The sequence below is a fragment of the Pseudomonas sp. ANT_J12 genome (genome assembly GCF_008370045.1).
Taxonomy (GTDB): domain Bacteria; phylum Pseudomonadota; class Gammaproteobacteria; order Pseudomonadales; family Pseudomonadaceae; genus Aquipseudomonas.
The window spans coordinates 1-56,722 of sequence record NZ_VOBN01000030.1; the positions used below are offsets into that span (position 1 = coordinate 1).

Below are 56,722 nucleotides of genomic sequence, written 5' to 3' on the forward strand. Positions count from 1 at the left end.
TCAGCCCCGCACTATGTCCTGCCGCATCGGCGAGAGGAGCGTATTTATCCTCGGGCCATCCGGCTTAAATCACCGAAGTATCCGATCAGAAAGAAAAATGCCAGTCAGCTTAACTGACTGGCATTAGGAGCTTCGGCTCCCCTTTGTGCTTTCTGGCGCTTACCCCCCGCCTACATTCCTGCTGCCCCCGGTTTGCCGTTATTCTCTGGTCTTTTTCCGGGAAGACCGACGCTTATGGACATGTTCCAGGCCATGCAGATCTACACCCAGGTAGTCGACACCGGCAGTTTCAAGAATGCCGCCGACGCCTTGCAACTGCATCGCCCAGCCATTACCAAAGCCATCCAGCATCTGGAAAAGACCCTCGAAGTGCGCCTGCTTAACCGCACCACGCGCAAAATCAGCATGACCGCCGAAGGCGAGCGCTTCTATGAACAGTGTTCGAAAATCCTCGGCGACGTCGCCTCGACCCTGGCCACGTTTTCCCACGACGCCGAGAGCCCGAAAGGCAAACTGCGCCTGGACCTGCCGGTAACACTGGCCAAGGAAGTGATCATCCCCGCCCTGCCGGCCTTTCGCGCGCGTTACCCGGATATAGAGCTGGTGGTGGGCTGCGGGGATCAGGCGGTGGACATGATCAATGAAGGCATCGATTGCGTGGTGCGCCTGGGCGAGCTGTCGGATTCGAGCAGCATTGCCCGGCGTATCGGTGCCGTGCCGATGTTGACCTGCGCATCCCCGGCCTACCTGGCCCGGGAAGGCATGCCCACCCAGCTGTCGGACCTGAACCGGCATCTAGCGGTGAATTACTTTTCCGGGCCCACGCGAAAGATCATGGACTGGCAATTTTGCATCGATGGCGAAACGGTGCTTATCCGTTTGAAAAGCGGGATTCAGGTCAATGATTCCGAGGCTTTTCTCGCCTGCGGCCTGGCGGGATTGGGCTTGGTGCACGGCTCTGATATTCCTTGTAGGAGCGAGGCTTGCCCGCGAAGGCGTCATGTCAGTCAACATCAATGTTGAATGGTACGACGCCTTCGCGGGCAAGCCTTGCTCCTACAGGGTTGGTGTTTAGCCGTTGGTTTCGCGTAGCTCTTCGATACTGATCTCGCGCATCCGAAACTTCTGGATCTTGCCCGTCACCGTCATCGGAAACTCTTCCACAAACTTGAAATACCGCGGCGTCTTGAAGTGCGCAATGCGCGACTTGCACCAGGTTTTCAGCTCGTCTTCGGTGGCGCTGTGGCCCGGATGAAACTTGATCCAGGCGACGATCTCTTCGCCGTAACGCGAGCAGGGAATGCCGATCACTTGCACATCCGCCACCGCCGGGTGGGTAAAGAAGAACTCCTCCAGCTCTCGCGGGTAAACGTTTTCGCCGCCACGGATGATCATGTCCTTGTTGCGCCCGGCGATGCACACGTAGCCTTCGTCATTCATGCTCGCCAGGTCGCCGGTGTGCATCCAGCCGGCCTGATCGATGGCTTCTGCTGTGCCCTGCGGGTTGTTCCAGTAACCGAGCATCACGCTGTAGCCCCGGATGCACAGCTCGCCAATCGTGCCGCGCGGCACCAGGTTGCCGGCCTCGTCGATGATTTTGCTTTCCAGTTGCGGCTGGGTGCGGCCGACGGTGGTGACGCGCAGTTCCAGTTCGTCTGACGGACCGGTCTGCAAAGACACGGGGCTGGTTTCCGTCATGCCGTAGGCGATTTGCACTTCGCTCATGTGCATTTCATTGATGACCCGGCGCATCACTTCGATCGGGCACGTCGCCCCGGCCATGATCCCGGTGCGCAAGGTCGACAGATCGAATTGCGCGCGTTGCGGATGATCGAGCATGGCGATGAACATGGTCGGCACACCGTAAAGCGCGGTGGCCTTCTCTTCGGCGACGGTGGTCAGGGTCAGCAATGGATCGAAGGCGTCGTTGGGGTAAATCATCGTGCTGCCGTGGGTGATGCAGCCGAGGTTGCCCATGACCATGCCGAAGCAGTGATACAGCGGCACCGGGATCACCAGCCGATCATCGGCGCTCAGACCCAGGCTTTCGCCGACCATGTAACCGTTGTTGAGGATGTTGTAGTGGCTGAGGGTCGCGCCTTTGGGGAAACCGGTGGTGCCGGAGGTGTACTGGATATTCACCGGTTGGTCGAAATGCAGGCTGCGTTGGCGTTCGTGCAGCTGCTCGGCCGAGACGCTGGCCGCCAGATCGGCGAGTTGCGACCACGGCAGGAAACCCGAAGGTGGCTGGGCGTCCAGGCTGATGACGCCGCGCAGGTCCGGCAATCGTTCACTGTGAAGTTGACCGATGGATTGCTCTGCCAGCTCTGGCGCAAGGCCTTGCAGCATCCCGTGATAGTCGGAGGTCTTGAAGGCCCCGGCGCAGACCAGCCATTGGCAACCGGACTGCTTCAGTACGTATTCAAGTTCGGAACTGCGATAGGCCGGGTTGATGTTGACCAGGATCACGCCGATCTTCGCGCTGGCGAACTGGCTGATGCACCACTGCGCGCAATTCGGCGCCCAAATGCCGAGGCGGTCGCCGGTCTGCAAACCCAGCGCCAGCAGTGCCCGGGCGTGCAGGTCCACGGTTTCGGCCAGTTGCTGCCAGGTGTAGCGCAGCTGTTGATGACGCACGACCAGCGCCTCCCCGTCCGGGTATTGCGCGACCGTGTGATCGAACTTTTCACCGATGGTCATCGCCAGCAAGGCTTTGTCCTGGGAACCACGGGTGTAGCTGCGCTGCGGGTTTGCACTGGGTTGATCCATGACGACCCCTATTGTCTTTATTGTAGGAGCATGGCTTGCCTGCGATAGGAGCACTGCGGAGTCACTGTAGGACCGCGTTATCGTTCTTCGCGAGCAAGCTTTGCGCCTACAGAGTCGCTCAAGTTGACGTTAACGTAAAGGGTGATTGACAGCCATTCGTCACAGGCTTACGTTAACGTAAAGGTGAGAGCTGAATCACTGCCCTCCCCACCCTACAAAAAAGCCAAAAGGTGACCCATGAGCTACCCATCCCTGAACTTTGCCCTCGGTGAAACCATCGACATGCTGCGCGATCAGGTTCAGTCCTTCGTCGCCAAGGAGATCGCCCCGCGCGCGGCCCAGATCGACATCGACAACCTGTTCCCTGCGGACCTGTGGCGCAAATTCGGTGACATGGGCCTGCTCGGCGTCACCGTGCCGGAAGAGTACGGCGGCGCTGGCCTGGGTTACCTGGCCCACGTAGTGATCATGGAAGAAATCAGCCGTGGCTCGGCGTCGGTGGCGTTGTCCTACGGCGCCCATTCCAACCTCTGTGTGAACCAGATCAACCGCAACGGCAACCACGAACAGAAAACCAAATACCTGCCCAAACTGATCAGCGGCGAGCACATCGGCGCCCTGGCCATGAGCGAACCGAATGCCGGTTCCGACGTGGTTTCGATGAAACTGCGCGCCGACAAACGCGGCGACAAGTACGTGCTCAACGGCAGCAAAACCTGGATCACCAACGGCCCCGACGCCAACACCTACGTGATCTACGCCAAGACCGACCTGGAAAAAGGCCCCCACGGCATCACCGCTTTCATCGTTGAACGTGATTCAAAAGGCTTCAGCCGCAGCAACAAGTTCGACAAGCTCGGCATGCGCGGCTCCAACACTTGCGAGCTGTTCTTCGACGACGTCGAAGTGCCGGAAGAAAACATCCTCGGCGTGCTCAACGGCGGCGTGAAAGTGTTGATGAGCGGCCTCGACTACGAGCGCGTCGTGCTCTCCGGCGGCCCGACCGGGATCATGCAGTCGTGCATGGACCTGATCGTGCCGTACATCCACGACCGCAAGCAGTTTGGCCAAAGCATCGGCGAGTTCCAGCTGATCCAGGGCAAAGTCGCCGACATGTACACCCAACTCAACGCCAGCCGCGCTTACCTCTACGCGGTGGCCCAGGCCTGCGAGCGCGGCGAAACCACGCGCAAGGACGCCGCGGGCGTGATCCTCTACAGCGCCGAACGCGCCACGCAAATGGCCCTCGACGCGATCCAGATTCTCGGCGGCAACGGCTACATCAATGAATTCCCGGCGGGTCGTCTGCTGCGTGACGCCAAGCTGTACGAAATCGGCGCCGGCACCAGTGAGATCCGTCGCATGCTGATCGGTCGCGAACTGTTCAACGAAACGAAATAAATTTCGTTAGCGGCAAGCGGCAAGTTTCAAGCTGCAAGAGAACCGCACTCTTGCTTCAACTTGTAGCTTGTAGCTTGCAACTCGAAGCTGCTACGGAGTAGCCCCATGATCCTGCATACCCAGCTCAACCCCCGTTCGGCGGAGTTCGCCGCCAACAGCGCGGCGATGCTCACTCAAGTCGACGCCCTGCACACCCTGCTCGCCCAAGTGCAGCAAGGTGGCGGCCCGAAGGCGCAAGAACGCCACACCTCGCGAGGCAAATTGCTGCCCCGTGAGCGGATCAACCGCCTGCTCGATCCGGGCTCGCCGTTCCTGGAAATCAGCCAACTCGCGGCCTACGGCGTGTACGGCGAAGACGTGCCGGCGGCGGGCGTGATTGCCGGGATCGGCCGGGTCGAAGGCGTCGAATGCATGATCGTTGCCAACGACGCCACGGTGAAAGGCGGCTCGTATTACCCGCTGACCGTGAAAAAACACCTGCGCGCCCAGACCATCGCCCAGCAAAACCGCTTGCCGTGCATCTATCTGGTGGACTCCGGTGGCGCCAACCTGCCGCGTCAGGATGAAGTGTTCCCGGACCGCGAGCACTTCGGGCGGATCTTCTTCAACCAGGCGAACATGAGCGCCATGGGCATTCCGCAGATTGCCGTGGTCATGGGGTCATGCACCGCTGGCGGCGCGTATGTGCCGGCGATGGCTGACGAAGCGATCATGGTGCGCAACCAGGCGACGATTTTCCTCGCCGGCCCGCCGCTGGTGAAAGCCGCGACCGGCGAAGTGGTCAGCGCCGAAGACCTGGGGGGGGCCGATGTGCACTGCAAGGTGTCCGGGGTGGCCGACCATTACGCCGAGAGCGATGAACACGCCTTGGCCATTGCCCGACGCAGCATCGCCAACCTCAACTGGCGCAAGCTCGGCGAGTTGCAACAACGTGCGCCGATCGCGCCGCTGTACGGCAGCGATGAGTTGTATGGCGTGGTTTCGGCGGACGCCAAGCAGCCGTTCGACGTGCGCGAAGTGATTGCGCGTCTGGTCGACGGTTCGGTGTTCGATGAATTCAAAGCGTTGTTCGGGACCACATTGGTCTGCGGCTTTGCTCACCTGCACGGCTACCCGATCGCGATCCTCGCCAACAACGGCATCCTGTTCGCCGAAGCCGCGCAGAAAGGCGCGCACTTTATCGAACTGGCCTGCCAGCGCGGCATTCCGTTGCTGTTCCTGCAGAACATCACAGGGTTCATGGTCGGCCAGAAATACGAGGCCGGCGGCATCGCCAAGCACGGCGCGAAACTGGTGACCGCCGTGGCGTGCGCCAAGGTGCCGAAATTCACCGTGATCATCGGCGGCAGCTTCGGCGCCGGTAACTACGGCATGTGCGGGCGGGCCTACGATCCGCGCTTCCTGTGGATGTGGCCGAATGCGCGGATCGGCGTGATGGGCGCCGAACAGGCGGCTGGCGTGCTGGTGCAGGTCAAGCGCGAGCAGGCCGAACGCAGCGGCCAGGCTTTCAGCGCCGAGCAGGAAGCCGAGATCAAGCAACCGATCCTCGACCAATACGAAGAGCAGGGTCACCCCTACTACTCCAGCGCACGGCTGTGGGACGACGGCGTCATCGACCCGGCACAGACCCGAGATGTACTGGCGCTGGCCTTGTCCGCGTCGCTGAACGCGCCAATCGAACCGAGCCGCTTCGGCGTGTTCCGGATGTGATCGGGAGAACATCATGACCGACTTCAACACCCTCGAACTGCTGACCGACCCACGGGGTTTCGCGACCCTGTGGCTCAGCCGCGAAGCCAAGAACAACGCGTTCAACGCCCAAATGATCCGCGAATTGATCCTCGCCCTGGACAAAGTCGCGGGCGATGCCAGCCTGCGATTCCTGCTGGTGCGTGGCCGCGGCAAGCATTTCAGCGCTGGCGCCGACCTGGCCTGGATGCAGCAATCGGCCGAACTCGATTACCACACCAACCTCGACGACGCCCGGGAACTGGCGGAGTTGATGTACAACCTGGCCAAGCTGAAAATCCCGACCCTGGCCGTGGTGCAAGGCGCGGCCTATGGCGGCGCACTGGGCCTGATCAGTTGCTGCGACATGGCCATCGGTGCCGATGACGCGCAATTCTGCCTGTCGGAAGTGCGCATCGGCCTGGCGCCCGCGGTGATCAGTCCGTTCGTGGTGCAAGCCATCGGCGAACGCGCGGCGCGGCGTTATGCCCTGACCGCTGAGCGATTCGGCGGGCAACGGGCGCGGGAAATCGGCTTGTTGTCGGAGAGTTATCCGGTGGCCGAGCTGGAGCAGAAGGTCGAACAGTGGATCGACAACCTGCTGCTCAACAGCCCGGCGGCGATGCGCGTCAGCAAGGACTTGCTGCGCGAAGTCGGCCACGGCGCGCTGACCCCGGCGCTGCGGCGCTACACCGAAAACGCCATCGCGCGGATTCGGGTCAGCCCTGAAGGCCAGGAAGGCCTGCGCGCCTTTCTGCAAAAACGTCCGCCGAACTGGCAAGCCGAAACCACCAAGGAGCCCCGTTGATGAGCGCACCTGTCCTCACCACCCTGCTGGTGGCCAACCGCGGCGAGATTGCCTGCCGCGTGATGCGCACCGCCAAGGCCCTGGGCCTGACCACCGTCGCCGTGCACAGCGCCACCGACCGTGACGCCCGCCACAGCCGCGAAGCGGATATACGCGTGGATTTGGGCGGCAGCAAAGCCGCCGACAGCTACCTGAAAATCGACAAAATCATCGCCGCCGCCCAGGCCAGTGGTGCCCAGGCGATCCATCCGGGCTACGGTTTCCTCTCGGAAAACGCCGGGTTCGCCCGCGCCATCGAAGCCGCCGGCCTGATCTTTCTTGGCCCGCCCGCCTCGGCCATCGACGCCATGGGCAGCAAATCCGCAGCCAAAGCCTTGATGGAAACCGCCGGCGTGCCGCTGGTGCCGGGTTATCACGGCGAAGCCCAGGACCTCGACACTTTCCGCGACGCCTGCGAACGCATCGGTTATCCGGTGTTGCTCAAAGCCACGGCCGGTGGCGGCGGTAAAGGCATGAAAGTGGTCGAGGACGTCAGCCAACTGGCCGAAGCCCTGGCCTCGGCCCAGCGTGAAGCGCAGTCGTCGTTCGGCGATTCGCGGATGCTGGTGGAAAAGTACCTGCTCAAGCCGCGCCACGTGGAAATCCAGGTGTTTGCCGATCAGCACGGCAACTGCCTGTATTTGAATGAACGGGATTGCTCAATCCAGCGCCGGCACCAGAAAGTCGTCGAAGAAGCGCCGGCCCCAGGCCTGAGCGCGGAACTGCGGCGCGCCATGGGCGAAGCGGCGGTGCGTTCGGCCCAGGCGATTGGCTATGTCGGTGCCGGTACCGTGGAGTTTCTGCTGGATTCGCGCGGCGAGTTCTTCTTTATGGAGATGAACACGCGCCTGCAAGTTGAACACCCGGTCACCGAAGCCATAACCGGCCTGGACCTGGTGGCCTGGCAGATTCGTGTGGCGCGCGGTGAGGCGTTGCCGATGACCCAGGATCAGGTGCCGCTGATTGGCCATGCGATTGAAGTGCGGCTGTATGCCGAAGACCCCGGCAATGATTTTCTGCCGGCGACCGGGCGGCTGGATTTGTACCGCGAATCGGTCGAAGGGCCGGGGCGCCGGGTGGACAGCGGTGTCGAGGAAGGTGATGAGATCTCGCCGTTCTATGACCCGATGCTCGGCAAGCTGATTGCCTGGGGCGAGGACCGTGAACAGGCACGTTTGCGGTTGTTGAGCATGCTCGATGAGTTCGCCATCGGCGGGCTCAAGACCAACATCAACTTTCTGCGGCGTATCGTCGGCCATCCGGCGTTTGCGGCGGCGGAGCTGGATACCGGGTTCATTCCCCGTTATCAGGAGCAACTGCTGCCAGCGCCTGCCGACCTCAGTGATGAGTTCTGGCAAGCGGCGGCCCAAGCGTTTGCGCAGGGCCAACCGTCGGTGTTGCGGGCCGATGACCCGAGTTCGCCGTGGGCGATCAACAGTGGCTTGCGTGCCGGGCTGCCGAAAGAAATCACCCTGCATTTGAGTTGCGAAAGCCAGGATCGCGCCTTGACCCTGGGCGATGTGAGCACTGCGCAACTCAAAGGTGAACACCTGCTGACCGAGCACAACGGCGTGCGCCGCCAGCATCGGGCGATCCGCCGTGGCGACGTTTTGTATCTGCAGTGGGAAGGAGAATTGCGTCGGGTCGAGACTTACGACCCGATTGCCGCCGTCGAATCCAGTCACAGCCACCAGGGCGGCCTGACTGCGCCCATGAATGGCAGCATCGTGCGCGTATTGGTGGAGGCCGGGCAGACGGTCGAAGCCGGGGCGCAACTGGTGGTGCTGGAAGCGATGAAGATGGAACACAGCATTCGTGCGCCCCATGCCGGGGTGATCAAGGCGCTGTATTGCCAGGAAGGCGAGATGGTCAGCGAAGGCAGTGCGTTGGTGGAGTTAGAAGAAGCGTGAAATGACGATCGGTCCTACGCGTTGCGAGGACCGATCTGATTAGAATTTGGCGGATGCCTGAACCACTACGCCGATAATTCGGCACTCGTCGGTGAACAGGGCCTTCGGATAGGTCGGATTGAGCGGGACCAGGTAACGCTGCCCGCCCTCTTCGATCAGCTTGCGAAAGGTCGCCTCGGCGCTGTCCGGCCACTGGGCGATCACCAGTTTTCCGGGTTCCGGCACGATGGCCGGGTCCACCAGGATCATCATGCCCTCGGCAATGCTGATGCCGGAGGGGGCGGTCATCGCGTCGCCCACCACGCTCAGCCAGAAGGCCGGGCCTTGGGCGTGATAGTCGGTCAGCTCGTAGCGTTCGTCCTTGCGATACACCGTCAGCTCACCGTCGCGCAGCTGCGCCGGTTCCTTCCAGTCACTGACCGGGTAGCGGAAGTAGGGGTTGTACTTGAGCGCAAGCGGCATGTCCTCCTCTTCCAGAATGAGCCGTTCGCGGATCACCAGCGCCAAGTCCATGCCCAGCGCCTTCAACACGCGGTTCATGTTGACGATGCCAGGATCGCGGCGTTTGTTCAGCCAGTGGCCGACGCCGCCCTGGGACATCCCGAGGCGATCTGCGAGTTCGTCTTGAGTGACGCTGAGCTCACTCATTTTGGCCTTGACCAATTCAATCCATTTATCCATGTGCGGCACGATACGTGGACGCCTCCGGCCATCAAAACACAAATTGTAGTATTTAAATTCTGGTCACAAATACAGTTAGTACTAGGATGTGTTCACGGATCTGAATCACTCACACGGAGTTCACCCAGTACCATGACCAACCCCAGCCACGACGTGCCAGACATGCAGTTCGACACCACCTTCACCTCGCCAAAAGGCTGTGCCGCCGCGCAGCGGGCGCTGGACTATTACTTGAAACCAACTGTTTCAGAAGTGGAAATCCCGGCGCGCTTTTTCGACGTCAACCGCAACATCAGCAGTGAAGAAGCGTTGGTTCATGCCTCCGACCTGCTGCGCTGTGCCGCCGCTACCGCCCAGGAAGCCGCCGACAACCAGCAAGGCGCAAAACGGGCGCTGGCGTTTTCGGTGGTGCACATGATTGATATGGCGCAGGCGATGGTCGATCGATCCCTGGATGGCGATCAGAACGAATGAAACGAACGTGTTTTCGAGGAGGACAGGAAAGAATTTTCCTATCGTGCAAATAAAATCATTTGACTTGCAAACGAGAATGATTATTATTGCACGCAGCTGGTCGCGAGATCAGTCGATGGACCAGAGGACCTTAGGTCGGTCTCCTGGACTATCTCCTCATCAGGCTAATCACGGTTTTTGACCCGGCTTTTTGCCGGGTCTTTTTTTTTGCCAGTTATTCTGGCTTTGGCTTCAGGCTAATGAAGACTGTAGGTGCTGCTAATTCGATGGGCGGCATGATATCAAAAGAATATCTGCTGGCAAGAGAAGCCCGGCTACATTGGGCCAAACTAATCCAAATTAGCACTTGAGAATCAATCACACAGTCTCTAAGCTGCTTCCGCGTCAAGGAGGACGCCCCCCGCTTCACCCCGTAATTTCCCCCGATTCATCCCCGCCTTGCGTGTAAAGTAGCAGCCATAAAATCATAATCAGGAACCGACTATGACCGTGGCTAAATCCTCTTTCGACATCAGTGCCAATTTCGACAGCGGCAACATTGAAGTGCTGGACATCAGCAATCCGTTGCAAGCCTTGCTGGCGATCAAACCAGACACCCGCAGCCAGCATTTCCAGTGGTTCCACTTCAAGGCCAGCGGTCTGCATGTCGGTCAAGAGCATTGGTTTCGCCTGAACAACGCCAGCAAATCCTCGTACCACAAAGCCTGGGACGGTTATCAAGCCGTGGCGTCCTACGACCACGTCAACTGGTTCCGGGTGCCGACCATTTTCGAAGGCGACTGCCTGCGCTTCAGCCTCGAAGCCACCGCCACCCACGCCTGGTTTGCCTACTTCGAACCTTATAGCCGCGGTCGCCATGACTGGCTGATCGAGCAGGCGCTGACCAAGGCCGGCACCGAGTTGCTGTCCACCGGTAAAAGCGCCGAGGGTCGCGACATTCAACTGCTGCGCAAAGGCACCGGGGCCGAAGGTCAGCGCAAAGTCTGGATCATCGCGCAACAGCATCCGGGCGAGCACATGGCCGAGTGGTTCATGGAAGGCGTGATCGAGCGCCTGGAAAAACACGACGACCCTGTACTGAATAAACTCCTGGCCAGCGCCGACCTGTACCTGGTGCCGAACATGAATCCGGACGGCGCCTTCCACGGTCACTTGCGCACCAACGCCATGGGCCAAGACCTCAATCGTGCCTGGCAGAGCGCCAGCCCGGAAATCAGCCCGGAAGTCTTTTTCGTACAGCAGCAGATGGAAAAGTACGGCGTCGATTTGTTCCTCGACATTCACGGCGACGAAGAAATCCCCTACGTGTTCACCGCCGGTTGCGAAGGCAACCCAGGCTATACGCCGCGACTCGAGAAGCTCGAAACCGACTTCCGCGATCACTTGAAACACCTGACCAAAGACTTCCAGACCAAGCATGGCTACACCCGCGACTTGCCGGGCAAAGCCAACATGACGTTGGCCTGCAACAGCGTTGGCCAGAAGTTTGACTGCCTGGCGCTGACCCTGGAAATGCCGTTCAAGGACAACAACGATGCGCCGAATGCGCTGACGGGTTGGTCAGGCAAGCGCTCCAAGCAGTTGGGTAAAGACGTTTTGACGACCATTGCGGAGATGGTTGATACCCTGCGCTAAGACCAAAAGATCGCAGCCTTCGGCAGCTCATGCGAAGGCGCGATCTTTATTCGGCCGCCACCCGCACACAATCCTCCGGCCCGAGCAATCGCCCGTCCTCGGCGCGCAATTCCAATGGCCGCACCGGCCGCCCCTGTTCACGATCCACCACCCGTGAATGCGCCTCCCCCGCCTCAAAGAAAAACGCCTCGCCCCATTGCCGCAAACCGATGATCAACGGAAACAGGCCTTTGCCCTTCTGCGTCAGCACGTATTCCTGATACGCGCTGCCATCCGACGCCGGCACCAAATCAAAAATCCCGTGGGCCACCAACGTGCGCAGGCGCGCCGAGAGGATGTTCTTGGCCATGCCCAGATTGCGCTGGAACTCGCCAAACCGGCGAATGCCGTCAAACGCATCGCGCACGATCAGCAACGACCACCAATCGCCGATGGCATCCAGTGAGCGGGCGACCGGACATTCGGCGCCTTCCATGCTTGTACGTTTGACCATGATTGCGCTCGCTGCCAACAAATGTGGTTGCAATATAAAACCAGCCTCTCTACCGTACAAGTGGTTTCATTTTGAAACCATATCAGGAGTCTGGCATGAAGCCTAACCAACCCTTGAACAGCGGCGTGGTGCTGCTGTTCGCTGTCGCTTGCGGCCTGGCCGTCGGCAACGTGTATTACGCCCAACCGCTGCTCGATGCCATGGCCGAGGCTTTCTCCATGAACCCGGCAACCGTCGGCATCGTCGTCACCCTGACTCAAGTCGGTTACGGCGTGGGCCTGTTGCTGCTGGTACCGCTGGGGGATCTGCTCAATCGGCGGCGTCTGATCGTCACGCAAACACTGTTGTCGGCGCTGGCGTTGCTGATGATCGTGCTGGCGCAGAACAGCACCTGGTTGCTGATCGGCATGGCGTTGACCGGTTTGCTCGCGGTAGTGACGCAGGTGTTGGTGGCGTACGCAGCAACCCTGGCGATTCCCGCCCAGCGCGGTCGCGTGGTGGGCGTGGTCACTAGCGGCATCGTTGTCGGCATTTTGCTCGCGCGCACCGTGGCGGGCGGCATGGCCGATCTGGCCGGCTGGCGCTCGATTTATCTGCTGTCGGCGGGGTTAACCTTGTTGATGGCGCTGCTGTTGTTTCGCGTCCTGCCCAAACAGGAAAACGCACAAACCAGCCAGTCTTACAGCGCGCTGATCGGCTCGGTCTTCACTTTGTTCAAGGAAGAACCGGTGCTGCGTCAACGGGCGATCCTCGCCCTGCTGACCTTCGCCAGCGCCATGGTGTTGTGGACGCCGATGGTGTTGCCGCTCAGCGCCCCGCCGTTGTCGTTGTCCCACACACAAATCGGATTATTCGGACTGGCCGGCGCGGCGGGTGCACTCGCGGCGGCTCGCGCGGGTCATCTGGCTGATCGTGGCTTGGGGCAATGGACCAGCGGCCTTTCGCTGTTGCTGATGCTCGCGTCGTGGCTGCCGATCGCCTTCACCCAATCCTCATTGTGGGCGCTCCTACTTGGGGTGATTACTCTGGATCTGGGCTTGCAAGCGGTGCACGTCACCAGCCAGAGCATGATCTACAGCGTGCGCCCCGAAGCGCAAAGTCGACTGACGGCCGGGTACATGCTGTTTTATTCGATCGGCAGCGCGTTGGGCTCGATTGGCTCGACGGCGATGTATGCGTGGTGCGGATGGATGGGTGTGTGCTGTTTGGGTGCCGGAATCAATGCCGTGGCGCTGGGTTATTGGTGGCTGACACTGGCCCCGAAAGCACCCGTCTCCTGTGGCGAGGGGGCTTGCCCCCGTTCGGCTGCGCAGCAGTCGTAAACCTGGTCAACGCGGTGCCTCTGTGACACCGCGTTGAATGGTTTTGGGGCTGCTGCGCAGCCCAACGGGGGCAAGCCCCCTCGCCACGGGCAAGCCCCCTCGCCACAGGCAAGCCCCCTCGCCACAGGCAAGCTCCCTAGCCACAGGCAAGCCCCTAGCCACAGCAAGCTCCTTCGCCACATGAGTTCAGTGGTGTTCAGATCAACCGCGATCCTTACCCCGCAACATGCTGTCCAACACATCATCGCGGCGCACCCAGCCATGAAACAACGCCGCCGCCAGATGCAGCAGTACCGTCAAAAACAGCAGATATGCCAGATACCCATGGGCCTTGCGCAGCACCGCAAACACCTGAGCATTCGCCGGCACAATCGACGGCAATTGCAGTGAAGTGCCGAGCATCACCGGGTCCCCCGCCGCCGAAATCATCGCCCAGCCCAGCAGCGGCAAAATCAGCATCAAGGCGTACAGCAAGACATGGGACGCCTTGGCCGCCAGCACCTGCCAACCCGGCAGGTCCGCCGGCAGCGGTGGCTGTTGGGTGGAAAAGCGCACGGCCAGGCGCACGATCACCAGCAGCAGAATCGCAATGCCCAAGGGTTTGTGCAGGTGGATCAGCCATTCATGACGCTCGGACACCGAGGCCACCATGCCCGCGCCGATAAACAGCATCGCGATGACCATCAATGCCATCAGCCAGTGCAGCAGGCGCGCCAGCGGGACGAAATGCTTGGGTTGGGCGCTCATTGTTGAGCCTCCTGTTTGGCGGCGGGCAACTGATTCACTTCGCTGGTGCGACGCAGGTAGGAACTGGCGTATCCGGCGGAGCGCGCGGCGAGCAACGGGTCGTCGGAACCTTCGATCCCGGCCGGCAACACCAGCGGGTCGTAGTTGATGTCGCGGCACTCGTCGTTGAGTTGCGGCTGGGTCGCGTCGAGCACCAGGGTCCCGGCGTTGATCACTTTGCGGCCCTCGGGCCAGGTCTTGCTGGCGTCATTCACCGGATCACCGGGGTTGGCCAGGGTGATGTTCAACTTGAAGCGCAGTGGTCCTGCGGCAATTTTCTGCACCAGGTCTTTCTCCAGGAAATCGGCACCTTCAGGCGCCGTGGCACCCGCCGCGTCCTGGGCCACCGGGACCATGCTCCAGCGCACTGCCTGCTTCTGCCCGGACGCATTCACCAGGTAAAACGCGTTGATGCTGTTGTAGGTTTCCGTCACGTAACTGGCCGAAGGCTTGGCGGTCTTGATCCAGGCCAGGAACGGCCCGGCTTCCGGGTGCGCGCCGAAGAATGCCGGCACCGCCGCAGGATTGGGCTTGCCCGTGGCCGGATCCGGCGATTGCGCCTGCTGCAACTGATAGAACGCCTCGGGCGTGCCCACCGGGAACACCGGCATGCTGTTCATCCCGGTGCGCCACTGTTGGCCGTTGGCCTGGGTGAAACGTAGCGCCAGGCTGCGGATCGGAACGGCGGAGTCCGGCGCATAAGGATTACCGGCCGGCAGGGCGAAACGTCCGACCACCGGGGTCCGCGCGTCATTGAACACCTGGGCAGTGGAATAGCTGCGGGCCTCGCCGCTGCTCTCGAAGTGGCCGATCACGCACACGCCTTTGGAGTGATTACGCCGGAACCCCGGGTGCACGCCGTTGTTGGTTTCCAGCACGTTGATCAGTTTTTTCGGCGTCAGGCGTTGTGGGTCGAAGGTGCCGTTGACGTAGGCAAAAGCCCCGGCCACGGCCGCAACGATGACGGCGATACCGGCCAGGCGCGCGGTCAGGCTGGCGGTACTCAGCGGCGGCCGGTTGGGCGGTGTTGAGCGATCTACCATGAAAGACTCCAGGGCCATCGGCCACAAGTGAGAAGAACCAAGCAGACGCACCCCGCGCAGGTTTATTCCATCGGCCGGTATTTATTTTTTCGGGCGTGGAATAACCTTCAGTGTCGGGCGTCTTCCTAGTCCAAAGCGTAGTGACTAGTCGGAACTTCATGAACGATATCGACGAACAACTGAGAGAAATCATTCCCAGATTGCGCAGGTTCGCGGTGTCACTCACGCGCAACCCCAGCAGCGCCGACGATCTGGTCCAGGCCAGCCTCGAGCGGGCGCTGTCGAGTTGGAGCGACAAACGCCCCGACGGCGATCTGCGGGCCTGGCTGTTTTCGATCCTCTATCGGCAGTTTCTCGACGCGCACCGGCGCTCCCGGCGTTATGCGCGGATGCTCGAATTCTTTACCGGACGTGACGATGCCCAGCCCTCGGCCGAGCGCACCGTGATCGCCCAAACCACCCTGCAAGCCTTCGACCAGCTCAACACCGAACAGCGCGCCCTGCTGCTGTGGGTGTCGGTGGAAGGCCTGACGTATAAAGAGGTCGCCGAGATTCTCGGCGTCCCGACTGGCACCGTGATGTCCCGCCTGTCCCGCGCCCGCCAGGCCTTGCGCGAACTCAGCGATGGCGAAATCAGCCGCCCTTCCCTGCGGAGACTCAAATGATCAGCATGCCCCCAAGCGAGCGTGACCTGCACGCCTACGTCGATCACCAACTCAACGAGGCCGACCGACGTCTGGTGGAGACTTTTCTGGCCAGCAATGCAGAAGTTTCCGAACAAGTGCGGGCCTGGCAGCAAGACGCTCAACAACTGCGCGCGGCGTTAAGCGGCGCGTTGCAGCAACCGGCCAATCCGGACCTCGATCCCGTGGTGATTCGCCAGGGCCTCAAACGCCAATCCCGGCGCCATCTGGCCAGCGCTGCCGTATTGTTGATCGCGGTCAGCGTCGGCGGCATCAGTGGCTGGCAGGCGCGGGAAATGACCCTGCTCAGCACCCAGGCGCCGATGGCCGATGCGATGCAGGCCTACCGCTTGTTTGCCCAGCAAGGCATGTTGCCGGCGGACTACAAGGTCAGTGATGACGGCGACATGCAGCGCTGGCTCGACCGTTACTTCACCCAGGCTAACCGCTTGCCGGACCTGGCGGGGGCTGGTTTCAAACCGGTCAGCGGACGCTTGCTCAGCACCGAGCAAGGGCCGGCGGCGATGGTGGTTTATGAGGATGCGGTCGGGCACAAGATCAGCTTCTACGTCCGTCCGCCAGGCCCGAAAAACTACCTGCTGCCGCGAGGCAGTCGCAGCGATGGCGAGTTGCAGGCCGAGTACTGGTCAGGCGCCGGGTACAACTACGCAATGGTCAGCCCGAGCGACACAGCGGCGGCGCGGATGCTCAAGCAAACCGTGAACTTCTGACCCCGATCGTTCCCACGCTCCGCGTGGGAATGCAGCCCGGGACGCTCCGCGTCCCTTCCCGGCGCTGGAACGCGGAGCGTCCCTTGAGGCATTCCCACGCGGAGCGTGGGAACGATCATCAGGCCTGCCCAAACACTTGCGAGGGCCTGCGCAACAACGGATCAAACGGATTAATCCTTGGCCCGATCAGCGCCGCCTCACGCTTCAACATCTCCACCACCGTCGGCAACCGATCCGGCCCCAGTCGATCACTAACCGTCGCCACACTCAACGCCGCCACCGCCCGCCCGTCACGATCCAGAATCGGCACCGCCACCCCGGCCATGCCCTGCAACACCCCCGTGTTACGCCCGGCATACCCCAGCGCCCGCACGTTCTCGACCTCCGAGCGCAGGAACACTTCGTCATACAAATGGAAGTCCTTGAGCCGTGGCAGGTTGTAGTGAATCACCGTATCCCGCTCTTCTTCCGGCAGAAACGCCAGGATCGCCAGACTCCCCTGCCCCACACCCAACGCCACACGCCCGCCGATGTCGCCGGTAAAGGTGCGAATCGGAAACGGCCCCTCACTGCGGTCCAGGCAGATTGCGTCAAAACCACTGCGCGCCAGCAGAAACAACGAATCCCCCAACGACGCCGACAGCCGCAGCAACGCCGGGCGCGCCAGTTCCCGCAGGTTGCCGGTGTTGCCGGCACGGGCCGCCAGGGCGAAGAAATCCAGGCTCAGGCGATAGCGTTTAGTGCGCGCATCCTGCTCGACCATGCCCTCGTCCATCAGGCTGCGCAGCAAACGATGCGTCGTCGGTTGCGACAAACCGATGCGCTGGGCCAGTTGCGTCACGCGCTCACCGCCCTCCACCGTATCGCCGAGGCTACGCAGCACCGCAAACAGGCGTGAGACGGCGCCGACACCGACTTCATTTTTTGTTTCGTTCCGCTCAGTGGAATCAGGCATGGATTTTCTCTTCAATAAATTTACTCACCGAATGAAACTGAAAATAGTCATCGCTTCAGTGAAATAGGCCATTGAGCGCATCCTATTCTTCGTCCTACTCTGCGTCCATACAGGGGCGATTCGAACAACAGCGGCAGCCGACCCAAGTCGAGCGCCAACGCACCCCGCATCATCCTTTCGTATCTGCCCATACAAAAAAGCGCGACCTCAAGGCCGCGCATAACAATCTCAGGTGGAGCGCAGCTATGGCCTTCGTGCAACTTGAAAACCTCGGTAAACGCTACGGCGAAATCGATGCCGTCGTCGCTACCAACCTCTCGGTGGAAAAAGGCGAGTTCGTGTCCCTGCTCGGCCCTTCCGGCTGCGGCAAAACCACCACCCTGCAAATGATCGCCGGCTTCGTCGACGTCAGCAGCGGACGCATCGTGCTCGACGGTCGCGACATCACCCACGCCAAACCCGCCAGCCGTGGTCTGGGCGTGGTGTTCCAGAGTTACGCTTTGTTTCCGCACATGAGCGTGCAGGACAACGTCGCCTTTGGCCTGCGGATGCGCAAAGTGCCGAACGCCGAGTTGCAGCAACGGGTGGCTCGGGTGTTGAAACTGGTGCGCCTCGACCAACACGCCGAACGTTATCCACGGGAACTGTCCGGCGGTCAGCGTCAGCGTGTCGCGTTGGCCCGGGCGTTGGTGATTGAACCGCCGGTTTTGCTGCTCGACGAACCACTGTCCAACCTCGACGCCAACCTGCGCGAAGAGATGCAATTCGAGATCCGCCGCATCCAGCGCGAAGTCGGCATTACCACGCTGATGGTCACCCACGACCAGTCCGAAGCGCTGTCCATCAGCGACCGCGTGGTGGTGATGCAGGCCGGGCGAATCACCCAGATCGACGCGCCGTACACCCTTTATGAACATCCGCGCACCGAGTTCATTTCCGGGTTTGTCGGCAAGGCCAATCTACTGCCCGGCGAGCGTGATGGCGCCGGCATTGTTCAAGTGCGCAGCGGCGGTGATCTGACCCTGAGCCTGCGCCCGGAAAAAATCGATCTGCGGGATAAAGATCACGGCCGTTTGCAAGGTCAGATCGTCAGCCGCTTCTTCCTCGGCAGCCAATGGCTGTACGGCGTGTCCACGCCCCTGGGCGAACTCAGCGTAGTGCGTCGCAACGACGGCTCGGCACCGTTGGCCGAAGGCACGGCGGTGGGCCTGGACTGGGACGCGGCGCTGTTGCGGGTGTTGAGTGTCGACGAGGTGCCGGCATGAGTCTGCTCGCCGCCGCCCGCCAGGGACGCCAAGGCTATCTATTGTCGGCACCGGCCCTGGCCTTGTACGTGTGCCTGCTGGTCATCCCGTTGCTGCTGACATTGGTGTTGTCGTTCAACGTCTTCGACTACAACTCCGGCATCAACGGCAACGCCTACACCCTCGACCACTACAGCAGCCTGCTGGGGGATCCGTACTTCTACGAGATCTTCCTGCGCACCTTCTGGATCAGCGGCCTGACCACGCTGCTCTGTGTGCTAATCGGCGTGCCCGAGGCGTACATCCTCAGCCGCATGGGCGCGCCGTGGCGTTCGATTTTCCTGATTCTGATCCTCACCCCGCTGCTGATTTCGGTGGTGGTGCGCGCCTTTGGCTGGAGCCTGTTGCTCGGTGCCGACGGCCTGGTCAATCAGACCTTGCAAGCCTTCGGCGGCTCGCCGATGAAGCTGCTGTACACGCCGTTTGCGGTGGTGATTGCGCTGGTCCATGTGATGCTGCCGTTCATGATCATTCCGGTCTGGACCTCGCTGCAGAAACTCGACCCGGCCGCCGAGCAAGCCGCGCTGTCCCTCGGTGCCAGCCACCTCACCGTCATGCGCAAAGTGGTGCTGCCGCAAATCATGCCCGGCGTATTGTCCGGCACCTTGATTGTGTTCGGCCTCGCCGCCAGCTCCTTCGCCATTCCCGGTTTGCTCGGCGGCCGACGCCTGAAGATGGTCGCGACGCTGATCTACGACCAGTACCTGTCGGAACTGAACTGGCCGATGGGCGCGGCGATTGCTGTGGCCCTGTTGCTGCTCAACCTGCTGATCATGCTGTCGTGGAACCGGATGATCGAAGGCCGCTACAAGAAGTCATTGGGATAACTCGACATGTCCAAAAACGGTCCTTTCGCCCTGCTGTTTCATGCCCTGGTGGTGCTGTTCATGCTCGCGCCGCTGGTGGTGGTGTGCCTGGTGGCGTTCACCCCGGAAAACACCCTGAGCCTGCCCACTACGAACTTCTCGTTGCGCTGGTTTCGCGCCGTATTCGAGCGCGCCGATTTCGTCGATGCGTTCTACAACAGCCTGATCCTGGCGTTCTGCGCCGCGACGCTGGCGACGTTGATTGCGGTGCCGGCGGCGTTGGCCATCACTCGCTATGAGTTTCCTGGGCGGGGCTTTTTCAACGGTTTGTTCCTGTCGCCGATCATCATTCCGCACTTGGTTCTGGGCGTCGCACTGCTGCGCCTGTTTGCGCTGATGGGCGTGAATGGAAGCTTCGGCTGGCTGATCTTTGCCCATGTGCTGGTGATCACGCCGTATGTGCTGCGGCTGGTGCTGGCGTCGGCGATTGGCCTGGACCGCAGCGCCGAACACGCCGCGCAATCCTTGGGCGCCGGGCGGTTCACGCTGTTCAGGCAAATCACGTTGCCAATGATTCTGCCCGGTGTGGCCGGGGGTTGGTTGCTGGCGTTTATCAACAGTTTCGATGAGGTGACGTTGTCGATTTTTGTCACCTCGCCGGCCACGCAAACGTTGCCGGTGCGCATGTATGTGTACGCCACTGAGTCCATCGATCCAATGATGGCGGCGGTGTCGGCACTGGTGATTGGTTTGACGGCGTTGACGATGATTCTGCTCGACCGGGTCTATGGCCTGGATCGGGTCCTGGTGGGCAAACAATGAGGGCGCCATGGCTCTGCTGAAACGACTGGCCGAAGGCGACCGCCCGGCCCTGGACTTCGTCCTCGACGGCCAACCGTCCACCGCCCTGCTCGGCGACACCGTGCTGACCGCCGTGCTGACCTGCAGCGACCACCTGCGCGGCAGCGACTTCAGCGCCGAGCCCCGCGCCGGGTTCTGCCTGATGGGCGCGTGTCAGGATTGCTGGGTGCGCCTGGGCGATGGCCGCCGGGTGCGGGCCTGCTCGACGCTGCTCGAAGCCGGGCAACAGATCAACCGTGAGCCGGGGCGTTTGGTATGAATCCCGTGATCATCGTCGGCGCCGGTCCCGCGGGTATCCGTGCCGCACAAACCCTGGTCGCCCATGGCGTGCGTCCGATCCTGCTGGACGAAGCCGCGCGCGGCGGCGGGCAGATTTATCGGCGGCAACCGGCAAACTTCACGCGCTCGGCAGCCAAGCTCTACGGCTTCGAAGCGCACAAAGCCAAGGCGATCCATCAAACCCTCGACGTCCTGCGCGAGCAACTCGACTACCGCCCGGAAACCCTGGTGTGGAACGCCGAGGCCGGTGCTCTCGACACGTTGCAGGATGGCCGCGCCACGCGCCTGGCGTTCTCCCGGGTGATCGTCGCCACCGGCGCCACCGACCGGATTCTGCCGGTGCCGGGCTGGACCTTGCCGGGGGTTTATAGCCTCGGCGCGGCGCAGATTGCGCTGAAGTTTCAGGGCTGCGCCATCGGTGAGCGAGTGGTGTTCGCTGGCAGCGGACCGTTGCTGTACCTCGTCGCCTACCAGTACGCCAAGGCCGGCGCGAAAGTGCTGGCGGTGCTCGACAGTTCACCCTTCGGCGCCCAGGTCCGCGCCCTGCCCGGCCTGCTGACACAACCGGCGACCCTGGCCAAAGGCATCTATTACCGCAGCTGGCTGACCGCCCACGGCATCCCGGTGCATCAAGGCGCCAGCCTGGTTCAGGTCAACGGCGAACAACGGGTGCAGTCGCTGAATTGGCGCAATAAAAAAGGCTCACAGCAAATCGACTGCGACGCTGTCGCCTTCGCCCATGGCCTGCGCAGCGAAACCCAACTCGCCGATCTGCTCGGCTGTGAGTTCGCCTGGAACCCCCTCAACCGCGCCTGGCTGCCCCGACGGGACAGCGCCGGTCGCAGCAGTGTCGCCGAGGTGTACCTGGCCGGTGACGGCGCCGGGATCATGGGCGCCGATGCGGCGGAAATGGCCGGTGAACGCGCCGCGTTGGCCCTGCTTGCAGACAGCGGTTTCCTGATCCCGACCGAGCGCCCCGCGGCCCTTGAACAATCACTGCAAACGATCGGAACGTTCCGCAAAGGACTGGAGCAAGCCTTCGCCTTCCCCGAAGACTGGGCCGCCAGCACCGCCGACCACCTGATCGTCTGCCGCTGCGAAGAAGTCCGCGCCGGTGATATCCGCCAGGTTGTGCGCGAAGGCCACTGGGAGATCAACCGGGTCAAGGCCCATTGCCGGGTCGGCATGGGGCGTTGCCAGGGCCGGATGTGCGGGGCCGCAGCGGCGGAAATCATTGCCTGCGAAAGCCAACGTCCCGTGTCGCAGATCGGCCGATTGCGCGCGCAGTCCCCGATCAAACCGCTGCCGTTTGGCCTGGAGGTCGAGCCATGATCGAAGTCGACGCCATCATCATCGGCGGCGGGATTGTCGGCGCCTCGGCCGCGCTGTTTCTGAGCAAGGCCGGTCACCGCGTGGCGCTGCTGGAACGAGACTTTTGCGGCTCCCACTCCAGCGGTGTGAACTACGGTGGCGTGCGCCGTCAGGGTCGCCCGTTGTCGCAACTGCCGCTGTCGCAACAGGCTCACGAACTCTGGGCACACCTGCCGCAGTTGATCGGCATCGATGGTGAATATCAGCGCAGCGGTCACCTGAAACTGGCCCGCAGCCTCAACGATCTGCGCGCCTTGCAGGACTACGCCGCCAGCAGCCAGGGGTTCGGTCTCGACTTGCAGATCCTCGAACGCGATGAGCTGCGCGCACGGTTTCCGTGGGTCGGCGACGTGGCAGCCGGTGCGTCCTTCTGTCCCGATGACGGCCACGCCAACCCACGACTGGTGTCCCCGGCGTTTGCCCAAACGGCGCGGCGCCATGGTGCGCAGATTCATGAGCAATGCGCCGTCACCCGGGTTGAACACGACGGCCAGCGTTTTCACGTCGGCACCGCGAGCGGCCTCGAATTCCGCGCACCGTGGCTGCTGAATTGCGCCGGAGCCTGGGCCGGCAAACTCGCCGAACAGTTTGGCGAAGCCGTGCCGATGCACGCCGGCCACCCGGCGATGCTGGTCACCGAACCGCTGCCGCTGGTGATGAACGCCAGCACCGGGGTCGAGGGTGGCGGCATTTACGCCCGCCAGGTCTCACGCGGCAACTGTGTGTTGGGCGGCGGCCAGGGCTTTGCCCTCGACGACGCCCGCCCCCGGCCGGGTCAGATCGCCGTGCTTGAGATCCTGCGGCAAGCGGTCGAACTCTACCCGTTTCTTGAAGGTGCCCAGGCGATTCGCACCTGGAGCGGCACCGAAGGTTATCTGCCTGATCGCCAACCGGTGATCGGGCACAGCGGCACCCAGCCCGGTCTGTTGCACGGGTTTGGCTTTGCCGGCGCCGGTTTCCAGATCGGCCCGGCGGTGGGCCAGGCGCTCACCGAGATCATCTGCAGCGGCGCGTCAAAAACGTCGCTGGATGCGTTTTCCATCACCCGGTTTCACTCCATCCCAGTTGCTTGATAGAGGAAGGTCGCGCCAATGAATAACGTCAAACGCACTGCACTGCTCGGGTTGTCCTGCCTGGGCGCCCTGCTCACGGTCGCCCAGGCCCACGCCGAACCGACGCTTTACCTGGGCATGAACGGCGGGACCATGGAGCGGCTCTACGCCGACAAGGTGCTGCCGGTGTTCGAGAAAGCCAACAACGTCAAAGTGGTGATCGTGCCGGGGACATCCGCCGACATCCTGGCCAAGGTCCAGGCCAGCAAGGGCAACCCGCAGCTGCACGTGATGTTCCTCGACGACGGCATTATGTACCGCGCGATCTCCATGGGCCTGTGCGACAAACTCCAGGACAGCCCGACCCTGGCGCAGATTCCGGCCAAGGGCCGGATCAAGGATCAAGCCGTGGCGGTCAGCCTCGGCGTCACCGGGCTGGCCTACAACACCCGGCTGTTCAAGGAAAAAGGCTGGGCCGCGCCGACCTCGTGGATGGACCTGGCCGACCCGCGTTTCAAGGACAAAGTGGTGTTCCAGTCCATGGCCTCCTCGACCTTCGGCCTGCATGGCTTCCTGATGTTCAACCGGATTCAGGGCGGCAGCGAAACCGACGTCGAACCGGGCTTCAAGGCCTGGCCGAACACCGTGGGGCGCAACGTGCTGGAATACATCCCAAGCTCGGCGAAGATCTCGGAAATGCTGCAAACCGACGAAGCCGCGCTGTTCCCGCTGACGCCAACCCAGGTCACCGCGCTGAAACTCAAGGGCATGCCGGTGGAATATGCGCGGCCCAAAGAAGGCGCCGTGGTGCTGAACGTCGCCGAATGTGCGATCGCCAACAACACCCAACCGGAACTGGCGCAAAAACTCGCGGCGTTCCTGCTGACACCGGACGCACAAGCCGCTGCGTTGGAAGATGGCGACCAGATCCCGTCCAACCCCAACACCCCGACTACCGACAAGACCCGGGGGCAGGTCGAGGCGATGCAGCAGTATTTGCAGACAGCGATTGCGGTGGATTGGGACCAGGTGAACGAACAGCGCCCGGCGTGGAATGCGCGGTGGAATCGGAGTATTGAGCGCTAGTAAACCCATGGCTTCGCACGCCCCTGGAGCTGCCGATGGCTGCGATCTTTTGATCTTGATCTTCAAACATGCCAACCGCACACGCGGGTGGCAGGTCGTTTAACCCTTTGGTTAAACTACGCCGCCGCCGCTCGATGAGCCGGCCTGAAGAACCCGGGAGTGACATGATCGTGGCCATTCGACCGCCCACCCGTTCGCGACTCACATCACGCTGGCCCGCGTTGCGCCGCTTGTTCGGCAAGGTCGCCGCGCTGCCGGCCAGCCACCGGGTCATCCATGATTACTTCCAGCACAAGGCGCTCGCCCAGGGTTACACCCTCAGCCACAGCCAGCAGCGAGTGATCGACTGCATGGCCCAGCACGCGACGACGCTGCTCGGTACGTCGGCGAAAACCCTGCCCGGTCTGTACCTGCACGGCGCGGTCGGGCGCGGCAAAAGCTGGCTGCTGGACGGTTTTTTCCAGGCCATCCCCCTCGCGCAAAAACAGCGCCTGCACTTTCATGAGTTTTTCGCGCGACTGCATCAGGGTATGTTCAGCCATCGCGAACAACCCGATGCCCTGGCGACCACCCTCGATGAGCTGTTGCAGGATTGTCGGGTGTTGTGTTTCGACGAGTTCCACGTCCACGACATCGGCGATGCGATGCTCATCGCCCGGCTGTTCAAGGCGCTGTTCCGCCGGGGCATTTTGCTGTTGATTACCTCCAATTACCCACCGGAAGGCTTGCTGCCCAACCCGCTCTACCACGCGCGTTTCAAACCGGTGATCGACCTGATCAACACACGCATGCAGGTCATGGAGGTCGGCGGCCCGCATGACTACAGAAGCCAGGCGCGAACCCACGCCCAGCAGGTGTTTACCCACGGCCGGTACGTCTGGCCGGGGACGCCGCTCCAGCGCCAGGCGTTGAAGCTGCCAGAACGCGTCGCCCCCGTGGCGTTGCCCGTCGGCACCCGCCATCTGCCCGCGCGGTACTGCGAAGGGCGAACCGTCGAATTTACTTTCAGCGATCTGTGCGACCACCCGACGGCGGTAATGGACTATCTGGAACTGTGTCGGCGTTTCGATCACTGGATCATTGATGAACTGCCGACCCTGGGCGATTGTTCGATGGCGGCGCAGCAGCGGTTTATCAACCTGATCGACGTTTTGTACGATCAGGACAAGCACCTGGTGTTGCTGGGACGGCTATCGTTGCGCGAGAGTCTGCGCGGCGATGCGATTGACCTGGCGCGTACGCGAAGTCGGTTGGGGCAGTTGGTTGAAGTCCGGGAGTCATAGGCCGAGATCTTTTCAGGGCCGACACAGCTTCATATCGTTATCATGTCGCCCGCGTTCTTCTTCACCCTTCAATAGCGAATCCGTTCATGAATACCCTCGCACAACTGCGGGCCGGCGAGCTGGCCGGCATCTCTCGTCTGGATCTGTCCTGCGGCCTCACCGAGTTTCCCCGGGAAATCTTCGACCTGGCGGACTCGCTGGAAGTGCTCAACCTCAGCGGCAATGCCTTGAGCAGCCTGCCGGACGACCTGCATCGCCTGACCCGTCTGCGGATTGTGTTCTGCTCCGATAACCAGTTCACCGAACTGCCGGCGTGCCTGGGCCAATGTGCCGCGCTGAGCATGATCGGCTTTCGGGCCAACCGCATTGAACATGTGCCAGGCGCCGCCCTGCCGCCGCTGCTGCGCTGGCTGATCCTGACCGACAACTGCATCAGCGAACTGCCGACTGAATTGGGCGAACGTCCGCTGCTGCAAAAACTGATGCTGTCCGGCAACCAGTTGCAGCAACTGCCCGAGAGCCTGGTGCAGTGCCATCGCCTGGAACTGCTGCGTATTTCGGCCAACCGTTTTACCGAACTGCCCGAATGGCTGCTGACCTTGCCAGCCCTGACCTGGCTGGCCTACGCCGGCAACCCGCTGGAAACCGAAGCCGACGCCACCGCCCTCGACGCCACACCGAGCATCCCTTGGTCAGCGCTGCACCTTGAGCAAAAACTCGGTGAAGGCGCTTCCGGCGTGATCCATCGCGCCTCTTGGGAACGTGCACAGCAGCCGACCACCCAGGTTGCGGTAAAACTCTATAAAGGCGAAATGACCAGTGATGGCTCGCCGCTGCACGAAATGAACGCCTGCATTACCGCCGGCCTGCACCCCAACCTGATCCGTGTCGAGGGGCGTATCGTCGAGCACCCGCAAGACCAGGCCGGGCTGGTGATGCAACTGATCGACCCGAGCTATCGCAACCTGGCCGGGTTGCCGAGCCTGGCGTCCTGCAGCCGCGACGTCTACACCGACGACACCCGCTTTACAGGTGCTGTGGCCTTGCGCATCGCCCGTGGCATCGCGTCGGCGGCTGAACATTTGCACCAACAAGGCATCACCCACGGCGACCTCTACGCCCACAACATTTTGTGGAATGAACACGGTGATTGCCTGCTGGGCGACTTCGGTGGTGCGTCGTTTCACGCGACCACGGACAACCTGGAAACCCGCGCGCTGCAACGGATCGAGGTGCGGGCGTTCGGGGTGTTGCTGGAGGAATTGCTGGCGCGGATCGACTCAGGTTTGAGCGATGCCGATCGGCTGGCGCTGGAAGCGTTGCAGCGGCGTTGCTGCCAGGCGGATGTGCTGGCGCGGCCGGGGTTTGGCGAGGTTGTCCTGGAATTGGCTGCCATGCATTTCCGATAGCCCTACCAAAAAACCTGTGGCGAGGGAGCTTGCTCCCGCTGGAGTGCGCAGCGCTCCCAAGCTTTTGGGGCCGCTTCGCAGCCCAACGGGAGCAAGCTCCCTCGCCACAAAGTCAGATCACAAATCAGCGTTGCGGCTTAACCCGCCAACCCGACAAACATGTCCTGCACGTCATCGTGGTTGTCGAGGCCTTCGAGGAAGGCTTCGACTTCAGCCATTTGCTCGTCGCTCAACCCGCTGACCGGGTTCTTCGGCTGGTAGCCCAACTTGGCGGATAACACGGTAAAACCCTGCCCAGGCAAGGCTTTCTGTACGGCGTCGAGGTCCGCGGGCTCGGTCAGGAACAGGGTCGTGCCCTCTTCGTCACCCGGCTCGAAATCCTGGGCGCCCGCTTCGATGGCGGCCATTTCCGGGTCGGCGTCGGGGCTGTCCGGGGACGCCTCGATCATGCCGACGTGGTTGAAGTCCCAGCTGACCGAACCGGAAGCACCCAGTTGGCCCTTGCGGAACGCCACGCGGATTTCAGCCACGGTACGGTTGATGTTGTCGGTCACGCATTCAACGATCAGCGGCACCTGATGCGGGGCGAAGCCTTCGTAGGTCACGCGATGGTATTGCACGGTCTCGCCCAACAGGCCCGCGCCTTTCTTGATCGCGCGATCCAGAGTTTCCTTGGGCATCGAGGCTTTCTTGGCCTGCTCGACCACCAGACGCAAATGTGCGTTGGTGGCAGTATCGGCGCCGTTACGTGCAGCAATGGTGATTTCTTTCACCAGTTTGCCGAAGATCTTGCCCTTGGCGTTGGATGCCGCTTCTTTGTGTTTAACCTTCCACTGTGCGCCCATTACTCACTCTCTTGATCTGTGGCGCCGAGACATCTATTGGCCGACGCAGGGTGCGAAGTTTATACGGCCTAAAGTTGGCAATCGACCAAAAATTCCATCCTGTTTACCGGCAGCACGCATCGGCATCTTCAGCAGTGCGTGTAGGGCAATTCTGAAAAGTCGCTTTGCGATGACTATTCAGGCCTGTGGTTTCGTACCCTCTGCGCCCACGTATTTCATGGCAGAAGCGCACTCGATGCACAACGACAAGGAAAGTCCTTTCACCCTGACCCTCGTCGAGGCTGATTTGAGTTTGCAGGTATTGCAGTTCAACGGCCGCGAAGGCCTTAACCAGCCCTTTCGGTTCGACATCGAAGTGATCGGCCTGGCGCCGGCGATGAACCTCGAGCGCCTGCTGCAACAACCGGCCTTCCTGAGCCTGGGTGACGAACAGGGCTTTCACGGTGTGCTGCGCAGCGCCAGTCGTGAGCATCGTGGCGCGCACCGGATCGGTTATCGACTGACGCTGGTGCCGCATCTGCAAACTCTCGAACAACAGCGCAACCGTCGCGTGTTTCATCACCTCAGCGTGCCCGCCATCCTGCGCCAATTATTGGAGGAGCATGCCCTGCCCACACTCAGCTATCGCTTTGAACTGAGCACCGGGCAGTATCCGGTCCGGCCCTTTTGCATTCAGTACGAGGAAACGGATCTGGGCTTGCTGCATCGACTTTGCGAAGAGGAAGGCATCCACTATCACTTCGAACACCGGCGCGAGGGGCACGTGCTGGTGCTGGCCGATGACAGTTTGAGTTTCCCCCAGGAACCGGTGCTGACGCCCTTCCATGACCAGCCATTCGACGAGCCTGAATCTGCTGCGATCCGCGAACTGTTCCAGCGTCATGACTCACCGCTGACGCTTGCCCCCACCCAGGTCCGGGACCGCAGCACGGGGGCCGACGGCTTTGGCGCGGCCAATCATCCGCTGACCGGCAAACCGGCGATGAACCGTGATCAACGCAGTCGTCGAACCTTGGAGCGGTTGCGTTGCCAGCAACGGCAAGTCCACGGCCAGAGCGATCAGACCGCGTTGCTCAGCGGACGGATCGTGCAGGTGGAGCAACACCCGATCACGAGTTTCAACGACCAATGGTTGCTCACCGACATTCGCCACCAGGGGCAACAATCGTCGATCCTCGCCGAGGCGCCGTTTGAAACGCCGGGCTACTGCAATCAGTTCCGCGCGATCCCCTGGTCAACGGAGTTTCGCCCGGCGCTTAAACAACCCCGGCCGAACATCCCCGGCTATCAACCGGCCCGCGTCCTGGGCGAGCCAGGGCGACCGGCGACGCTGGATGAACAGGGGCGGATTGAGGTCAGCCTGTGGCCGGGACCCAATACGCGCGAGCCCATGGGTTTGTGGCTACCGGTGGCCGTGGGCGCATCCGGGCTGCCCTTGGCCGGCAGTGACGTGTTCATCAGTTTTCTGGACAGCGACCCGGATCGGCCGGTCATTTGTGCCACTTCAAACTCTCAGCATCCACAACCGCCGCAGAGCCCACCACCGCGCGGCGATACGCGATTGTTGCTCGATTGGCTGGTCAATCGCCCGGACATGCCCTGACCCGGTTTAGCAAACAACACTCCACTGTGGCTAGGTGCTTGGGTGAGGGGAAATTGTCTGTGGCGAGGGGGCTTGCCCCCGTTCGGCTGCGAAGCAGTCGTAAAACCAGTCGATGCGGTGTGGCTGACAGAATGCCGGGGGCCGCTTCGCGACCCAACGGGGGCAAGCCCCCTCGCCACAGGTTTGTTGTCACCCTTAACTGAGAGGCGCGCTCAACCCTTGTCGGCTTTGCCCGCCGCCGCCGCGAATTTCGCCAGCCGTACATCCAGATGCCGCGGCCGGCGGCCATGATCCTCGGCGCGTTCTTTGCGGCGGATCGCATTGCGCACCATCAATGAGCCCAGGTAACGAATCGGCTCCGGCGGGAAGTACCCCAACGGTCCGTTGACCAGCGGCGAGCGGGTCCAGGGGTTGTCCAGGCCTTGCACCATCGAGGCCAGAATCTGCCCGCCCATATGACACGGGCCGACGCCACTGCCGGAGTAACCGAAACCGTAGAACACATTGCCGCTGGTGCTCATCTGGCCGAAGAACGGCAACCCGGTGACCGAGCGATCCGAAGGGCCGTTCCAGGTTGCCTCGACCTTGACCTCGGCAAACGCCGGGAAGAAGTCCGCCAGGCTGCTGCGCAACAGCCCGGCATAAGGCGATGGCTGGTCGAACACCGGCAGCATCCGCCCACCGTAGGCGAAGGTATTGCCGCCCTTGCCGAGCATGATCCGGCCGTCCGGGGTGTTGTGGTAGTAGTGCACGAAAATCCGCGAATCGAGCACGGTGACGCCGCTGGTCAAGCCGATTTCATTGAGTAAGTCCGGGCGCGGTTCGGTGATCAGCATGTCGCTGGAGACAATCGCCACGCTGCGTTCGAACTGCGGGAAGGCCCGGGCCATCCACGCGTTCATCGCCAGCACCACCCGGTCCGCGCGGACTGTGCCGTTCGGCGTTTGAATCCCCGCCGGTTTGCCCTCCTCCAGTCCGGTCATCGCGGTGTTTTCGTGAATCCGTACGCCCAGTTGCAACGCCACCCGCCGCAAACCGCGCACCAGTTTGCCCGGTTGCACACTCGCCGCCGCCGGGGAAAACCAGCCTTCCAGGTGCTTGCTGGAACCGGCCATGCGCTGCACATCCGCCACCGGTCGCTGGGTAAACGAGTTGATGCCGTTACGCTCCAGCGCCGCGATCACCGCGTCGGTCGAACCGCATTGCGCGCGGTTGGTCGCGGTGTAGAGCGTGCCGTCGAGGCGGTAATCGGCGTCGACCCCGTACTGCTCGCAGAACGTACCGATCGCGTAGATGCTGCGCTCCGATTCCTTGACCAGTCGCACCGCTTCTTCAACCCCGAACAAGCGTTCCAGGGTGAAATACTTGGCCGACCACGACAGTGCGCAACCACCGTTGCGGCCACTGGCGCCGGCGCCGCAGATGTCGGCCTCGATCAGCAACACGTCGAGCTCGGGGTTTTGCTCCTTGAGCATGATCGCGGTCCACAACCCGGTGTAGCCGCCGCCGACGATGCACACGTCGGCCCGGGTGTCGCCCGCCAGTGGCTCGCACGGCGCGCAGGGCTGCGCCGCCAGCGCTTGGTCCAGCCAGAAAGGTCTCATGGGGGTTTCCTCAGGTACGCAGGGGTTTGATGGTCATGGGTTGGTTGGGCACGGAGGCGCAATCGAGGCTCAGGCCTGCCGGGCGGCTGTTCCAGTGCGGGATCAGGACGAAGGCCGAGAACATGGCGCAACCGGCGAAGATGATGAACACCGTGACCGAGTCGAAATACCCCGGCAGCAAGCCGCCGAGAATCGCCCCGACCGAGCCGCAGCCATTCACAAAACCCGCCGCCGTGGCGCCGGCCTTGGCAGTACCAAAATCAATCGCCGCCGCGCCGCTGATCATCGAATCCGGCCCGTAAAGCGTCAGGCCCATGACGAACAACAGCGCCACCACCAGCATCACGCTGCCGGTGTGCAAGGCGCCCATGAACAGCGCCAGGGAAACCGTCAGCGCCAACAGACTGATCACACACGCCGGCATACGACGGGCGCCGAACAGTTTGTCCGAGGCCAGCCCGAGCAGGATCGGCCCGAGCAGCCCGGCCAGTTCGAACGAAGTCGGAATGATCGCCGCACCGACCTTGCCCACCGAGGGCATTTGTTCGAAGACGATCACCGGACCCCACAACAGAATCGCGTAGCGCGCCGGTTTCAACAGGAAGTACGAGAGCCCGAGCACCAGCACCGTGCGGTTGCGCAGGATTTCCTTCAGGGGTTCCAGAACGCTGATTTTGCTTTGTGCGTAAGCCTCTTCGGCACTCAGCTCGGGTTCCGGCTCGACGGCAGGCAAGCCCACGTCTTCAGGTTTGTTACGTTGAAAAATAAAAAACAGCACGGCGACCAGCCCAACCACCGCCGCACTGGAAATAAACGCCGCGTGCCAACTGCCCACCAGCGTGTAAGCCCACCAACCGGCGAACGGTGACGCCACCAATCCGCCGAAGGCATAACAGGAACTCCACAACCCCAGCACCCGCCCACGCTGCTGGGCGGGAAAGAAACTGCCGATGTTCTTGCACAGTCCCGACCAGCCGGTGGACTGCGCCAGGCCTTGAATCAACATGCAGGTGGCGAAGATCGGCAACGTGGCGAAATTGCCCATCACCAGTGCTGCCGCCGCGGAAATCAGCAAGCCGCCGAGCACGACTACTCGCGGGCCAAAGCGGTCGGCGAGGATGCCCCAGGTGAATTGGCCGACGGCGTAGGCCGCCAGGTAGATCGCGTCGAGGTTGGCCATGGCCATTTTGTCGAGCATGAAGGTGGGGTCTTCGGCGATCCCCAGTTTGGCCACCGAAAAGGCTTTGCGGGTGAAATAGAAAGCGGCGTAAGCGAGCCAGGTGATAGCGAAGATCTGCACGCGCCAACGCTTGATGGTGCCGATATGCTTGTTCATGGTGGTTCTGACCTCAGGGTGTGAGTGTGCCGGCAGAAATTGAGAAATAACGCCTGTTTTTTTATTGTTGAGCACTTCGGTATCGCGGCTTCCCTGAAGCGATACCGGTCAGATGAGTCCTGCTGTTGCACGCACAGGCTCATGGCACCCGACGCTGTTCGACTGACCAGTCACCGGGGCTGAGGCGGATAAAAACAATTACTGATTAATAAGTGAAATCGATTTATCGTATTTCCAATATAAGCTCAGCTTGTTACTGGAGGTTTCGATGTCGGTTTCCCACGCCCAACTCAAAGCCTTCCACGCCGTGGCCGTTCACGGAAGCTTTACCAAGGCCGCCGAGCGGCTATTCCTCACGCAACCGGCGATTTCCGACCAAGTGCGCAAACTCGAAGAGCGCTTCGGTGTTTTGCTGTTCCATCGCAACAAACGCTCGGTGCGCCTGACGGATCTGGGCGAGCGCTTGCTGAGCATCACCCAGCGCCTGTTCGTCATCGAGGCCGAAGCCCAGGAGTTGTTGCAGGATTCCCGGGCGCTGCAAACCGGCAGCCTGATCCTCGCGGTGGATGCGCCCATCCACGTGTTGCCGCAGATCGCCCGGTTCTGCGAGCGCTACCCCGGCATCAGCGTCAAGATCGAAACCGGCAACACCGATGAGTCGCTGTTCCGGTTGTTCAACTATCAGGCGGATCTGGCGTTACTGGGCCGCGATGTCAGTGATGAACGATTGATCTCGTTGCCGCTGCGCAATGACCCGATGGTGGCGTTCGTCTCGCGCAATCATCCGTGGGCCGATCGCGAGTCGATCTGCCTGGCGGACCTGGATGACACGCCGTTAGTGCTGCGGGAGATTGGCTCGGTGACGCGGCAGACTCTGGAGGAGGAAATGGCCGGGGCCGGGTTGCGGATTCGGCCGGCGATTCAGGTCGAAGGCCGGGAAGCGGCGCGGGAGGCGGTGGTGGTCGGGATTGGAGTTGGCGTGGTGTCGGCAGCCGAGTTTGGTGCTGACTCCAGGGTTTGCGCGTTGCCGATTATCGACTGCAAGCGGCGGCTGACGGAGACGCTGGTGTGTTTGCGCGAGCAGAGTTCACGGCGGGTGGTGGCGACGTTTCTGGAGATGGTGCGCGAGAGCCTGCCCAAATGATCGTCCTCACGTAGATCGTTCCCACGCTCCGCGTGGGAATGCAGCCCGGGACGCTCCGCGTCCCAAAGCGGACGCGGAGCGTCCATTGAGGCATTCCCACGCAGAGCGTGGGAACGATCAGGTCAGCGACCTGGCGCTAAATCGAAAAACGCCTGAATCAAGCGCAAATCCCGCCGCCGATCCATGCAGCCGATCATGTGCCGATTGATCAGCCCCTCGCCAATAATCGGCACCGCCACCACCCGCGGGTCATGGCTGACTTCCACTGACGACACCACGCCAACCCCCAACTCCGCGGCAACGGCCTCGGTCACCGCCTCGCGACTGTCCAGCTCCAGCAACACCCGGGGATTGACCTTGGCCTGCGTGCACGCCTCATCAAACGTACGCCGGGTGATCGAGCTCGGCTCGCGCAGCACCATGATCACCTGATCCAGTTCCTTGAGCTGCACATCCTTGGAACGCTGCGCCCACGGATGCCCGGCCGGCACCAGTGCGCAGATCCGTGACTCGCTCAACGCTTGCAGATGCAAACCCTTGCGCGGTTCGACTTCGGTCAGCACCGCCACATCGGCATGCTCGGACAACAACGCCGCCAGGGTTTCCTGGGCATTGCCCAAACGCAGGTTCACCGTGATCCCCGGATAGCGCGCCCGCAGGCTGGCAAGCATCGGCATGACCATGTGCGGTCCGTCCGCCGCCACTTCCAGGCGCCCGGTCAGCAACTGGCGGTTGGCCTCCAGCATCACTTGCGCTTCTTCCGCCAGGCCGAACATCGCCCGGGTGATCGCCGCCAGTTTGGTGCCCTCCTCCGTCAGCTCCACTCGTCGGGCGGTACGGCGCAGCAGGGTGATTTGGTAGTGCTCCTCCAGCGCCTTGATGTGCCCGGTGACCGCCGGCTGGCTGATGAACAGCCGCGCGGCGGCCCGGGTAAAGCTGCCTTCCCGGGCCACAGCATCGAATGCACGGAGCTGGAACAGATTCATGAATAACCCTCACTGATGGCTGGCATAACAACAAACAATTTGATTGATAGCTCGGCAAATTGCAATTTAAGCCCCGTAGCGTCATCCCATCGATTACGAGGACATGAGAATGAGTACTGCCGAACCCATCCTGCTCACCCCCGGCCCGTTGACCACATCGGCCCGCACCCGTCAGGCGATGATGGTCGACTGGGGTTCATGGGATGACCGCTTCAACCAACTGACCGCCAGCCTGTGCGAACAACTGCTGGCGATCATCAACGGTGCCGACACCCACCACTGCGTGCCATTGCAAGGCAGCGGCACTTTCGCCGTCGAAGCCGCGATCGGCACATTGGTCCCGCGTGACGGCAAAGTGCTGGTGCTGATCAACGGCGCCTACGGCAAACGCCTGGCGAAGATCTGCGAAGTGCTCGGTCGTTCGTTCAGCACCTTCGAAACCGCCGAAGACGAACCGACCACCGCCGCCGATGTGGATCGCCTGCTGCAGGCTGACCCGAGCATCACTCACATTGCGCTGATTCACTGCGAAACCAGTACCGGCATCCTTAACCCGCTGTCGGAAATCGCCCAGGTCATCGCGCAACACGGCAAACGCCTGATCATCGACGCCATGAGCTCCTTCGGCGCTTTGCCGGTGGATGCGCAACAGGTGCCGTTCGATGCACTGATCGCCGCTTCGGGCAAGTGCCTGGAAGGTGTGCCGGGGATGGGCTTCGTCTTCGCTCGCAAGGAGTCGCTGGCGAATGCCGGCGGCAACTCGCACTCACTGGCGATGGATTTGTTCGACCAGCACACCTACATGGCCAAGACCGGGCAATGGCGCTTCACCCCGCCGACCCACGTGGTCGCGGCGCTGCACGAAGCGCTGCTGCAATACAACGAAGAAGGTGGTTTGCCGGCGCGGCATCAGCGCTACGCCGACAACTGCCGGGTGCTGCTCGATGACATGGCCCAACTCGGTTTGCGCAGCTTCCTGCCCGCCGTAATCCAGGCGCCGATCATCGTCACCTTTCACGCCCCGAAAGACCCGCGCTACCAGTTCAAGGAATTCTACGAACGGGTCAAGGCCAAGGGTTTCATCCTTTACCCCGGCAAATTAACCCAGGTCGACACCTTCCGCGTCGGCTGCATCGGCCACGTCAATCCGCCCGAGATGCACGCGGCGGTGGCAGCGATTGCCGAGGTGTTGCAGGAAATGGAAGTTTTGGAAATCTGAATCAGCAAACGCCGCCGAACCTGTAGGAGCGAGGCTTGCCCGCGAACACAGGCGACGCGGTCCCCCAGGCACACCGAGTTATCGTTCTTCGCGGGCAAGTCGGTACGCCGCATCGCTCGCTCCTACAAAGGAATCTGAGACATGAACTACAACAACCCTACCAAGCTCCAAGCCGCCATCCTCGACTGGGCCGGCACCGTGGTCGATTTCGGCTCATTCGCACCCACCCAGATTTTTGTCGAAGCCTTCGCCGAGTTCGACGTCCAGGTCTCCATCGAAGAAGCCCGCGGGCCGATGGGCATGGGCAAGTGGGACCACATCCGTACCCTGTGCGATCAGCCGCAGGTTGCCGAGCGTTATCGCAAGGCGTTCGGCCGCACCCCGACTGACGATGACGTCACCGCCATCTACAAACGCTTCATGCCGCTGCAAATCGAAAAAATCGCCGAACATTCGGCGCTGATACCCGGTGCCCTGGACACCATCGCTAACTTGCGCCAGCAAGGGATCAAGATCGGCTCCTGCTCCGGCTACCCGAAACAGGTTATGGACAAAGTCGTGGAACTGGCCGCCACCAACGGTTACATCGCGGACCACGTGGTCGCCACTGACGAAGTGCCCAACGGTCGTCCATGGCCGGCCCAGGCCCTGGCCAACGTCATCGCGCTGGGCATCGACGATGTCGCGGCGTGCGTGAAGATCGACGACACGGTGCCGGGCATTCTGGAAGGTCGTCGTGCCGGCATGTGGACCGTGGCGCTGATCTGCTCCGGTAACGCGCTGGGTCTGGACTACGCGGGTTATCAGGCCCTCGGCAGCGAGGAGTTGGCCAGCGAGCGCAAGCGTATTCACGGGATGTTCGAAGGCTCGCGGCCGCACTACATGATCGACACCATCACCGATCTGCCCCAGGTGATTGCCGATATCAATAAGCGACTGGCCAACGGTGAGATGCCGCAAAGCAGCTAACCCACCGCCCACCTTGTAGGAGCATGGCTTGCCCGCGATGACAGTCTCAAGGACGCCATCGCGGGCAAGCCATGCTCCTACAGGGTTTTTTATTGTCAATTAGCTGAACCAGAGCATTGAACGGGCAAATCGTCTCAGGCAAATACGGCAAAACAGGATTACAGTTAAAGCACAGTGCCGCACAAGAACGGCGCTTTGAGCATTGACCTGTGGAGAGCCCCGTATGCCCTGGAAGAACTCCGACTCACGTTACAGCACGGTGTCGATCACGTTGCACTGGCTGATGCTGGTCTTGCTGATCCTGGTTTACGCCTGCATCGAATTTCGCGGGATTTTCCCCAAAGGCAGCGGTGGCCGCACGCTGATCACCGAATCGCACTTCATGTTGGGCCTGACGGTGTTTGTGCTGGTGTGGCTGCGCCTGTTTGCCCGCAGCCTGGGCCCGGCGCCGCAGATCTTCCCGGCGTCGCCGCATTGGCAGACTACCCTGGCCAAATTGATGCACTGGGCCTTGTACTTGTTCATGATCGCCATGCCGATCCTCGGCTGGCTGGTCACCAGCGCCAAGGGGCATCAGGTAATGTTCTACGGCTTTGACCTGCCGTTGCTAGTCCCGGAGGACAAGGTGCTGGCCAAGCGGATTCAGGGCTGGCATGAACTCGGCGGCACCATCGGCTACTGGCTGATCGGCCTGCACGCCGTGGCGGGGCTGTATCACCACTATGTGGTGGGGGATAACACCTTGTTGCGGATGATGCCGAAGCGGGTTTGAGCCGTTGCCTCAATTTTTGGCCAAATGATGACCTGTGGCGAGGGCGCTTGCTCCCGCTCGGCTGCGCAGCAGACGCAAAACAGTGGGCGCACTGAAGATTTTCGGGGCCGCTTCGGGGGCAAGCGCCCTCGCCACAATTGTTCAGTGTTTTGAGCTAAATCCCCGTCGGCCTTGCAAGCCACCGGTATGGATGAAGATCAACCGCGTGCCTTGAGGGAATCTTCTCGCTTCGATCTGCTGCTTGAGCGCCAGCAACGCCTTGCCGGTGTACAGCGGCTCCAAGGGAATGCCGCTGGCCTGCTCGGTCTCCTCGATGAATTCAAGCAACAGCGAATCAACCTTGGCAAACCCGCCGCGACAGGCGTCGAACAGCTCATAAGCTGGCTCCCCCCCTCCCACAATCGCTTCAATCTGATGCGCCACGCCGTGATCGCCCGGCACCGCCAACGCGCCATAGACCGGATGCTCGCCCGCCTCGGCCAGCACCAGCCCAGCCAGCGTGGTGCCCGTTCCGCAAGCCAGCCACCAGCCGTCGTAGTCGTTCCAGCCCAATCCGGCCAATCGCTCACGCACCTGATCCCTGAGCTGCATACAGCCCCGCGCCCCACGCAAACCACCTCCCCCTTCCGGCACCGGGTGCAAGGTCGGGTATTGCGCCTGCCACGGCTGCCAGAAACCCGGTTCATGGCGCGCGCGATAACCGCCGTAACCCAACCAGTGCAGCTGCATGCCGAAGTCTTGTAGATCCTTTACGGTCGGCGTGTCTTGCGGATGACCGCGCAGCAATCCCAAAGTGTTGAAGCCGAAGCGTTTGCCCGCAGCGGCCAACGCGTGCAGATGATTGGAGTGAGCGCCACCAAGGCTAATGATGCCGTCGGCACCGGCCTGGTCGGCAGCGTGAAGGTGTTCGATGAGTTTGAACCACTTGTTGCCGCTGATCAGCGGGTCGATTTGGTCCAGCCGCAAGATGGCGACTTCGATGCCGGCTGCGGTGAGCCAGTCGAGGTGCAGGGGTTCTAGAGGAGCTTGGGGTAGCCAGTCGTTGAGAGGGAGGAGCATGAGGCCGGCTCTGGGAAAGAGCCGACATCTTAGCAGCACCTTTGTGGCGAGGGGGCTTGCCCCCGTTGGGCTGCGCAGCAGCCCCAAAAACCATGTAGCGCGGATTATCAGAATGACCGCGTTGGATGGGTTTACAACTGCTGCGCAGCCGAACGGGGCCAAGCCCCCTCGCCACAAGGGGTGTTTTTTTACAACTCGGCGGCCAGACGCGACCCTTGGTTGATCGCCCGCTTCGCATCCAGCTCCGCCGCCACGTCCGCGCCGCCAATCAAATGCACATTCTGTCCCGCCGCCACCAGACCATCCTGCAACTCACGCAGCGGATCCTGACCGGCGCAGATCACAATGTTGTCCACCGCCAGCACTTGCGGCTCGCCGGTTTCGCCGATGCGGATGTGAAGGCCGTCGTCGTCGATTTTCAGGTACTCGACGCTGTTGAGCATCTGCACCTGCTTGTTCTTCAACCCGGTGCGGTGAATCCAGCCGGTGGTCTTGCCCAGACCGTCGCCGACCTTGGTTTTCTTGCGTTGCAGCAGGAACACCTCACGGGCCGGAGCATGGGGCTGAGCCTTGATCCCGGCCACGCCGCCGCGCGCCTCAAGCTTGGTGTCGATGCCCCACTCTTTCCAGAACGCGGCACGGTCGAGGCTGGTGGCCACGCCTTCGTGAACCAAAAACTCCGAGACGTCGAAACCGATACCGCCGGCGCCAATCACCGCCACGCGCTTGCCCACCGGTTTGCGCTCGAGGATCACGTCCAGGTAGCTCAACACCTTGGCGTTCTCGACACCCGGGATGGCCGGGGTACGCGGTGCGATACCGGTGGCGAGGATAATTTCGTCGTAACCGCCGGCCACCAGTTGCGCCACGTCGACGCGGGTGTTCAAACACACCTCGACGTTAGTGGTCTGCAATTTGCGGTTGAAGTAGCGCAGGGTTTCGAAAAACTCTTCCTTGCCCGGCACACGCTTGGCGATGTTGAACTGACCGCCGATTTCGCTGGCCGAATCAAACAAGGTCACCTGATGCCCACGCTCAGCAGCCACGGTTGCCGCAGAAAGACCTGCAGGACCGGCACCGACCACGGCGATCTTCTTGATCTGCTGCACCGGTAAATAATTGAGTTCGGTTTCATGGCAGGCACGCGGGTTGACCAGGCAACTGGTCAATTTGCCGCCGAAGGTGTGGTCCAGGCACGCCTGGTTGCAGCCGATGCAGGTGTTGATTTCATCGGCGCGACCCGCGGCAGCCTTGTTGACGAAATCGGCGTCAGCGAGGAATGGCCGGGCCATGGACACCATGTCCGCATCGCCTTCCGCCAGGATCTGCTCGGCGATTTCCGGGGTGTTGATGCGGTTGGTGGTGATCAGCGGAATGCTCACCGAACCGCGCAGCTTGGCCGTGACCTTGCTGAACGCGCCGCGCGGCACTTTGGTGGCGATGGTCGGGATCCGCGCTTCGTGCCAGCCGATGCCGGTGTTGATGATGGTCGCGCCGGCCTGCTCGATAGCTTTGGCCAGGGTGACGATTTCTTCCCAACTGCTACCGCCTTCCACCAGGTCGAGCATCGACAGGCGGAAGATGATGATGAAATTCGGACCGACCGCTTCGCGCACCCGGCGCACGATTTCCACCGGCAGGCGCATGCGGTTTTCGTAGCTGCCGCCCCAACGGTCGGTGCGGTGGTTGGTGTGGGCCGCGAGGAACTGGTTAATGAAATAACCTTCGGAACCCATGATTTCGACGCCGTCGTACTCGGCGACTTGCGCCAGTTTCGAACAGGTGACGAAATCGCTGATCTGCTTCTCGATGCCTTCCTCGTCCAGCTCTTTAGGCTTGAACGGGTTGATCGGCGCCTGGATCGCGCTCGGCGCGACTTGCTTCGGGCTGTAGGCATAACGCCCGGCGTGCAGGATCTGCATGCAAATCTTGCCGCCCGCCTCGTGCACCGCGCGGGTGACGATCTGGTGCTTGAGCGCTTCTTCCTCGGTGGTCAGCTTGGCCGCACCGGAGTAAACGCCGCCCTCATCGTTCGGGCCGATACCGCCGGTGACCATCAGGCCTACGCCACCCAGGGCGCGTTCGGCAAAATACGCCGCCATGCGCTCGAAACCGCCGGGCTTTTCCTCAAGACCGGTGTGCATCGAGCCCATCAGGGTGCGGTTGCGCAGCGTGGTAAAACCCAGGTCCAGCGGGGCCAACAGGTGCGGGTAGTGAGCAGCGGCCATCGGAAACTCCACATCGAGCGATCACGGGAAAAATGCAGGAGCTCTTCGGCCCCCGTCGGTCATGTGCCACAGACTAAGAGTCGCACCGCTGTCACTCAATGACCCAAACTGACAACTTATTGATCCAAATGTGCAGCGCCCCTTGGCAAGCGCCGACCGGGGCCCTACCCTAGTCGACGAATCCTGCACACGGCTGTCGACTGCTTTCCCATGCGCAAACTTCTGTACCTGACCTTTTCCATGGCGTTGATCGCCGCCCTCACGACCTACGCCATGTGGGCCGCGGACCGTCCGGTGGGTCATTACCTGTCGGACCTGCGGATCAGTCTGGCGGTCGATCAAGGCACCCCGGCCGATCGCGGCAACCTGCTGGGCATCCAGCCCGAGCTGTTCCCCACCGACTATCAAAGCCCGGAGCGTTTGCACCGTAAGCTCTCCGCGTATCTGCAAAAGGCTCAGGATCAGGGCCTGCTGAACGAAAAGACCATCGTGGTGCTGCCGGAACATGTCGGCACCTGGCTGATGGTCAGCGGCGAGAAGGATGAGCTGTACCAGGCCAGCACCCTCAAGGAAGCCATGAACTGGCTGGCGGCGAGCAATCCGCTGCAGTTCGTCCGCGCGCTGATCAGCGCCAAAGGCGCCAGTCGCCTCGACGACGCTCATTTGCGCATGAAGGCCAAGAGCATGGCCAAGGACTACCAGGCGCTGTTCGGTGGCCTGGCGAAAGAATTCCACGTGACCCTGGTGGCCGGCTCCATCGTGCTCCCGGAGCCAAGCGTCAACGACGGCACCTTGAAAATCGGTCACGGCGCGCTGTTCAACAGCACCGTGGTGTTCGGTCGCGACGGTTTGCCTATCGGTCAGCCGCAACGGCAGATGCACCCGATCTTCGCGGAACAGGACACCCTCGCCGCCAACACCGATCACACGGTCAATGTGATCGATACGCCGGCCGGACGTTTGGGCATTCTGATCGGCAGCGACAGTTGGTACCCGGACAACTACCGCAAACTCAACGAACAGGGTGCGCAACTGGTGGCGGTCCCGGCGTTCGTCGTCGGACGCGGGACCTGGGACAAACCATGGCGCGGTTACAAAGGCCTGTCGACGCCCGGCTCCGTCAGTCTCAAGGCCGGTGAACTCAGTGAAGGCCAGGCCTGGCACCGCTTGACCCTGATAGGCCAGCCACCGAGCAGCCAGGCCATTGCCGGCATGAGCGTATTCCTGCGCGGACAGTTCTGGGACAAAGGTAGCGCCGGCCAGAGCTTTCTCAGCAGCAATGGCCAGCATTCCGCTGACGGTGATATCCGTGGCGCGCGCATGCTGAATCTCTGGTTATAAACCATGAAGCCACTGCCGATGCGCCTCGGGGATCTGTCGGTGGGCTTTGTTCATAGCCTGGCCGATGCCGTGCGCAGCCACGGCGTTGACCCGCAGCCATTGCTCGATCAGTACGGTCTCGACGCGGCGCGCCTGGGTGAGGCTGGCGCCCGGCTGTCGATTCCGCGCTACATGCGCCTGGGCCACGGCGCGATTCAATTGACCGCCGACCCGGCGCTGGGGTTGCGCATGGGGCAGCTCAGTCGTCTGAGTCAGGCAGGCCTGGCCGGCGTCACCGCCGCCCAGGCGCCGACGGTGCGAGAAGCGGCCCGCTGTCTGATTCGCTTTGAAGCCTTGTACGGCTCCAACTATCGAGGCCAGTCGAGCTTTCACGAAGACGTTCGGGGCGCGTGGCTGCGTTTTTACTCCATCAGCCCCTACAACGCCTACAACCGCTTTGTGGTGGACTCGATCATCGCCGGCTGGTTGCAGCAATTGTCCAGCGTGAGCCCTGCCCCGCTGCGGGCCGAACGCATCGAAATCGAATTCGAAGAACCGCTGTATCGAGACGCCTACAGCGTGTTTGATTGCCCGATCCAGTTCGGCGCCGAACACAATCAACTGCGCCTGAGCCTGGACGCCCTCGCCCAGCGCAACCCGCAGCACTGTCCAAGCACCTGGCGGCACTTGCTGCAACTGTGTGAACGGGAACTGGAGCAACTGACACGCACCCGCAGCCTGCGTGAACGCATCACTCAGTTGCTGGGGCCATTGCTCAATGGAGGCCGGGAACCTGACCTGGAAGAAGTGGCGGCACGCCTGAAGCTGCCCACCTGGACCTTGCGTCGCAAACTCGCCGAGGAAGGCACGCAATTTCGCGCGATTCTCAACGACACCCGCCGCGACCTGGCCATGACCTACATCCGCGATACCGAACTGGCGTTCGGAGAAATCGCCTATCTGCTTGGCTTTGCTTCAGCCGAAGCCTTTCAACGGGCCTTCAAACGCTGGAACGGCCAGACACCCGGCGAGTTTCGCCGCAGTCATCGCCAATCCGCGTAACGCCCTACAGTTCGGTGGCGTCTTCCGCTGGTTCCAGCGGATCCAGTTCAAACGCAGAATACTCAAGCAACTCTTCTTGATACTCGTCCATTGTGGTGTCCCCCATCGCTCATTAAAAATGGCCTGATCAACTGACCCGTGCCTTGAGCATAAAGTGCCCGCGTGAAAGAAAAATGACGTTCACACGACACTCGCCCGCTACTGAATAAAACGTAGCAGGTGGTCAGGAATTTATCACAGGATTTTTTCGATAGAGGCCGTAGGACAACGGCCTGGTTTGACGTGGGTCAAGCTTGATGCCCCGTTACGGGAGTCGTGCCGTCTGACACGCTCCCGCAAGGCCTGGACCGCTTACTGGGCCGGGATGGGTTCGCTTGGGGGTGGCATGTTGTCCGGATGCGTCGGTGGCGTGATCGTCTCGGCGGCTGGAGCCGGTTCGGACGATTGAGCCGGAGCAATCGGTGCAGCTTCCGCAGGCGGTGCAACAGGCTCCGAAGCAGCAGGCTCGGCGGCCGGAGCCGCTACAGGCTCTGCGGCGGGAGCCGGCGTTGGCGCCAATGCGGCCGGGGCAGCCTGGGCTTCAGGCACGCCCAAGTCGGTTTTCGGCTTCTCGACGATGTGCGCCGCTTTCTTCGCTTCCGGCGGCAGGAACAGCTCTACCAGAGTGAAGAACCGCTCATAAAACTTGGCCGAGGACACGGTCTCGCTAGCGACCTTGACCATCGAATCATCGGACGAACCGATCGGCATCGACACCGAGCCCAACACACCGACGCCGAGGCTGGCGGAGTTGTTGGTCTTCTTCAGCGCGTAGCGATCCTGCAAGGCGTTGGCGAACATGGTCGCGTGGTGGCCTTCTGAGCCATCATCGGCACAAACCACACTGAAGCTGATCTCCATGTGGGTCTCGCCGGTCTGCTGGAAGCTCTTGTGGCCGCTGACCAGTTTCGGATCGCTGCTGGTGATGATGTAGCCCTGGCTGAGCAAGGCGCGACGGGCGGCTTCGCAGGTCTGGGCGTCGGTTACCGGGTAGTTGCGGGAGAACGTTCCGGAGTCGTCGAAGTTCTCATGCTCGTAGATGGCGGCTTTTTTCGACGAACAACCGGCAGCAACAGCCAGCACCAAGGCTAGCCCGACAATACGCATGGGAATTGATCTAAACATTGAACATCCTGAGAGAAAACGGTCCGGGGCGTATTGTGCAACAGATCGATGCTTAGGTGCGCATCGATTAGTGTCTTAAAACGGTTACAGGGGTGTTGACCGTTATATGCGGGAAAAGTCGCATAGATTGATGAATAACCGATGGGCAGGGCAACATTTTTGATCGCCCACAAAAAACCCCGGTCTTTCGACCGGGGTTCTTGTGAAACGCAAAACTCAATCAGCCATTAGTAGCGCTTGATCTCGGCTTCGCTTTCCAACTGCTTGCGGTAAGCCGCAAAGTCTTGCTGGCCAATGCGCGAGGCGAGGAAGCGACGGTACTGAGCCTTCTCTTCATCGGTCGGCGCTGCGGCTTCGTTCACGCCGTTCAAGCGCACGATCACCAGGCTACCATCGGCCAGGGTCACGCTGCTGAAGGTCGGCTTGTCCTTGGCGGCAGGTTTTGGCATGCGGAACAGCGCTTGCAGCACGGTAGGGTCAACCCCTTCCTGTGCGCGAGTGGCGGCCGCAGTGACCTTCCAGTTCTGGCCGTCGATAGCCTTGTCCAGCGGTGTCCTGCCGTCACGCAGGCTGGCGATCAACTGATCAGCCTTGGTCTTGGCGGCAGCACTGGCGTGCTCCTTGGCCAATAGCGTGCGGATGCTGGCGGCAACGCTTTCCAGCGGCAGCTGCGAAGGCTTCAAGTGCTCCTTGGCGCGCAACACGATCACGGTTTCCGGATCGAGCTCGATGGCGGTGCTGTTGGCACCTTCATCCAGCACTTCAGGGCTGAACGCTGCGGTGACCACGGCACGGTTGGCCGCGACACCTTCGCCACCTTCACGGCCGAACGGCGCGGAGGTATGGACGGTCAGTTTCAGGTCCTGCGCTGGCTGGGCCAGGTCAGACGCTTCGAACGAGGAATCTTCCAGTTGCTTGGTCGCCTCGACGAAACGCTGCTCGACCTGCTGGGTTTTCAGCTCGCGGGTCAGCTTGTCCTTGAGACTGGCAAACGTCGGCACTTCCGGCGCTTCAACGCCCAACAGCTTGATCAGGTGGAAACCGAAGCCAGTACGGATTGGCTCCGAAACCTGGTCCTTGTTCAACGAGTACAGGGCTTTTTCGAACACTGGATCGTAAACGCCAGGACCGGCGTAACCGAGGTCACCACCGTTGTTGGCCGAACCTGGGTCCTGGGAGAATTCCTTGGCCAACGCCTCGAATTTCTCACCTTTGGCCAGACGCGCCTGAACTTCTTCGATCTTGGCCTTGGCTTGCGCCTCGGTCACCTTGTCGTTCACTTCGATCAGAATGTGCGCAGCCCGGCGTTGTTCGGCCAGGTTGGCGATTTCTTTCTGATACGCCGCTTGCAGGTCTTCGTCCTTGACGCTGACCTCATTAAAGAAGGAAGCCTTCTTCAACTCCAGGTAATCGATAACCACCTGGTCCGGCGTCATGAACTCCTTGGCGTGTTCGTCGTAGTAAGCCTTGACCTCGTCGTCGGTCAGTTTCACCGCCGTCGGGTCAACCTTGATGTTCAGGGAAGCGAAGTCGCGGGTCTGTTTTTCCAGACGGGCGAAGGCCAACACCTGTGCATCGGTGACGAAGCCGCTACCCGCCAGGCCAGCGCGCAGCTGACCGATCAGCATTTCCTGAGCCAGCATCTGGCGGAACTGCATACGGCTGTAGCCCAGTTGACGGATCACCTGGTCGAAACGCTCAGGGCTGAACTTGCCGTCAACCTGGAATTCAGGCGTCAGCAGGATCACCTGGTCCAAAGCGCCTTCGGAGAAAGCGAATTTCGATTTTTCTGCGCCTTGCAGCAGCAGCTTGCGATCGATCAGGCCTTTGAGGGCCGATTCGCGCAGCATTTTTTCATCGAGTAACGAAGCGTCGAAATCCTTGCCCAGCTGTTGCATCAGCTGACGGCGTTGCATGTCGACGGCCTGGCTCAGCTCGTTCTGGCTGATTTCTTCGCCGTTGACCTTGGCCGCATCATTGCTGTGCGTCGTGGCCTTGAAAATGGCGTCGAAACCGGTCAAAGCCATCAGTGCAACGATGACTCCGATGATGGTCTTGGCAATCCAGCCTTGTGAATTGTCCCTGATATTCTGCAGCATGCGTCCCCCAGAAACGGTTGAACTTCAAAATTAGGCAACCGTGGAGCGTGGGTAGAATCCGGATAGAAGAAAGGCGCATCCGGGGATGCGCCTTCTCGTAACTGGCGGAACGGACCGAGGGTTCGAACTTGCGACCCTCGGTGTCTCAGATCAACGATTTGTTGGCTGGACTACCGCTCCGCTGCCAGGTCAGGCATGACCCCGACCCGGATAGGCAAAAACCTGAATCGAACTTAGTTGACAGCTTCTTTCAGTGCTTTACCGGCTTTGAAACCTGGTTTTTTGGCTGCAGCGATTTCCAGCGTCTTACCGGTCTGTGGGTTACGACCGATGCGAGCAGGACGATCGGTCACGGAGAACGTACCGAAACCCACCAGAACTACGGAGTCGCCAGCCTTGAGAGCGCCAGTGACGGATTCGATTACAGCGTCCAGCGCACGGCCAGCAGCAGCTTTCGGGATATCAGCGGATGCAGCGATAGCATCAATCAGTTCCGACTTGTTCACTCTAAGTCCCCTTATATCTATTTGAGTATGATTCTAAGTTTTTTGGTGAAAGCAAAAACGAGTGCTGAATGGCCTACAGACACTTAAGAGCCGCTTTATAACAAGGGCTCTAAAAAGCTGTCAAGGAAGCCCCCCAGGCAAATGCGTACTAATGCGTGCTAATTCTTTCCTTAGAGTCAGACTCGCGTTTTTCATCCTTTGCAACTATCTCCGGAGCCACATCCGGCAAGGGCTCCGGCGCGTATTGCAGCGCAATTTGCAGGACCTCGTCAATCCATTTAACTGGTTTAATCTGCAGATCTTGCTTGATATTGTCAGGAATTTCCTTCAGATCGCGTACGTTCTCTTCAGGAATGATCACGGTCTTGATCCCGCCACGGTGAGCCGCGAGCAGTTTTTCCTTCAAACCGCCGATCGCCAGCACTTGGCCACGCAGGGTAATTTCGCCAGTCATGGCGACGTCCGCGCGTACAGGAATGCCAGTCAATGCCGACACCAGGGCCGTGCACATGCCTACACCAGCGCTAGGGCCGTCCTTCGGGGTCGCCCCTTCCGGCATGTGGATGTGCGTGTCGCGCTTCTCGTGGAAGTCCAGGGGGATCCCTAGGCTCTTGGCACGGCTGCGGACCACGGTCAGGGCGGCAGTGATCGATTCGACCATCACATCCCCCAGGGAACCGGTCTTGATCAACTGGCCTTTACCCGGAACGACAGCGGCTTCGATGGTCAGCAGTTCCCCACCCACCTGAGTCCACGCCAGGCCGGTCACTTGACCGATCTGATCCTGGGATTCAGCCAGGCCGTAGCGGAATTTGCGCACACCCAGGAAGTGTTCCAGCATCTCGGCAGTCACCTTCACCGAGAAGCGTTTTTCCAGTGCGTGCTCTTTGACCGTCTTGCGGCAAACCTTGGCAATCTGGCGCTCAAGCCCCCGCACACCGGCTTCGCGGGTGTAATAGCGGATGATGTCGCGGATCGCTTCGGCGTCGAATTCCAGCTCACCTTTCTTCAGACCGTTGGCAGCAATCTGCTTCGGCGAGAGGTACTTGACGGCGATGTTGATCTTCTCGTCTTCCGTGTAGCCCGGCAGACGAATCACTTCCATCCGGTCCAGCAGCGCCGGCGGAATGTTCATGGAGTTGGAGGTGCAAAGGAACATCACATCGGACAGGTCGTAATCGACTTCCAGATAGTGATCGTTGAAGTTGTGGTTCTGCTCCGGATCGAGCACTTCCAGCAACGCAGACGCTGGATCACCGCGCATATCGCTGCCCATTTTGTCGATTTCATCGAGCAGGAACAGCGGGTTGCGAACCCCGACCTTTGTCATCTTTTGAATCAATCTTCCTGGCATCGAACCGATATAAGTACGGCGATGACCACGAATTTCCGCTTCATCGCGCACGCCACCGAGGGCCATACGGACGAATTTACGGTTGGTGGCGTGCGCGATCGACTCCGCCAGAGAGGTTTTACCCACCCCCGGAGGACCGACCAGGCACAACACCGGACCACGAATTTTCTTCACGCGCTTTTGCACGGCGAGGTATTCGAGGATGCGTTCCTTCACTTCGTCCAGACCATAGTGGTCGGCGTCGAGAATGTCTTCGGCACGGGCCAGGTCCAGACGCACTTTGCTCTGAGCCTTCCACGGCACCTGAACCAACCAGTCGATATACGAACGCACCACGGTCGCTTCCGCAGACATTGGTGACATTTGTTTCAGCTTGTTCAGTTCGCCCTGCGCTTTGGCCAAGGCGTCTTTCGGCAGGCCGGCGGCATCGATGCGCTTTTTCAGCTCTTCGATTTCGTTGTGGCCTTCCTCGCTGTCGCCGAGCTCCTTCTGAATGGCCTTCATCTGCTCATTCAGGTAGTACTCGCGCTGACTGCGCTCCATTTGTTTTTTGACGCGACCGCGAATGCGTTTTTCGACTTGCAGCAGGTCGATCTCGGCATCCAGCAACGCCAGGACGTGCTCGACCCGGGCCGACAAATCGATGATTTCGAGGATTTCCTGCTTCTGCTCGATCTTCAGGGCCATGTGTGCGGCCATGGTGTCGACCAGGCGCCCTGGTTCGTCGATGCTGTTGAGCGACGACAGGACTTCAGCCGGGACTTTCTTGCCCAACTGCACATATTGTTCGAACTGAGCCAGCAGGCTACGGACAAACACTTCCGACTCGCGCTCAGGCGCGTCGACTTCGTCGATCAGCGAGACTTCGGCACGGCAATGGCCGTCCACTTCGCTGAAGCGCTCCACGGCGCCCCGCTGCTCGCCTTCGACCAGAACCTTGACGGTGCCGTCAGGCAGCTTGAGCAGTTGCAGAACAGTGGCGATGGTACCTACGCGATAAAGTGCTTCTTCACCGGGATCGTCGTCAGCAGGGTTCCGCTGAGCCAGCAGAAGGATCTGCTTGTCGCCCGTCATCGCAGCCTCGAGGGCTTCGATGGATTTCTCGCGCCCCACGAACAGCGGGATAACCATGTGCGGATAAACCACGACATCACGCAATGGCAAGAGAGGCAATTCGATGGTTGTCTTCATGATTTCGCCTCTACGGCGGCCATAAGGCCGTAAACAGATGGAAGTAAGCTTGAAACCAAGATGGGGGCTGCTTTCAAAAAAAACAAGCGCAAAGAGGGTGTTAAAACGGTTTAAAAGAAAAGGGGCCCGAAGGCCCCTTCTTTATTCCAGCTGCGTGACGCTTAAGCGTCTGGCGCGGCCTTGGCTGTCGGCTCACTGTTTTCGTAGATATACAGTGGCTTGGACTTGCCTTCGATAACGCTTTCATCGATCACTACTTTGCTCACCTCGGACTGCGAGGGGATTTCATACATAGTGTCGAGCAATACGCCTTCGAGAATCGAGCGCAGTCCACGGGCACCGGTCTTGCGTTCCAGGGCACGTTTGGCGACCGATTTCAGTGCGTCGGCCCGGAATTCCAGGTCCACGCCTTCCATCTCGAACAGCTTGGCATACTGCTTGGTCAGAGCATTTTTCGGCTCGGTCAGGATCTGCATCAACGCAGCCTCATCAAGCTCGTCCAGCGTGGCGAGGACCGGCAGACGACCGACGAATTCCGGGATCAGACCGAACTTGACCAGATCGTCAGGCTCGACTTCACGCAGGGATTCACCGACTTTCTTACCTTCTTCCTTGCTGCGTACCTCGGCGTTGAAGCCGATGCCGCCACGGGTGGAGCGCTGTTGAATAACCTTCTCCAGACCGGAGAACGCACCACCGCAAATGAACAGGATGTTACGGGTGTCGACCTGAAGGAATTCCTGCTGCGGATGCTTGCGGCCACCTTGCGGCGGAACGGAAGCGACCGTGCCTTCGATCAACTTGAGCAAGGCCTGCTGCACGCCTTCACCAGAAACGTCCCGGGTGATCGACGGGTTGTCAGACTTGCGCGAAATCTTGTCGATTTCATCGATGTAGACAATGCCCATCTGGGCCTTTTCCACATCGTAATCGCACTTCTGCAGCAGCTTCTGAATGATGTTCTCGACATCTTCCCCTACGTAACCCGCCTCGGTGAGGGTGGTTGCGTCGGCGATGGTGAACGGAACGTTCAACAAGCGGGCCAGTGTTTCGGCAAGCAGGGTTTTACCCGAGCCTGTCGGGCCGATCAGCAAGATGTTGCTTTTGCCGAGTTCGACGTCGTCATTCTTTTTGTCACGCTGGTTCAGGCGTTTGTAGTGGTTATACACCGCTACGGCCAGAACCTTTTTCGCACGCTCTTGACCAATCACATACTGATCAAGGATGCCGCTGATTTCTTTAGGCGAAGGCAATTTATGCGCGCTGCTCTCGGCCTGGGCTTCCTGCACCTCCTCTCGGATGATGTCATTGCACAGGTCGACGCACTCGTCGCAGATAAAGACCGAGGGGCCGGCAATCAATTTGCGCACTTCATGCTGGCTTTTGCCACAGAAGGAGCAATAGAGCAGCTTGCCGTTGTCCTCGCCGTTGCGGGTGTCAGTCATTCGTTCGATCCAAATCCGATAGGCTTGCAACACAAGATGAAGGCTATTGCGGGCTTTTTCAAGCCCGCTAGTGATCGGAGCGGCCGACCAAGCCTATTTTGAGCTGCTTATTTAAGCGGGCCGCTGGCTGATCACTTCATCGATCAACCCGTACTCACGCGCGGCTTCTGCGCTCATGAAGTTGTCGCGGTTGGTGTCGCGTTCGATTTCTTCCAGTGTGTGCCCGCTGTGCTTGGCCATCAGCGTGTTGAGACGCTCACGAATGAAGAGGATTTCCTTGGCATGGATTTCGATATCCGATGCCTGACCCTGGAAACCGCCCAATGGCTGGTGAATCATCACACGCGAGTTCGGCAGGCAGAAACGCTTGCCAGCGGCACCGGCCGTCAGCAGGAACGCACCCATGCTGCACGCCTGGCCGATACAGGTAGTCGACACGTTGGGTTTGATGAACTGCATGGTGTCGTAGATCGACATGCCTGCTGTCACCGAACCGCCCGGGGAGTTGATATAGAGATGGATGTCCTTGTCCGGGTTTTCCGCTTCAAGGAACAGCAGTTGCGCACAGATCAGGTTGGCCATGTAGTCCTCTACCGGACCAACCAGAAAGATCACTCGCTCCTTGAGGAGACGCGAGTAAATGTCGTAAGCGCGCTCGCCACGAGCAGACTGCTCGACAACCATCGGGACCAGGCCGCCTGCGGCCTGGATATCAGAGTTCTGCTGAATATACGAATTACGGAACATGCTCTGCAGTCACTCCCAAATAGTTATGTCTTGAATACGCATAAGCCAGCGCGAAGGCTGGCTTATGGTGATTACTTCTTAGCGCAGAAACGATCAGTCGGCTTGTGGAGCTTCTACCGGCTTGACTGCTTCTTCGTAAGAGACCGCTTTGTCGGTCACGTTTGCCTTCTGCAGAACAGTATCCACAACTTGTTCTTCCAGCACAACCGAACGGACTTCGTTCAGTTGCTGGTCGTTCTTGTAGTACCAGGACACAACCTGCTCAGGCTCTTGGTAGGCCGAAGCCATTTCCTGAATCATTTCGCGAACGCGGGCTTCGTCAGGCTTGAGGTCGAACTGCTTGACCACTTCAGCCACGATCAGACCCAGCACAACGCGGCGCTTGGCTTGTTCTTCGAACAGCTCGGCCGGCAGTTGGTCAGGCTTGATGTTGCCGCCGAATTGCTGAACAGCCTGCACGCGCAGACGGTCAACTTCGTTGGACAACAGAGCCTTTGGCACTTCGATCGGGTTGGTGGTCAGCAGACCGTCCATTACCTGATTCTTGACCTTGGATTTGATCGCCTGACGCAGCTCGCGCTCCATGTTCTTGCGAACTTCGGTGCGGAAGCCTTCCAGACCGGTTTCCTTGATGCCGAATTGAGCGAAGAATTCTTCAGTCAGCTCAGGCAGTTTTGGCTCGGAAACAGTGTTCACGGTCACGGTGAACTCAGCAGTCTTACCTGCCAGGTCGAGGTTCTGGTAGTCCTCTGGGAAGGTCAGGTTCAGAACGCGTTCTTCGCCGGCTTTAGCGCCAACCAGACCGTCTTCGAAACCAGGGATCATGCGGCCGGAACCCAGAACCAGCTGAGTACCTTTGGCGGAACCGCCAGCGAACACTTCACCGTCAACCTTGCCAACGAAATCGATGTTCAGTTGGTCTTCGTTCTGGGCAGCACGATCGGCTACTTCGAAACGGGTGTTTTGCTTACGCAGGATGTCGAGCATCTTGTCCAGGTCAGCGTCAGCCACGTCAGCGCTCAGGCGCTCGACAGTGATGCCTTCGAAACCGGCTACAGTGAACTCAGGGAACACTTCAAAAATCGCGACGTATTCCAGATCCTTGCCAGCTTCGATCGATTTAGGCTCGATCGAAGGAGCGCCAGCCGGGTTCAGCTTCTGCTCAACGACAGCTTCGTAGAAGGAGGACTGGATCACGTCGCCTACAGCTTCCTGGCGTGCATCAGCACCGAAACGGCGCTTGATTTCACTCATTGGCACTTTGCCTGGACGGAAGCCAGCAATCTTGGCCTTTTGGGCGGTCTGCTGCAGACGCTTGTTGACCTGAGTCTCGATGCGCTCAGCCGGCACGGTGATGCTCATGCGGCGCTCAAGAGCAGAAGTATTTTCAACAGAAACTTGCATGGATATTCCTCGTTGCACAGACGTTAGCCGGCCGTTTCCGACCCCAGAATCAAGGGCATGCATTCTAGTGGGTCAAACTCAAGAAGTCACCCTACTGAAAACGGGTAAAAAAACAGCAGGCAATTTATAGGCGAGGGACAAACGGTTGTGCCTCGCCCTGTTAGCAAATACAGCCAGTCAAGCCAGGGCTCTGCACCACCTCTTCTATATATAGAAGAAGTAGCAGGCATCTCCCTGACAGCCGACCTTGCGAGCAAGGTCGGCGGGCGGCGCGGCATCATCGAGAAACATAAATACGACGAAACACCCCACCCCGGCGACCCAGAACCTGCAGCCGCTGAACACTCGAACCGCTAAAACAAAAAAGGCGCCAGACTATTAAATCTGGCGCCTTTCGAAATATGGGGTGGACGAAGGGGATCGAACCCTCGACAACGGGAGTCACAATCCCGTGCTCTACCAACTGAGCTACGCCCACCATATTGCCTCACAAGAAAGTCAAACAACTTCCTTGCTGCGCCCCCACCGGATCAACGACCCGGGTGAAGCTTTATTTGGTGCGGATGAAGAGACTCGAACTCTTACGCCTCGCGGCGCTGGAACCTAAATCCAGTGTGTCTACCAATTCCACCACATCCGCGGCTTGAAGCTGTTAAAGCAAAGGCGCCAGACTGTTAATCTGGCGCCTTTCGAAATATGGGGTGGACGAAGGGGATCGAACCCTCGACAACGGGAGTCACAATCCCGTGCTCTACCAACTGAGCTACGCCCACCATATTGCGCTACTTGTGCCAAAGCTGCCTAATGGCGCACCCGGCAGGACTCGAACCTGCGACCATCCGCTTAGAAGGCGGATGCTCTATCCAGCTGAGCTACGGGCGCCTTATTAATCTGTACTCTTGGAGGACTACAAACTAAGTGCTTCCAGCCTCACGGAACCGTAATCCCGCTTGACCTTCTCATCCAGTGCTAGGCTGTGCCCGACAAGTGCGACGAATAGTATAGAGCGCCCCAAAGCCCGTCAAATCCTTTTTAAAAAAAATTCATTTAATTAAAGGGCTTAGAGGAATTTGCAGACCAAGCGCCTTTGCCCTCGCCGCCTGACATGCGAGAATGCGCCCTCTTTTTTCCCCCTCTCGATGGTTAATCACGCGCAATGACTGCACAACTTATCGACGGCAAGTCAATCGCCGCCAGCCTGCGCCAGCAGATCGCCAAACGAGTCGCCGAACGTCGCCAGCAAGGCCTGCGCACGCCCGGTCTCGCGGTGATCCTGGTCGGCAGCGATCCTGCCTCTCAGGTTTATGTCTCGCACAAGCGTAAAGACTGTGAAGAGGTCGGCTTCCTGTCCCAGGCCTACGACCTGCCTTCTGAAACCACTCAGCAAGCGCTGACCGAGCTGATTGATCGCCTGAACGACGACCCGGCAATCGACGGCGTTCTGCTTCAGCTTCCTTTACCTGCCCACCTGGACTCCTCCAAATTGCTGGAGCGCATTCGTCCGGATAAAGATGTCGACGGTTTCCACCCGTATAACGTCGGTCGCCTGGCCCAACGCATTCCACTGCTGCGCCCCTGCACACCCAAAGGCATCATGACCCTGCTGGAAAGCACCGGAGCGGATCTTTACGGGATGGACGCGGTGATTGTCGGCGCTTCCAACATTGTTGGCCGTCCGATGGCGATGGAATTGCTGCTGGCCGGCTGCACCGTGACGGTCACTCACCGCTTCACCAAGGATCTGGCCGGCCACGTTGGCCGTGCCGATCTGGTCGTGGTTGCCGCCGGCAAGCCGGGCCTGGTCAAGGGCGAGTGGATCAAGGAAGGCGCGATCGTGATCGACGTCGGCATCAACCGCCAGGAAGACGGCAAGCTGGTGGGTGACGTGATCTACGAAACCGCCCTGCCCCGCGCCGGCTGGATTACTCCAGTGCCTGGCGGTGTAGGTCCGATGACGCGTGCCTGCCTGCTGGAAAATACGTTGTACGCAGCGGAGACGCTGCACGACTGAGTTCCCAGGCGTGCCGCATACAAGAGCCCCGCTAATTGCGGGGCTTTTTGTTTTTTGGGCACTGGACAAACAACCCGCGAGTTTCAGAATAAAGAGACAGGCCATCGGGCAAATGACCTACAGACCTCAGCGGGACAAACGGATACAAATGGCACTCGCTAGGAGCCGTTCATGAAGCCGAGCAACCCCACTCAACAGCGCACGCTTGCATTCGCGGGCAAACTGGCGGGCCTGCTTTATAGCCTCTGTTGTTATGTGTTTTTCCTGCTCACTGCGCTGTACATGATTGGCTTTCTCTCCGGTATTGGTGTGCCCAAGGACATTAATACCGGGCCCGGCCTCAACTGGCCCCTGGCGGTTATCGTCGACACCTTGCTGATTACGCTTTTTGCGGTCCAGCACAGCGGCATGGCGCGAATGCGCTTCAAACGCTGGTGGACCGGATTCATCCCGGCGCCTATCGAACGCGCGACCTACGTCCTGTCTTCCTGCCTGGTGCTCGTGCTGCTTTTCTGGTTGTGGCAACCCATCGAAGTATCGATCTGGAGCGTCACGTCCGCCTGGGGCCATGGATTGCTAATGGCGCTGTTCTGGCTGGGTTGGGGCGTGGTGGTGCTCGCGACTTTTCTGATCAGCCATTTCGAATTGCTGGGCATAAAGCAGGCCCTCAACGCCTTTTATCCTGACCGGCGTCAGAGCCCAACCTTCAAAACCCCGTTGCTCTACAAAGCGGTTCGTCACCCCTTGTACCTCGGGTTTCTGATCGTATTCTGGGCGACACCCGAGATGACCGCCGGACATCTTCTGTTCGCGCTACTGAACACGCTCTACATTCTGATCGGCGTTCATTTTGAAGAGAAAGATCTGCTGGAAATGTTTGGCGAACACTATCGACGCTATCAACATAACGTCGCGGCGCTTGTGCCCTTGATCAAACGCAAACCCACCAAAAAACATTAAATTTTCTTCATATAAAGCGCTCGTCATACGGGCGCCTAGCGCTTTCGTGGCTCATACTCCTAGAATGCGTCGTTTTTAAGAAACAGCCCGTAACAAAACGGCATATCCACCCTTATGAGTTCGCCCGCGTGAAAATCCGTCTTTCCATCCTGAGCCTATTTTTTGCGTTGACAGGGACTGTTATCACGCCAATCACCCACGCTGCGGAAACCACCGCAGCACCACGCGACGCCTCGCAACTCAAGATTGCTTCTGGCAGCGCTCTGCTTATGGATTTGCAGACCAACAAAGTCATTTACGCCAACAACCCTGACGTGGTGGTGCCGATCGCCTCGGTCAGCAAACTGATGACGGGACTAGTAGTGGTTGAAGCCCGCCAGAACATGGATGAGTACATCAACGTCGACATCAGTCACACGCCGGAAATGAAAGGCGTGTTTTCGCGGGTCAAGCTCAATAGCGAGCTGCCGCGCAAGAAGATGCTGCTGATTGCGCTGATGTCCTCGGAAAACCGCGCAGCCGCCACCCTCGCCCACCATTACCCGGGCGGCTACGTCGCGTTCATTGCAGCCATGAACGCCAAGGCCAAGGCGCTGGGCATGTCCAGCACCCACTTCGTCGAACCCACCGGGCTTTCTCCGCGCAACGTCTCGACGGCGCGTGACTTGAGCAAATTGCTGATCGCGGCGCACAAATACCCGCTGCTGACTGAGCTGACCACCACCAAGGAAACCACCGTAGCGTTCCGCAAACCCAACTACACCCTGGGCTTTCACAACACCGAC

The 56,722-nt window shown here is 60.5% G+C and carries 48 protein-coding genes and 4 tRNA genes (1 of these 52 cut by a window edge); 29 read left to right on the forward strand and 23 right to left on the reverse strand.

What is annotated here, in order from left to right:
• The first annotated feature begins 234 nt into the window (after window positions 1-234).
• Window positions 235-1,023, forward strand: a complete 789-nt coding sequence (locus tag FQ192_RS31340) for a LysR family transcriptional regulator (protein WP_218585811.1) — start codon at window positions 235-237, stop codon at window positions 1,021-1,023.
• Between the two features lie 48 nt (window positions 1,024-1,071).
• Here the strand turns inward: FQ192_RS31340 and FQ192_RS31345 are convergent, their stop codons facing one another.
• On the reverse strand, window positions 1,072-2,769 hold the full coding sequence (locus FQ192_RS31345) for an AMP-binding protein (protein WP_149661939.1): 1,698 nt from the start codon (window positions 2,767-2,769) through the stop codon (window positions 1,072-1,074).
• Window positions 2,770-3,006: 237 nt separating this feature from the next.
• Here FQ192_RS31345 and FQ192_RS31350 point away from each other — a divergent pair, with 237 nt between their 5' ends.
• The 4 genes from FQ192_RS31350 (at window position 3,007) to FQ192_RS31365 (ending at window position 8,655) form a co-directional block, all read left to right on the forward strand.
• Complete coding sequence (locus tag FQ192_RS31350) at window positions 3,007-4,170, forward strand: isovaleryl-CoA dehydrogenase (protein ID WP_123508887.1); 1,164 nt, start codon at window positions 3,007-3,009, stop codon at window positions 4,168-4,170.
• Between the two features lie 105 nt (window positions 4,171-4,275).
• Window positions 4,276-5,880, forward strand: a complete 1,605-nt coding sequence (locus FQ192_RS31355; RefSeq protein ID WP_149661940.1) for a carboxyl transferase domain-containing protein — start codon at window positions 4,276-4,278, stop codon at window positions 5,878-5,880.
• A gap of 13 nt (window positions 5,881-5,893) precedes the next feature.
• A complete protein-coding gene (locus FQ192_RS31360) occupies window positions 5,894-6,706 on the forward strand; it encodes a gamma-carboxygeranoyl-CoA hydratase (RefSeq protein ID WP_149661941.1) in 813 nt (270 codons plus the stop codon).
• On the forward strand, window positions 6,706-8,655 hold the full coding sequence (locus FQ192_RS31365; protein ID WP_149661942.1) for an acetyl/propionyl/methylcrotonyl-CoA carboxylase subunit alpha: 1,950 nt from the start codon (window positions 6,706-6,708) through the stop codon (window positions 8,653-8,655). Before FQ192_RS31360 ends, FQ192_RS31365 begins: the two co-directional genes overlap by 1 nt.
• 39 nt (window positions 8,656-8,694) lie before the next feature.
• On the opposite strand, the gene FQ192_RS31370 is transcribed toward FQ192_RS31365, so the two are convergent.
• Window positions 8,695-9,336, reverse strand: coding sequence for a LexA family transcriptional regulator (locus FQ192_RS31370; protein ID WP_149661943.1), 642 nt, complete (start codon window positions 9,334-9,336; stop codon window positions 8,695-8,697).
• A 132-nt stretch (window positions 9,337-9,468) separates the two neighbouring features.
• On the opposite strand from FQ192_RS31370, the gene FQ192_RS31375 reads away from it, so the two are divergent.
• Together FQ192_RS31375 and FQ192_RS31380 are read left to right on the forward strand one after the other, a co-directional pair.
• Window positions 9,469-9,810: a DUF6124 family protein gene (locus FQ192_RS31375; protein ID WP_149661944.1), complete on the forward strand. Its 342-nt coding sequence runs from the start codon at window positions 9,469-9,471 to the stop codon at window positions 9,808-9,810.
• Between the two features lie 483 nt (window positions 9,811-10,293).
• The gene (locus FQ192_RS31380) at window positions 10,294-11,445 is read left to right on the forward strand and encodes a carboxypeptidase family protein (protein ID WP_149661945.1); all 1,152 of its coding nucleotides are present in this window, start codon (window positions 10,294-10,296) and stop codon (window positions 11,443-11,445) included.
• Between the two features lie 46 nt (window positions 11,446-11,491).
• Here the strand turns inward: FQ192_RS31380 and FQ192_RS31385 are convergent, their stop codons facing one another.
• Window positions 11,492-11,938, reverse strand: a complete 447-nt coding sequence (locus FQ192_RS31385) for a helix-turn-helix domain-containing protein (RefSeq protein WP_149661946.1) — start codon at window positions 11,936-11,938, stop codon at window positions 11,492-11,494.
• A 95-nt stretch (window positions 11,939-12,033) separates the two neighbouring features.
• On the opposite strand from FQ192_RS31385, the gene FQ192_RS31390 reads away from it, so the two are divergent.
• A complete protein-coding gene (locus FQ192_RS31390; RefSeq protein ID WP_149661947.1) occupies window positions 12,034-13,260 on the forward strand; it encodes an MFS transporter in 1,227 nt (408 codons plus the stop codon).
• Window positions 13,261-13,461: 201 nt separating this feature from the next.
• Here FQ192_RS31390 and FQ192_RS31400 read toward each other — a convergent pair whose 3' ends face one another.
• Together FQ192_RS31400 and FQ192_RS31405 are read right to left on the reverse strand one after the other, a co-directional pair.
• On the reverse strand, window positions 13,462-14,007 hold the full coding sequence (locus tag FQ192_RS31400; protein ID WP_149661948.1) for a cytochrome b: 546 nt from the start codon (window positions 14,005-14,007) through the stop codon (window positions 13,462-13,464).
• Window positions 14,004-15,089, reverse strand: a complete 1,086-nt coding sequence (locus FQ192_RS31405) for a catalase family peroxidase (RefSeq protein WP_149661949.1) — start codon at window positions 15,087-15,089, stop codon at window positions 14,004-14,006. Before FQ192_RS31405 ends, FQ192_RS31400 begins: the two co-directional genes overlap by 4 nt.
• 158 nt (window positions 15,090-15,247) lie before the next feature.
• On the opposite strand from FQ192_RS31405, the gene FQ192_RS31410 reads away from it, so the two are divergent.
• Window positions 15,248-15,754, forward strand: a complete 507-nt coding sequence (locus FQ192_RS31410) for a sigma-70 family RNA polymerase sigma factor (protein ID WP_123410032.1) — start codon at window positions 15,248-15,250, stop codon at window positions 15,752-15,754.
• On the forward strand, window positions 15,751-16,503 hold the full coding sequence (locus FQ192_RS31415; protein ID WP_149661950.1) for an anti-sigma factor: 753 nt from the start codon (window positions 15,751-15,753) through the stop codon (window positions 16,501-16,503). Before FQ192_RS31410 ends, FQ192_RS31415 begins: the two co-directional genes overlap by 4 nt.
• Before the next feature lie 118 nt (window positions 16,504-16,621).
• On the opposite strand, the gene FQ192_RS31425 is transcribed toward FQ192_RS31415, so the two are convergent.
• Entirely contained in the window at window positions 16,622-17,458 is an 837-nt protein-coding gene (locus FQ192_RS31425) for an IclR family transcriptional regulator (RefSeq protein ID WP_149661952.1), read from the reverse strand.
• A 245-nt stretch (window positions 17,459-17,703) separates the two neighbouring features.
• Between FQ192_RS31425 and FQ192_RS31430 the strand changes: the two genes are divergently transcribed.
• The 9 genes from FQ192_RS31430 (at window position 17,704) to FQ192_RS31470 (ending at window position 26,909) form a co-directional block, all read left to right on the forward strand.
• Complete coding sequence (locus tag FQ192_RS31430) at window positions 17,704-18,723, forward strand: ABC transporter ATP-binding protein (protein WP_149661953.1); 1,020 nt, start codon at window positions 17,704-17,706, stop codon at window positions 18,721-18,723.
• The gene (locus tag FQ192_RS31435) at window positions 18,720-19,589 is read left to right on the forward strand and encodes an ABC transporter permease (protein WP_149661954.1); all 870 of its coding nucleotides are present in this window, start codon (window positions 18,720-18,722) and stop codon (window positions 19,587-19,589) included. The genes FQ192_RS31430 and FQ192_RS31435 overlap by 4 nt, the downstream gene beginning before the upstream one ends.
• 6 nt (window positions 19,590-19,595) lie before the next feature.
• On the forward strand, window positions 19,596-20,390 hold the full coding sequence (locus tag FQ192_RS31440) for an ABC transporter permease (RefSeq protein ID WP_133838737.1): 795 nt from the start codon (window positions 19,596-19,598) through the stop codon (window positions 20,388-20,390).
• A 7-nt stretch (window positions 20,391-20,397) separates the two neighbouring features.
• Entirely contained in the window at window positions 20,398-20,688 is a 291-nt protein-coding gene (locus tag FQ192_RS31445; RefSeq protein WP_149661955.1) for a (2Fe-2S)-binding protein, read from the forward strand.
• On the forward strand, window positions 20,685-22,040 hold the full coding sequence (locus FQ192_RS31450) for an NAD(P)/FAD-dependent oxidoreductase (RefSeq protein ID WP_149661956.1): 1,356 nt from the start codon (window positions 20,685-20,687) through the stop codon (window positions 22,038-22,040). The genes FQ192_RS31445 and FQ192_RS31450 overlap by 4 nt, the downstream gene beginning before the upstream one ends.
• Entirely contained in the window at window positions 22,037-23,152 is a 1,116-nt protein-coding gene (locus FQ192_RS31455; protein WP_149661957.1) for an FAD-binding oxidoreductase, read from the forward strand. Before FQ192_RS31450 ends, FQ192_RS31455 begins: the two co-directional genes overlap by 4 nt.
• Window positions 23,153-23,170: 18 nt before the next feature.
• Window positions 23,171-24,217 (forward strand): ABC transporter substrate-binding protein, encoded by a 1,047-nt coding sequence (locus FQ192_RS31460; protein WP_149661958.1) that lies wholly within the window; start codon window positions 23,171-23,173, stop codon window positions 24,215-24,217.
• Window positions 24,218-24,387: 170 nt separating this feature from the next.
• Window positions 24,388-25,500, forward strand: coding sequence for a cell division protein ZapE (gene zapE / locus FQ192_RS31465; RefSeq protein ID WP_149661987.1), 1,113 nt, complete (start codon window positions 24,388-24,390; stop codon window positions 25,498-25,500).
• A gap of 86 nt (window positions 25,501-25,586) precedes the next feature.
• Window positions 25,587-26,909 carry a leucine-rich repeat-containing protein kinase family protein gene (locus FQ192_RS31470; RefSeq protein ID WP_149661959.1) on the forward strand — a complete coding sequence of 441 codons (1,323 nt, stop codon included), beginning with the start codon at window positions 25,587-25,589 and terminating at the stop codon, window positions 26,907-26,909.
• Window positions 26,910-27,046: 137 nt separating this feature from the next.
• Here the strand turns inward: FQ192_RS31470 and FQ192_RS31475 are convergent, their stop codons facing one another.
• Window positions 27,047-27,754 carry a YebC/PmpR family DNA-binding transcriptional regulator gene (locus FQ192_RS31475; protein WP_133838743.1) on the reverse strand — a complete coding sequence of 236 codons (708 nt, stop codon included), beginning with the start codon at window positions 27,752-27,754 and terminating at the stop codon, window positions 27,047-27,049.
• Between the two features lie 235 nt (window positions 27,755-27,989).
• On the opposite strand from FQ192_RS31475, the gene FQ192_RS31480 reads away from it, so the two are divergent.
• Window positions 27,990-29,357: a type VI secretion system Vgr family protein gene (locus tag FQ192_RS31480; protein ID WP_149661960.1), complete on the forward strand. Its 1,368-nt coding sequence runs from the start codon at window positions 27,990-27,992 to the stop codon at window positions 29,355-29,357.
• 212 nt (window positions 29,358-29,569) lie between these two features.
• On the opposite strand, the gene FQ192_RS31490 is transcribed toward FQ192_RS31480, so the two are convergent.
• Window positions 29,570-30,961 (reverse strand): FAD-dependent oxidoreductase, encoded by a 1,392-nt coding sequence (locus FQ192_RS31490; RefSeq protein ID WP_149661961.1) that lies wholly within the window; start codon window positions 30,959-30,961, stop codon window positions 29,570-29,572.
• Window positions 30,962-30,971: 10 nt separating this feature from the next.
• A complete protein-coding gene (locus FQ192_RS31495) occupies window positions 30,972-32,297 on the reverse strand; it encodes an MFS transporter (protein WP_149661962.1) in 1,326 nt (441 codons plus the stop codon).
• A gap of 268 nt (window positions 32,298-32,565) precedes the next feature.
• Here FQ192_RS31495 and FQ192_RS31500 point away from each other — a divergent pair, with 268 nt between their 5' ends.
• The gene (locus FQ192_RS31500; protein WP_149661963.1) at window positions 32,566-33,441 is read left to right on the forward strand and encodes a LysR family transcriptional regulator; all 876 of its coding nucleotides are present in this window, start codon (window positions 32,566-32,568) and stop codon (window positions 33,439-33,441) included.
• A gap of 122 nt (window positions 33,442-33,563) precedes the next feature.
• On the opposite strand, the gene FQ192_RS31505 is transcribed toward FQ192_RS31500, so the two are convergent.
• On the reverse strand, window positions 33,564-34,427 hold the full coding sequence (locus tag FQ192_RS31505; RefSeq protein ID WP_149661964.1) for a LysR substrate-binding domain-containing protein: 864 nt from the start codon (window positions 34,425-34,427) through the stop codon (window positions 33,564-33,566).
• Window positions 34,428-34,536: 109 nt separating this feature from the next.
• Between FQ192_RS31505 and FQ192_RS31510 the strand changes: the two genes are divergently transcribed.
• The 3 genes from FQ192_RS31510 (at window position 34,537) to FQ192_RS31520 (ending at window position 37,387) form a co-directional block, all read left to right on the forward strand.
• The gene (locus FQ192_RS31510) at window positions 34,537-35,646 is read left to right on the forward strand and encodes a 2-aminoethylphosphonate--pyruvate transaminase (protein WP_149661965.1); all 1,110 of its coding nucleotides are present in this window, start codon (window positions 34,537-34,539) and stop codon (window positions 35,644-35,646) included.
• Between the two features lie 141 nt (window positions 35,647-35,787).
• On the forward strand, window positions 35,788-36,615 hold the full coding sequence (phnX, locus tag FQ192_RS31515) for a phosphonoacetaldehyde hydrolase (protein WP_149661966.1): 828 nt from the start codon (window positions 35,788-35,790) through the stop codon (window positions 36,613-36,615).
• A 223-nt stretch (window positions 36,616-36,838) separates the two neighbouring features.
• Window positions 36,839-37,387, forward strand: coding sequence for a cytochrome b (locus FQ192_RS31520; protein WP_149661967.1), 549 nt, complete (start codon window positions 36,839-36,841; stop codon window positions 37,385-37,387).
• Between the two features lie 141 nt (window positions 37,388-37,528).
• Here FQ192_RS31520 and FQ192_RS31525 read toward each other — a convergent pair whose 3' ends face one another.
• Window positions 37,529-38,446 carry a 1-aminocyclopropane-1-carboxylate deaminase/D-cysteine desulfhydrase gene (locus tag FQ192_RS31525; protein WP_149661968.1) on the reverse strand — a complete coding sequence of 306 codons (918 nt, stop codon included), beginning with the start codon at window positions 38,444-38,446 and terminating at the stop codon, window positions 37,529-37,531.
• A gap of 188 nt (window positions 38,447-38,634) precedes the next feature.
• Window positions 38,635-40,674, reverse strand: coding sequence for an NADPH-dependent 2,4-dienoyl-CoA reductase (locus FQ192_RS31530; RefSeq protein WP_149661969.1), 2,040 nt, complete (start codon window positions 40,672-40,674; stop codon window positions 38,635-38,637).
• A 210-nt stretch (window positions 40,675-40,884) separates the two neighbouring features.
• Here FQ192_RS31530 and FQ192_RS31535 point away from each other — a divergent pair, with 210 nt between their 5' ends.
• Both FQ192_RS31535 and FQ192_RS31540 read left to right on the forward strand, forming a co-directional pair.
• Window positions 40,885-42,015, forward strand: coding sequence for a carbon-nitrogen hydrolase family protein (locus FQ192_RS31535; protein ID WP_149661970.1), 1,131 nt, complete (start codon window positions 40,885-40,887; stop codon window positions 42,013-42,015).
• 3 nt (window positions 42,016-42,018) lie between these two features.
• Window positions 42,019-43,056: an AraC family transcriptional regulator gene (locus FQ192_RS31540; RefSeq protein WP_149661971.1), complete on the forward strand. Its 1,038-nt coding sequence runs from the start codon at window positions 42,019-42,021 to the stop codon at window positions 43,054-43,056.
• A gap of 351 nt (window positions 43,057-43,407) precedes the next feature.
• On the opposite strand, the gene FQ192_RS31545 is transcribed toward FQ192_RS31540, so the two are convergent.
• From FQ192_RS31545 to FQ192_RS31595, 11 genes are all read right to left on the reverse strand, one after another.
• Entirely contained in the window at window positions 43,408-44,220 is an 813-nt protein-coding gene (locus tag FQ192_RS31545) for a DUF2242 domain-containing protein (protein WP_149661972.1), read from the reverse strand.
• 227 nt (window positions 44,221-44,447) lie between these two features.
• Window positions 44,448-46,319: a SurA N-terminal domain-containing protein gene (locus tag FQ192_RS31550; RefSeq protein ID WP_149661973.1), complete on the reverse strand. Its 1,872-nt coding sequence runs from the start codon at window positions 46,317-46,319 to the stop codon at window positions 44,448-44,450.
• 233 nt (window positions 46,320-46,552) lie between these two features.
• Entirely contained in the window at window positions 46,553-46,825 is a 273-nt protein-coding gene (locus FQ192_RS31555; RefSeq protein WP_002552737.1) for an HU family DNA-binding protein, read from the reverse strand.
• A 148-nt stretch (window positions 46,826-46,973) separates the two neighbouring features.
• Window positions 46,974-49,370, reverse strand: coding sequence for an endopeptidase La (lon, locus tag FQ192_RS31560; protein WP_133838757.1), 2,397 nt, complete (start codon window positions 49,368-49,370; stop codon window positions 46,974-46,976).
• 161 nt (window positions 49,371-49,531) lie between these two features.
• Window positions 49,532-50,815 (reverse strand): ATP-dependent Clp protease ATP-binding subunit ClpX, encoded by a 1,284-nt coding sequence (gene clpX, locus FQ192_RS31565; RefSeq protein WP_133838758.1) that lies wholly within the window; start codon window positions 50,813-50,815, stop codon window positions 49,532-49,534.
• 111 nt (window positions 50,816-50,926) lie between these two features.
• Complete coding sequence (gene clpP / locus FQ192_RS31570) at window positions 50,927-51,562, reverse strand: ATP-dependent Clp endopeptidase proteolytic subunit ClpP (RefSeq protein WP_008148423.1); 636 nt, start codon at window positions 51,560-51,562, stop codon at window positions 50,927-50,929.
• A gap of 93 nt (window positions 51,563-51,655) precedes the next feature.
• On the reverse strand, window positions 51,656-52,966 hold the full coding sequence (gene tig, locus FQ192_RS31575) for a trigger factor (RefSeq protein ID WP_149661974.1): 1,311 nt from the start codon (window positions 52,964-52,966) through the stop codon (window positions 51,656-51,658).
• A gap of 402 nt (window positions 52,967-53,368) precedes the next feature.
• Window positions 53,369-53,444, reverse strand: a tRNA-His gene (locus FQ192_RS31580).
• Window positions 53,445-53,521: 77 nt separating this feature from the next.
• Window positions 53,522-53,606 (reverse strand) — tRNA-Leu (locus FQ192_RS31585).
• 57 nt (window positions 53,607-53,663) lie between these two features.
• Window positions 53,664-53,739: transfer RNA gene (locus FQ192_RS31590), tRNA-His, on the reverse strand.
• 32 nt (window positions 53,740-53,771) lie between these two features.
• A tRNA-Arg gene (locus tag FQ192_RS31595) sits at window positions 53,772-53,848 on the reverse strand.
• 274 nt (window positions 53,849-54,122) lie between these two features.
• On the opposite strand from FQ192_RS31595, the gene folD reads away from it, so the two are divergent.
• From folD to pbpG, 3 genes are all read left to right on the forward strand, one after another.
• Window positions 54,123-54,977, forward strand: coding sequence for a bifunctional methylenetetrahydrofolate dehydrogenase/methenyltetrahydrofolate cyclohydrolase FolD (gene folD / locus FQ192_RS31600; protein ID WP_149661975.1), 855 nt, complete (start codon window positions 54,123-54,125; stop codon window positions 54,975-54,977).
• A gap of 171 nt (window positions 54,978-55,148) precedes the next feature.
• The gene (gene mddA / locus FQ192_RS31605) at window positions 55,149-55,937 is read left to right on the forward strand and encodes a methanethiol S-methyltransferase (protein WP_149661976.1); all 789 of its coding nucleotides are present in this window, start codon (window positions 55,149-55,151) and stop codon (window positions 55,935-55,937) included.
• 128 nt (window positions 55,938-56,065) lie between these two features.
• Window positions 56,066-56,722 carry the 5' portion of a D-alanyl-D-alanine endopeptidase gene (gene pbpG / locus FQ192_RS31610; RefSeq protein WP_149661977.1) on the forward strand. It continues 282 nt past the right edge of the window, so the window shows 657 of its 939 coding nt (coding positions 1-657); its start codon is at window positions 56,066-56,068; its stop codon lies beyond the right edge, outside the window.

What these genes read in the sequence shown, in the direction of transcription:
- FQ192_RS31340 (WP_218585811.1), top strand. Translation starts at nt 235, where the DNA reads ATGGACATGTTCCAGGCCATGCAGATCTACACCCAGGTAGTCGACACC.
- FQ192_RS31345 (WP_149661939.1), bottom strand. Translation starts at nt 2,769, where the DNA reads ATGGATCAACCCAGTGCAAACCCGCAGCGCAGCTACACCCGTGGTTCC.
- FQ192_RS31350 (WP_123508887.1), top strand. Translation starts at nt 3,007, where the DNA reads ATGAGCTACCCATCCCTGAACTTTGCCCTCGGTGAAACCATCGACATG.
- FQ192_RS31355 (WP_149661940.1), top strand. Translation starts at nt 4,276, where the DNA reads ATGATCCTGCATACCCAGCTCAACCCCCGTTCGGCGGAGTTCGCCGCC.
- FQ192_RS31360 (WP_149661941.1), top strand. Translation starts at nt 5,894, where the DNA reads ATGACCGACTTCAACACCCTCGAACTGCTGACCGACCCACGGGGTTTC.
- FQ192_RS31365 (WP_149661942.1), top strand. Translation starts at nt 6,706, where the DNA reads ATGAGCGCACCTGTCCTCACCACCCTGCTGGTGGCCAACCGCGGCGAG.
- FQ192_RS31370 (WP_149661943.1), bottom strand. Translation starts at nt 9,336, where the DNA reads ATGGATAAATGGATTGAATTGGTCAAGGCCAAAATGAGTGAGCTCAGC.
- FQ192_RS31375 (WP_149661944.1), top strand. Translation starts at nt 9,469, where the DNA reads ATGACCAACCCCAGCCACGACGTGCCAGACATGCAGTTCGACACCACC.
- FQ192_RS31380 (WP_149661945.1), top strand. Translation starts at nt 10,294, where the DNA reads ATGACCGTGGCTAAATCCTCTTTCGACATCAGTGCCAATTTCGACAGC.
- FQ192_RS31385 (WP_149661946.1), bottom strand. Translation starts at nt 11,938, where the DNA reads ATGGTCAAACGTACAAGCATGGAAGGCGCCGAATGTCCGGTCGCCCGC.
- FQ192_RS31390 (WP_149661947.1), top strand. Translation starts at nt 12,034, where the DNA reads ATGAAGCCTAACCAACCCTTGAACAGCGGCGTGGTGCTGCTGTTCGCT.
- FQ192_RS31400 (WP_149661948.1), bottom strand. Translation starts at nt 14,007, where the DNA reads ATGAGCGCCCAACCCAAGCATTTCGTCCCGCTGGCGCGCCTGCTGCAC.
- FQ192_RS31405 (WP_149661949.1), bottom strand. Translation starts at nt 15,089, where the DNA reads ATGGTAGATCGCTCAACACCGCCCAACCGGCCGCCGCTGAGTACCGCC.
- FQ192_RS31410 (WP_123410032.1), top strand. Translation starts at nt 15,248, where the DNA reads ATGAACGATATCGACGAACAACTGAGAGAAATCATTCCCAGATTGCGC.
- FQ192_RS31415 (WP_149661950.1), top strand. Translation starts at nt 15,751, where the DNA reads ATGATCAGCATGCCCCCAAGCGAGCGTGACCTGCACGCCTACGTCGAT.
- FQ192_RS31425 (WP_149661952.1), bottom strand. Translation starts at nt 17,458, where the DNA reads ATGCCTGATTCCACTGAGCGGAACGAAACAAAAAATGAAGTCGGTGTC.
- FQ192_RS31430 (WP_149661953.1), top strand. Translation starts at nt 17,704, where the DNA reads ATGGCCTTCGTGCAACTTGAAAACCTCGGTAAACGCTACGGCGAAATC.
- FQ192_RS31435 (WP_149661954.1), top strand. Translation starts at nt 18,720, where the DNA reads ATGAGTCTGCTCGCCGCCGCCCGCCAGGGACGCCAAGGCTATCTATTG.
- FQ192_RS31440 (WP_133838737.1), top strand. Translation starts at nt 19,596, where the DNA reads ATGTCCAAAAACGGTCCTTTCGCCCTGCTGTTTCATGCCCTGGTGGTG.
- FQ192_RS31445 (WP_149661955.1), top strand. Translation starts at nt 20,398, where the DNA reads ATGGCTCTGCTGAAACGACTGGCCGAAGGCGACCGCCCGGCCCTGGAC.
- FQ192_RS31450 (WP_149661956.1), top strand. Translation starts at nt 20,685, where the DNA reads ATGAATCCCGTGATCATCGTCGGCGCCGGTCCCGCGGGTATCCGTGCC.
- FQ192_RS31455 (WP_149661957.1), top strand. Translation starts at nt 22,037, where the DNA reads ATGATCGAAGTCGACGCCATCATCATCGGCGGCGGGATTGTCGGCGCC.
- FQ192_RS31460 (WP_149661958.1), top strand. Translation starts at nt 23,171, where the DNA reads ATGAATAACGTCAAACGCACTGCACTGCTCGGGTTGTCCTGCCTGGGC.
- FQ192_RS31470 (WP_149661959.1), top strand. Translation starts at nt 25,587, where the DNA reads ATGAATACCCTCGCACAACTGCGGGCCGGCGAGCTGGCCGGCATCTCT.
- FQ192_RS31475 (WP_133838743.1), bottom strand. Translation starts at nt 27,754, where the DNA reads ATGGGCGCACAGTGGAAGGTTAAACACAAAGAAGCGGCATCCAACGCC.
- FQ192_RS31480 (WP_149661960.1), top strand. Translation starts at nt 27,990, where the DNA reads ATGCACAACGACAAGGAAAGTCCTTTCACCCTGACCCTCGTCGAGGCT.
- FQ192_RS31490 (WP_149661961.1), bottom strand. Translation starts at nt 30,961, where the DNA reads ATGAGACCTTTCTGGCTGGACCAAGCGCTGGCGGCGCAGCCCTGCGCG.
- FQ192_RS31495 (WP_149661962.1), bottom strand. Translation starts at nt 32,297, where the DNA reads ATGAACAAGCATATCGGCACCATCAAGCGTTGGCGCGTGCAGATCTTC.
- FQ192_RS31500 (WP_149661963.1), top strand. Translation starts at nt 32,566, where the DNA reads ATGTCGGTTTCCCACGCCCAACTCAAAGCCTTCCACGCCGTGGCCGTT.
- FQ192_RS31505 (WP_149661964.1), bottom strand. Translation starts at nt 34,427, where the DNA reads ATGAATCTGTTCCAGCTCCGTGCATTCGATGCTGTGGCCCGGGAAGGC.
- FQ192_RS31510 (WP_149661965.1), top strand. Translation starts at nt 34,537, where the DNA reads ATGAGTACTGCCGAACCCATCCTGCTCACCCCCGGCCCGTTGACCACA.
- phnX (WP_149661966.1), top strand. Translation starts at nt 35,788, where the DNA reads ATGAACTACAACAACCCTACCAAGCTCCAAGCCGCCATCCTCGACTGG.
- FQ192_RS31520 (WP_149661967.1), top strand. Translation starts at nt 36,839, where the DNA reads ATGCCCTGGAAGAACTCCGACTCACGTTACAGCACGGTGTCGATCACG.
- FQ192_RS31525 (WP_149661968.1), bottom strand. Translation starts at nt 38,446, where the DNA reads ATGCTCCTCCCTCTCAACGACTGGCTACCCCAAGCTCCTCTAGAACCC.
- FQ192_RS31530 (WP_149661969.1), bottom strand. Translation starts at nt 40,674, where the DNA reads ATGGCCGCTGCTCACTACCCGCACCTGTTGGCCCCGCTGGACCTGGGT.
- FQ192_RS31535 (WP_149661970.1), top strand. Translation starts at nt 40,885, where the DNA reads ATGCGCAAACTTCTGTACCTGACCTTTTCCATGGCGTTGATCGCCGCC.
- FQ192_RS31540 (WP_149661971.1), top strand. Translation starts at nt 42,019, where the DNA reads ATGAAGCCACTGCCGATGCGCCTCGGGGATCTGTCGGTGGGCTTTGTT.
- FQ192_RS31545 (WP_149661972.1), bottom strand. Translation starts at nt 44,220, where the DNA reads ATGTTTAGATCAATTCCCATGCGTATTGTCGGGCTAGCCTTGGTGCTG.
- FQ192_RS31550 (WP_149661973.1), bottom strand. Translation starts at nt 46,319, where the DNA reads ATGCTGCAGAATATCAGGGACAATTCACAAGGCTGGATTGCCAAGACC.
- lon (WP_133838757.1), bottom strand. Translation starts at nt 49,370, where the DNA reads ATGAAGACAACCATCGAATTGCCTCTCTTGCCATTGCGTGATGTCGTG.
- clpX (WP_133838758.1), bottom strand. Translation starts at nt 50,815, where the DNA reads ATGACTGACACCCGCAACGGCGAGGACAACGGCAAGCTGCTCTATTGC.
- clpP (WP_008148423.1), bottom strand. Translation starts at nt 51,562, where the DNA reads ATGTTCCGTAATTCGTATATTCAGCAGAACTCTGATATCCAGGCCGCA.
- tig (WP_149661974.1), bottom strand. Translation starts at nt 52,966, where the DNA reads ATGCAAGTTTCTGTTGAAAATACTTCTGCTCTTGAGCGCCGCATGAGC.
- folD (WP_149661975.1), top strand. Translation starts at nt 54,123, where the DNA reads ATGACTGCACAACTTATCGACGGCAAGTCAATCGCCGCCAGCCTGCGC.
- mddA (WP_149661976.1), top strand. Translation starts at nt 55,149, where the DNA reads ATGAAGCCGAGCAACCCCACTCAACAGCGCACGCTTGCATTCGCGGGC.